Source organism: Sporosarcina sp. P37, assembly GCF_002109365.1.
GTDB lineage: Bacteria > Bacillota > Bacilli > Bacillales_A > Planococcaceae > Sporosarcina.
Genome location: NZ_CP015349.1, coordinates 976589 through 1034259, shown reverse-complemented (window position 1 = coordinate 1034259; position 57671 = coordinate 976589). Strand labels below are relative to the sequence as shown.

57 protein-coding genes, 1 tRNA gene and 1 other RNA gene (1 of these 59 cut by a window edge) are annotated in these 57671 nt (G+C 44.3%); 45 read left to right on the top strand and 14 right to left on the bottom strand.

Features of this window, described 5'->3' with window-relative positions; translation table 11 throughout:
• Positions 1-129 precede the first annotated feature (129 nt).
• Positions 130-486: a YtxH domain-containing protein gene (locus SporoP37_RS05430; RefSeq protein WP_081242712.1), complete on the bottom strand. Its 357-nt coding sequence runs from the start codon at positions 484-486 to the stop codon at positions 130-132.
• 197 nt (positions 487-683) lie between these two features.
• The gene (locus SporoP37_RS05425) at positions 684-1109 is read right to left on the bottom strand and encodes an HIT family protein (protein WP_081242711.1); all 426 of its coding nucleotides are present in this window, start codon (positions 1107-1109) and stop codon (positions 684-686) included.
• A gap of 120 nt (positions 1110-1229) precedes the next feature.
• On the opposite strand from SporoP37_RS05425, the gene SporoP37_RS05420 reads away from it, so the two are divergent.
• From SporoP37_RS05420 to SporoP37_RS05395, 6 genes are all read left to right on the top strand, one after another.
• Positions 1230-1976, top strand: coding sequence for an ABC transporter ATP-binding protein (locus tag SporoP37_RS05420; RefSeq protein WP_081242710.1), 747 nt, complete (start codon positions 1230-1232; stop codon positions 1974-1976).
• The gene (locus SporoP37_RS05415; protein WP_085430463.1) at positions 1960-3171 is read left to right on the top strand and encodes an ABC transporter permease; all 1212 of its coding nucleotides are present in this window, start codon (positions 1960-1962) and stop codon (positions 3169-3171) included. The genes SporoP37_RS05420 and SporoP37_RS05415 overlap by 17 nt, the downstream gene beginning before the upstream one ends.
• A 189-nt stretch (positions 3172-3360) precedes the next feature.
• Entirely contained in the window at positions 3361-3618 is a 258-nt protein-coding gene (locus SporoP37_RS05410; protein WP_081242708.1) for an IDEAL domain-containing protein, read from the top strand.
• A gap of 208 nt (positions 3619-3826) precedes the next feature.
• Complete coding sequence (gene uvrB, locus SporoP37_RS05405; protein ID WP_085430462.1) at positions 3827-5809, top strand: excinuclease ABC subunit UvrB; 1983 nt, start codon at positions 3827-3829, stop codon at positions 5807-5809.
• Between the two features lie 7 nt (positions 5810-5816).
• On the top strand, positions 5817-8690 hold the full coding sequence (gene uvrA, locus SporoP37_RS05400) for an excinuclease ABC subunit UvrA (RefSeq protein WP_081242706.1): 2874 nt from the start codon (positions 5817-5819) through the stop codon (positions 8688-8690).
• Positions 8691-8763: 73 nt separating this feature from the next.
• Positions 8764-9855: a DUF4097 family beta strand repeat-containing protein gene (locus SporoP37_RS05395; protein ID WP_085430461.1), complete on the top strand. Its 1092-nt coding sequence runs from the start codon at positions 8764-8766 to the stop codon at positions 9853-9855.
• Between the two features lie 296 nt (positions 9856-10151).
• On the opposite strand, the gene SporoP37_RS17545 is transcribed toward SporoP37_RS05395, so the two are convergent.
• Both SporoP37_RS17545 and SporoP37_RS05390 read right to left on the bottom strand, forming a co-directional pair.
• Positions 10152-10274: a hypothetical protein gene (locus SporoP37_RS17545; protein ID WP_255414229.1), complete on the bottom strand. Its 123-nt coding sequence runs from the start codon at positions 10272-10274 to the stop codon at positions 10152-10154.
• Positions 10275-10305: 31 nt separating this feature from the next.
• The gene (locus SporoP37_RS05390; RefSeq protein ID WP_099662785.1) at positions 10306-10857 is read right to left on the bottom strand and encodes an N-acetylmuramoyl-L-alanine amidase; all 552 of its coding nucleotides are present in this window, start codon (positions 10855-10857) and stop codon (positions 10306-10308) included.
• A 201-nt stretch (positions 10858-11058) separates the two neighbouring features.
• Between SporoP37_RS05390 and hprK the strand changes: the two genes are divergently transcribed.
• The 12 genes from hprK to SporoP37_RS05330 all read left to right on the top strand — a co-directional run bounded on the left by hprK (position 11059) and on the right by SporoP37_RS05330 (position 21475).
• Positions 11059-12009: an HPr(Ser) kinase/phosphatase gene (gene hprK / locus SporoP37_RS05385; protein WP_081242702.1), complete on the top strand. Its 951-nt coding sequence runs from the start codon at positions 11059-11061 to the stop codon at positions 12007-12009.
• Positions 12010-12831 carry a prolipoprotein diacylglyceryl transferase gene (lgt, locus tag SporoP37_RS05380; RefSeq protein WP_232329813.1) on the top strand — a complete coding sequence of 274 codons (822 nt, stop codon included), beginning with the start codon at positions 12010-12012 and terminating at the stop codon, positions 12829-12831.
• The gene (locus SporoP37_RS05375; protein WP_085430460.1) at positions 12815-13774 is read left to right on the top strand and encodes a nucleoside recognition domain-containing protein; all 960 of its coding nucleotides are present in this window, start codon (positions 12815-12817) and stop codon (positions 13772-13774) included. Before lgt ends, SporoP37_RS05375 begins: the two co-directional genes overlap by 17 nt.
• Entirely contained in the window at positions 13767-14423 is a 657-nt protein-coding gene (gene ppaX / locus SporoP37_RS05370; protein ID WP_081242700.1) for a pyrophosphatase PpaX, read from the top strand. Before SporoP37_RS05375 ends, ppaX begins: the two co-directional genes overlap by 8 nt.
• Complete coding sequence (locus SporoP37_RS05365; RefSeq protein ID WP_085430459.1) at positions 14420-14944, top strand: acyltransferase; 525 nt, start codon at positions 14420-14422, stop codon at positions 14942-14944. The genes ppaX and SporoP37_RS05365 overlap by 4 nt, the downstream gene beginning before the upstream one ends.
• A gap of 86 nt (positions 14945-15030) precedes the next feature.
• Positions 15031-16554, top strand: a complete 1524-nt coding sequence (locus SporoP37_RS05360; protein ID WP_081242698.1) for a tetratricopeptide repeat protein — start codon at positions 15031-15033, stop codon at positions 16552-16554.
• A 146-nt stretch (positions 16555-16700) separates the two neighbouring features.
• The gene (trxB, locus tag SporoP37_RS05355; protein WP_081242697.1) at positions 16701-17654 is read left to right on the top strand and encodes a thioredoxin-disulfide reductase; all 954 of its coding nucleotides are present in this window, start codon (positions 16701-16703) and stop codon (positions 17652-17654) included.
• A 206-nt stretch (positions 17655-17860) separates the two neighbouring features.
• The gene (locus tag SporoP37_RS05350) at positions 17861-18337 is read left to right on the top strand and encodes an 8-oxo-dGTP diphosphatase (RefSeq protein ID WP_081242696.1); all 477 of its coding nucleotides are present in this window, start codon (positions 17861-17863) and stop codon (positions 18335-18337) included.
• A gap of 5 nt (positions 18338-18342) precedes the next feature.
• Positions 18343-19230, top strand: coding sequence for an RNase adapter RapZ (rapZ, locus tag SporoP37_RS05345; RefSeq protein ID WP_085430458.1), 888 nt, complete (start codon positions 18343-18345; stop codon positions 19228-19230).
• Positions 19208-20200, top strand: a complete 993-nt coding sequence (locus SporoP37_RS05340; protein WP_085430457.1) for a gluconeogenesis factor YvcK family protein — start codon at positions 19208-19210, stop codon at positions 20198-20200. The genes rapZ and SporoP37_RS05340 overlap by 23 nt, the downstream gene beginning before the upstream one ends.
• Before the next feature lie 41 nt (positions 20201-20241).
• Positions 20242-21174: a DNA-binding protein WhiA gene (whiA, locus tag SporoP37_RS05335; RefSeq protein WP_085430456.1), complete on the top strand. Its 933-nt coding sequence runs from the start codon at positions 20242-20244 to the stop codon at positions 21172-21174.
• A 43-nt stretch (positions 21175-21217) separates the two neighbouring features.
• The gene (locus SporoP37_RS05330; protein ID WP_081242692.1) at positions 21218-21475 is read left to right on the top strand and encodes an HPr family phosphocarrier protein; all 258 of its coding nucleotides are present in this window, start codon (positions 21218-21220) and stop codon (positions 21473-21475) included.
• A gap of 1059 nt (positions 21476-22534) precedes the next feature.
• On the opposite strand, the gene clpP is transcribed toward SporoP37_RS05330, so the two are convergent.
• Entirely contained in the window at positions 22535-23128 is a 594-nt protein-coding gene (gene clpP, locus SporoP37_RS05325) for an ATP-dependent Clp endopeptidase proteolytic subunit ClpP (RefSeq protein ID WP_081242691.1), read from the bottom strand.
• 232 nt (positions 23129-23360) lie between these two features.
• Between clpP and SporoP37_RS05320 the strand changes: the two genes are divergently transcribed.
• The 3 genes from SporoP37_RS05320 to SporoP37_RS05310 all read left to right on the top strand — a co-directional run bounded on the left by SporoP37_RS05320 (position 23361) and on the right by SporoP37_RS05310 (position 24982).
• Positions 23361-23432 (top strand) — tRNA-Arg (locus tag SporoP37_RS05320).
• Positions 23433-23558: 126 nt separating this feature from the next.
• On the top strand, positions 23559-24515 hold the full coding sequence (locus SporoP37_RS05315; protein WP_158233657.1) for a tyrosine-type recombinase/integrase: 957 nt from the start codon (positions 23559-23561) through the stop codon (positions 24513-24515).
• 77 nt (positions 24516-24592) lie between these two features.
• Positions 24593-24982 (top strand): GIY-YIG nuclease family protein, encoded by a 390-nt coding sequence (locus tag SporoP37_RS05310; RefSeq protein ID WP_085430454.1) that lies wholly within the window; start codon positions 24593-24595, stop codon positions 24980-24982.
• A gap of 244 nt (positions 24983-25226) precedes the next feature.
• On the opposite strand, the gene SporoP37_RS05305 is transcribed toward SporoP37_RS05310, so the two are convergent.
• Entirely contained in the window at positions 25227-25601 is a 375-nt protein-coding gene (locus tag SporoP37_RS05305) for a hypothetical protein (protein WP_085430453.1), read from the bottom strand.
• Positions 25602-25891: 290 nt separating this feature from the next.
• Complete coding sequence (locus SporoP37_RS05300; RefSeq protein WP_085430452.1) at positions 25892-26320, bottom strand: hypothetical protein; 429 nt, start codon at positions 26318-26320, stop codon at positions 25892-25894.
• A 1278-nt stretch (positions 26321-27598) separates the two neighbouring features.
• Between SporoP37_RS05300 and SporoP37_RS05295 the strand changes: the two genes are divergently transcribed.
• From SporoP37_RS05295 to ehuA, 8 genes are all read left to right on the top strand, one after another.
• The gene (locus tag SporoP37_RS05295) at positions 27599-29167 is read left to right on the top strand and encodes a hypothetical protein (RefSeq protein ID WP_085430451.1); all 1569 of its coding nucleotides are present in this window, start codon (positions 27599-27601) and stop codon (positions 29165-29167) included.
• Between the two features lie 401 nt (positions 29168-29568).
• The gene (locus SporoP37_RS05290) at positions 29569-30153 is read left to right on the top strand and encodes a recombinase family protein (protein WP_085430450.1); all 585 of its coding nucleotides are present in this window, start codon (positions 29569-29571) and stop codon (positions 30151-30153) included.
• A gap of 373 nt (positions 30154-30526) precedes the next feature.
• On the top strand, positions 30527-30925 hold the full coding sequence (locus tag SporoP37_RS05285; protein WP_085430449.1) for a hypothetical protein: 399 nt from the start codon (positions 30527-30529) through the stop codon (positions 30923-30925).
• A gap of 1316 nt (positions 30926-32241) precedes the next feature.
• Entirely contained in the window at positions 32242-32493 is a 252-nt protein-coding gene (locus SporoP37_RS05275) for a hypothetical protein (protein ID WP_085430447.1), read from the top strand.
• A gap of 550 nt (positions 32494-33043) precedes the next feature.
• The gene (ehuB, locus tag SporoP37_RS05270; RefSeq protein WP_085430446.1) at positions 33044-33931 is read left to right on the top strand and encodes an ectoine/hydroxyectoine ABC transporter substrate-binding protein EhuB; all 888 of its coding nucleotides are present in this window, start codon (positions 33044-33046) and stop codon (positions 33929-33931) included.
• Positions 33932-34023: 92 nt separating this feature from the next.
• Positions 34024-34683 carry an ectoine/hydroxyectoine ABC transporter permease subunit EhuC gene (gene ehuC / locus SporoP37_RS05265; protein WP_085430445.1) on the top strand — a complete coding sequence of 220 codons (660 nt, stop codon included), beginning with the start codon at positions 34024-34026 and terminating at the stop codon, positions 34681-34683.
• Positions 34683-35366, top strand: coding sequence for an ectoine/hydroxyectoine ABC transporter permease subunit EhuD (gene ehuD / locus SporoP37_RS05260; RefSeq protein ID WP_081242688.1), 684 nt, complete (start codon positions 34683-34685; stop codon positions 35364-35366). Before ehuC ends, ehuD begins: the two co-directional genes overlap by 1 nt.
• Before the next feature lie 26 nt (positions 35367-35392).
• Positions 35393-36169 (top strand): ectoine/hydroxyectoine ABC transporter ATP-binding protein EhuA, encoded by a 777-nt coding sequence (ehuA, locus tag SporoP37_RS05255; protein ID WP_081242687.1) that lies wholly within the window; start codon positions 35393-35395, stop codon positions 36167-36169.
• 211 nt (positions 36170-36380) lie between these two features.
• Here ehuA and SporoP37_RS05250 read toward each other — a convergent pair whose 3' ends face one another.
• On the bottom strand, positions 36381-36602 hold the full coding sequence (locus SporoP37_RS05250) for a hypothetical protein (protein ID WP_231293303.1): 222 nt from the start codon (positions 36600-36602) through the stop codon (positions 36381-36383).
• Positions 36603-36810: 208 nt separating this feature from the next.
• Here SporoP37_RS05250 and arr point away from each other — a divergent pair, with 208 nt between their 5' ends.
• Positions 36811-37227 (top strand): NAD(+)--rifampin ADP-ribosyltransferase, encoded by a 417-nt coding sequence (gene arr / locus SporoP37_RS05245; protein ID WP_081242686.1) that lies wholly within the window; start codon positions 36811-36813, stop codon positions 37225-37227.
• A 696-nt stretch (positions 37228-37923) separates the two neighbouring features.
• Here arr and SporoP37_RS05235 read toward each other — a convergent pair.
• The 5 genes from SporoP37_RS05235 to SporoP37_RS05215 form a co-directional block, all read right to left on the bottom strand.
• A complete protein-coding gene (locus SporoP37_RS05235; protein ID WP_085430444.1) occupies positions 37924-39216 on the bottom strand; it encodes an arsenic transporter in 1293 nt (430 codons plus the stop codon).
• A complete protein-coding gene (locus SporoP37_RS05230) occupies positions 39207-39521 on the bottom strand; it encodes an ArsR/SmtB family transcription factor (RefSeq protein ID WP_081242683.1) in 315 nt (104 codons plus the stop codon). Before SporoP37_RS05230 ends, SporoP37_RS05235 begins: the two co-directional genes overlap by 10 nt.
• A 134-nt stretch (positions 39522-39655) precedes the next feature.
• Positions 39656-40633: a metal ABC transporter solute-binding protein, Zn/Mn family gene (locus SporoP37_RS05225; protein ID WP_196796859.1), complete on the bottom strand. Its 978-nt coding sequence runs from the start codon at positions 40631-40633 to the stop codon at positions 39656-39658.
• 70 nt (positions 40634-40703) lie between these two features.
• Positions 40704-41564 (bottom strand): metal ABC transporter permease, encoded by an 861-nt coding sequence (locus tag SporoP37_RS05220; protein ID WP_085430443.1) that lies wholly within the window; start codon positions 41562-41564, stop codon positions 40704-40706.
• Positions 41564-42304, bottom strand: a complete 741-nt coding sequence (locus tag SporoP37_RS05215; protein ID WP_085430442.1) for a metal ABC transporter ATP-binding protein — start codon at positions 42302-42304, stop codon at positions 41564-41566. Before SporoP37_RS05215 ends, SporoP37_RS05220 begins: the two co-directional genes overlap by 1 nt.
• Before the next feature lie 424 nt (positions 42305-42728).
• On the opposite strand from SporoP37_RS05215, the gene SporoP37_RS05210 reads away from it, so the two are divergent.
• The 15 genes from SporoP37_RS05210 (at position 42729) to SporoP37_RS05140 (ending at position 57037) form a co-directional block, all read left to right on the top strand.
• Positions 42729-43307 (top strand): LemA family protein, encoded by a 579-nt coding sequence (locus SporoP37_RS05210; protein WP_081242680.1) that lies wholly within the window; start codon positions 42729-42731, stop codon positions 43305-43307.
• The gene (locus tag SporoP37_RS05205) at positions 43304-44092 is read left to right on the top strand and encodes a TPM domain-containing protein (protein WP_085430441.1); all 789 of its coding nucleotides are present in this window, start codon (positions 43304-43306) and stop codon (positions 44090-44092) included. Before SporoP37_RS05210 ends, SporoP37_RS05205 begins: the two co-directional genes overlap by 4 nt.
• A gap of 153 nt (positions 44093-44245) precedes the next feature.
• Complete coding sequence (locus SporoP37_RS05200) at positions 44246-44479, top strand: glutaredoxin family protein (RefSeq protein WP_085430440.1); 234 nt, start codon at positions 44246-44248, stop codon at positions 44477-44479.
• A 127-nt stretch (positions 44480-44606) separates the two neighbouring features.
• Positions 44607-45641, top strand: a complete 1035-nt coding sequence (locus tag SporoP37_RS05195; protein WP_085430439.1) for a sugar-binding transcriptional regulator — start codon at positions 44607-44609, stop codon at positions 45639-45641.
• A 48-nt stretch (positions 45642-45689) separates the two neighbouring features.
• Positions 45690-46697 carry a type I glyceraldehyde-3-phosphate dehydrogenase gene (gene gap, locus SporoP37_RS05190; RefSeq protein WP_085430438.1) on the top strand — a complete coding sequence of 336 codons (1008 nt, stop codon included), beginning with the start codon at positions 45690-45692 and terminating at the stop codon, positions 46695-46697.
• Positions 46698-46831: 134 nt separating this feature from the next.
• A complete protein-coding gene (locus SporoP37_RS05185; RefSeq protein WP_081242675.1) occupies positions 46832-48019 on the top strand; it encodes a phosphoglycerate kinase in 1188 nt (395 codons plus the stop codon).
• Between the two features lie 12 nt (positions 48020-48031).
• Positions 48032-48796, top strand: coding sequence for a triose-phosphate isomerase (gene tpiA / locus SporoP37_RS05180; protein ID WP_085430437.1), 765 nt, complete (start codon positions 48032-48034; stop codon positions 48794-48796).
• Positions 48786-50312, top strand: coding sequence for a 2,3-bisphosphoglycerate-independent phosphoglycerate mutase (gpmI, locus tag SporoP37_RS05175; protein ID WP_085430436.1), 1527 nt, complete (start codon positions 48786-48788; stop codon positions 50310-50312). The genes tpiA and gpmI overlap by 11 nt, the downstream gene beginning before the upstream one ends.
• Before the next feature lie 12 nt (positions 50313-50324).
• The gene (eno, locus tag SporoP37_RS05170) at positions 50325-51620 is read left to right on the top strand and encodes a phosphopyruvate hydratase (protein ID WP_081242672.1); all 1296 of its coding nucleotides are present in this window, start codon (positions 50325-50327) and stop codon (positions 51618-51620) included.
• Positions 51621-51729: 109 nt separating this feature from the next.
• A complete protein-coding gene (gene secG / locus SporoP37_RS05165) occupies positions 51730-51957 on the top strand; it encodes a preprotein translocase subunit SecG (RefSeq protein WP_009498255.1) in 228 nt (75 codons plus the stop codon).
• 61 nt (positions 51958-52018) lie between these two features.
• A complete protein-coding gene (locus SporoP37_RS05160) occupies positions 52019-52765 on the top strand; it encodes an alpha/beta hydrolase (RefSeq protein WP_085430435.1) in 747 nt (248 codons plus the stop codon).
• Between the two features lie 48 nt (positions 52766-52813).
• Positions 52814-55171 (top strand): ribonuclease R, encoded by a 2358-nt coding sequence (gene rnr, locus SporoP37_RS05155; protein ID WP_085430434.1) that lies wholly within the window; start codon positions 52814-52816, stop codon positions 55169-55171.
• Positions 55172-55215: 44 nt separating this feature from the next.
• Entirely contained in the window at positions 55216-55683 is a 468-nt protein-coding gene (smpB, locus tag SporoP37_RS05150; protein ID WP_085430433.1) for an SsrA-binding protein SmpB, read from the top strand.
• Positions 55684-55773: 90 nt separating this feature from the next.
• Positions 55774-56133, top strand: a transfer-messenger RNA (tmRNA) gene (gene ssrA / locus SporoP37_RS05145).
• A gap of 331 nt (positions 56134-56464) precedes the next feature.
• On the top strand, positions 56465-57037 hold the full coding sequence (locus SporoP37_RS05140; RefSeq protein ID WP_085430432.1) for a hypothetical protein: 573 nt from the start codon (positions 56465-56467) through the stop codon (positions 57035-57037).
• 227 nt (positions 57038-57264) lie between these two features.
• Here SporoP37_RS05140 and resA read toward each other — a convergent pair whose 3' ends face one another.
• Positions 57265-57671, bottom strand: partial view of a thiol-disulfide oxidoreductase ResA gene (resA, locus tag SporoP37_RS05135; RefSeq protein ID WP_085430431.1) — the 3' portion only. Its footprint extends 130 nt past the window's final position; 407 of the gene's 537 nt are visible here — the last part of the coding sequence; its start codon lies off the right edge, out of view; the stop codon is at positions 57265-57267.

Sequence of the window (57671 nt, the reverse complement as noted above, 5' to 3'; positions counted from 1 at the left end):
GAATAATAAAATAATTAAGATTGGGTGTAAGTACCCGCAGAATAGTAGGCGGAATACCGCTTATATTCTGCAGTTGTTTCTTACATACCGGTAAGCGGGGTGCTGTCCTGATTCACAGAGACAGGGGAATCAGCGGGTGCTGATCGATTTTTCCAAATCATCCAATGCTGTCTGGATCGCAGAGATTTCTTTCTCCAGCCGCTTTTTATTATGTTCCGTCGAACGTTTCCAGTCTGCCACGGAAACTTTCATCTCTTCCACAGTCTCCGGAACAAGTTCCCTTGCATCCTCTGATAAATCTGTCACAGAGTCTTTCAGGTCAGCCACTCGGCCTTTTACATCTTTTAACTTATCCTTTAATTCTAATGACGCGGTTTTCACGCTTGACCGCAATTCACTGCCGGCTTTTGGCGTAGAGTATAGAACGGTGACAGCTGAGGTAACAGCACCTGCGGCCAGACCGATAAAGAATGTAGACGCTTTCATATAGAAAACACTCCTTTTTAGTAGTTATTATTTTATTAAAGCATGTTCTGATATAAATGAGCAAGATAATATATTAATTATTATGCAATCAAAAGTATTTCATCTGGCAGATCAGAAAAAAGGAACGGAAGAGAGAATGTCCGCTGTTGGCAATGCAGAAAGAAATCCCGACCTCTTCCGTTCTTTTCATTCATCTGTTACTGCTGCAGACGTCTGGAGATGCCAGCAGCCAGTTCAGACAGTACGTCCATCGGATATTGCTCTACTTTTGTATTAAATTCTACTTTCAGTCCGTCAGATTTATCATAGCGGGGAATGAAGTGCATATGGAAATGATAGACGGACTGGCCTGCAAAAGATCCGTTGTTTTGCACCAGATTCATTCCGGCCGGCTGAAATTCTTCTTTCAGTGCATGGGCGATTTTCGGTGCCGCTTTAAATAAATTCGCCGCTTCGTCTTCAGTTAACTCATAAAGATTTTCACGGTGAGTTTTTGGAATCAGGAGTACATGCCCCTTTGTGACGGGCATAATGTCCATGAAAGCGATGACGTGCTCATCTTCATACACTTTTTCTCCCGGAATCGTTCCTTCTACAATTTTGCAGAAAATACATGAGGTCATTTCTACACTTCCTTTCATGTTTGGATGTATTGTAGCATATTTTCAGATAGTTAACGAAGGCGAATAAAGCAATTTTACAGTTTCTTTGCTAAAATAAAACAGAAGACAGGAGGAAATAGAATGGCAATCCTAGAACTAGAACATGTAACAGGCGGTTATACGCGCAAACCAGTTTTGCATGACCTTTCATTCCAGATAGAAGAAGGAGAATTGGTCGGCTTGATTGGTCTGAATGGCGCAGGTAAAAGTACGACAATCAAACATATTATCGGCGTGATGAACCCATTGCAGGGAACCATCAAAATCAATGGTGCGACGTTCAGCGACAAAGCACAATATCGCCAATCATTCAGTTATATTCCTGAAACACCGGTATTATACGAAGAACTGACGCTGCAGGAACATTTAGAGCTGACTGCAATGGCATACGGGCTGGACAAGCAGCAATTTGAAATTCGCACAGAACAACTGCTGAAAGAATTCCGCATGGAAAAACGTTTGAAATGGTTTCCTGCCCACTTCTCTAAAGGTATGCGGCAGAAAGTCATGATCATGTGCGCATTTCTTGTGGAACCGAAATTATATATTATTGATGAGCCATTCGTAGGTCTGGATCCGTTGGCTATTCGTGCGCTGCTGGATCAAATCATAGAACGGAAAAATGCGGGAGCTTCTATTTTAATGTCGACACACGTATTGGCGACGGCAGAGAAGTATTGCGACCGCATTATTCTGCTGCATGAAGGCCGTGTGCGTGCGAACGGAACGATGGATGATCTGCGGAGAGCATTCGGACGCCCAGATGCGACACTTGACGACTTATATATCGCGATGACTGAGGAAACTGATCATGAACAACATGCATGATATTTGGGGGCAGCGGTTTTTTCATTACGTCAATGAGCTGCAGAAATATATGCGCTATGTATTCACTGGGCATTTGGCTATCGTCTTCATGTTCGCGATTGGAGCGGGGGGCTATGCGTACAGTGAATGGCTGAAAGAAGTGCCCGCGACGTTCCCTTCCGCACTGATTGTGTCCGTGATTATTGCTTTACTGCTCATGAAAGCTGCACCGACGACGTTGCTTAAACCGGCTGACATCGTTTTCTTTCTGCCGCTGGAGAATCAGCTGCCCAATTATATGAAACGTTCATTGACATGGTCTGCATTCTCACAGCTGCCATTGCCGCTGATTGCCATGGTAGTGGCACTTCCTTTATTGAAAGCTACAGAAGTCGGCACAGGGGTTGATTATCTCCTTGTAGTGCTGCTAATAATTGCTGGCAAAGGTTTATTTGTAGGGACAGAGTATAATGTCCGAATTGCAAATGACAACTTTATCTGGACTGACCGCGTAATTCGTTTTGTTTTGGCATTTCTAACGATTTACTTTGGACTTACCTGGAGTCCGGTTGTCGTGATCATCGGAATAGCGGCAGCGATTCTATATGCGAAGTTTTGGGACAAACAGGCCGAACGCTTTCCGTTTCCATATGAACAGTTTATAGAATTGGAGCAGAACCGTATGATGCGTTTCTATCGGTTTGCTAATTATTTCACTGAAGTTCCGCATCTGGTCGGGTCGGTCAGTAAACGAAGCTGGCTGAAATTCGTGATGAAACGCTCCACTTTCAGGCGCCGCGATGTCCAGAATTATCTGGTTGTCCGGACGTTCATTCGGACGGACGATACGTTTTGGCTGTGGCTCAGGTTAACTGCACTGTCCGCTCTCGGCGCATTTCTGATTCCGCTGCCGATTGTATCTTTCATCTTCGTAGGAGCTCTCGCATTTGCAACCGCAGTGCAGCTCATCCTGGCACTTGAAAGCGGCGTCGAATTTACGATGGATCAACTGTATCCGGAAGAACAGGAAAAGTCTCAAATCAGAGCCGTCCGATCGTTAGTGAGGAAGTTAATCTGGCTGCAGGCGGTTATTCTGCTGGCAGCAGCTCTGCCTCTATATGGACCGGGCATAACGCCGGTACTGATTGCTCTTATCGCGGTCATTATCGGGGAAGCTACGATTCGATTGACGAAAGAGCAAGTAAGAGAAATATAAGAGATTATGAAAGTTTGATCACTTCGTTTACTATTTCATTTCAGTGACGGAATTGTCTGAATATATCTGCCTAGTAAAAAGATTGTTCAGTCAGGGTAAAGTGATTCAAAAGTTAGAATAGTTAAAAAGCTGTTGCATTTGTAGTTCAGTTGCATATATAATTACTAAAAGGTATCAGGGGTGAGAGAGATGAATAATAACAACTCATATGCTGAATTTTTGAAAGCGGTAGGTAATAACAGCACTTCTCTCCAAGCGGAAAAGCTGCTGAATGAAATCTATTGGGATCTGTTTCTGCAACATATTCACTGGGAACAAACGCAAACGAGAATCATGGAATTGATCGACGATGCGTTGGATCGAAACGATGAAGAAGCATTCAACCTGTATACACAGCAACTGATTGAATTTACAAAAGAACAAAGTTATGAACTGAAATCAAAATAATCTATTACTGCACGCTGTCTGAAGAAAATTCAGGCAGTGTTTTTTTATGTGCTGCATACCGCCGCGGGAAGTTTCTTTCAGCCGGTTACGGGTACAATACAATACATAATATGATTCGTTTAAAACGTACGTTCGTTATTTCTTTAGAAATAGCGCCGGATGTGGTAAAATAGAAGGATCAGGTGTTCAAGAATAGGAGTGGAAACATTTGAACGAAACATTTCAATTGCAGGCACCATATACGCCGCAGGGAGATCAGCCGAAAGCGATCGCAAGCCTTGTCAGCGGAATAAAAGAAGGTAAAAAGCATCAAACCTTGCTCGGTGCGACGGGAACTGGAAAGACATTTACCGTTTCCAATGTACTGACGGAAATTAACAAACCAACACTGGTCATCGCTCACAATAAAACGCTGGCCGGTCAATTATATAGTGAATTCAAGGAGTTTTTCCCCGATAATGCGGTGGAATACTTTGTCAGCTTCTACGACTTTTATCAGCCAGAAGCATATGTGCCGCAGACGGATACATTCATTGAAAAGGATTCTTCCATCAATGATGAAATCGATAAACTGCGCCACTCAGCAACCAGTGCGTTATTTGAACGCAATGATGTACTGATAGTCGCATCGGTATCATGTATTTACGGTCTCGGTTCGCCGGAAGAATATAACGAAATGGTTTTTTCGCTGCGCAAAGGCATGGAGATCCCGCGCAATGAACTGCTGCGGACACTGGTAGATATCCAATACGAGCGCAACGACATCAATTTCACACGCGGTACTTTCCGTGTAAGAGGAGATGTAGTCGAAGTATTTCCGGTATCACGGGATGAGCGCTGTATCCGCCTGGAGTTTTTCGGGGATGAAATCGAGCGTATCCGGGAAGTTGACGCCTTAACAGGTGAAGTGATTGGAGACCGTGATCATGTGGCGATTTTCCCGGGATCCCACTTCGTTACGCGTGAAGAGAAATTATTGAAGGCTATTGAAAATATAGAAATTGAATTAGAAGAACAGCTTAAATATTTGCGTGACAACGATAAGCTGCTGGAAGCGCAGCGTCTGGAGCAGCGGACGCGCTATGATCTGGAGATGATGCGGGAGATGGGTTTCTGTTCCGGCATCGAGAACTATTCCAGACATTTAACATTGCGTGAAGCGGGTGCGACGCCATACACACTGCTGGATTATTTTCCGGATGACTTCCTGATCGTAGTCGATGAAAGTCACGTTTCGTTGCCGCAAATCCGCGGTATGTACAACGGCGACCAGGCACGTAAAAAAGTGCTGGTGGAGCACGGTTTCCGTCTGCCATCCGCTCTTGATAACCGGCCGCTGATGTTTGAAGAGTTTGAAGACCATATCAAACAGGCGATGTATATTTCCGCTACGCCGGGCCCTTATGAAATCGAGCATACAGATGAAATGGTCGAGCAGATTATACGTCCGACAGGTTTGCTGGATCCGATTATTGAGGTGCGGCCGATCGAAGGACAAATCGATGATCTGCTGGACGAAATTCAGTTGCGCATCGAGCACAATGAACGGGTGCTGATCACGACGCTGACCAAGAAAATGTCAGAGGATCTGTCGGACTACTTAAAAGACATCGGCATCAAAGTGCAGTATCTCCATTCTGACGTCAAGACGCTTGAGCGGACAGAAATTATCCGGGAACTGCGCATCGGGACGTATGATGTCTTGATTGGAATCAACTTATTGCGTGAAGGAATCGATATACCGGAAGTATCATTGGTGGCAATTTTGGATGCGGACAAAGAAGGGTTCTTGCGTTCAGAGCGCGCTCTGATTCAGACGATTGGCCGGGCAGCGCGGAACTCGGAAGGACGCGTCATTATGTATGCAGATAAAATGACCGATTCCATGCAAAAGGCAATTAGAGAAACAGAACGCCGCCGGGAAATCCAGCTTGCCTATAATGAAGAACATGGCATCACACCAACGACCATTATCAAACCAATCCGCGAAGCGATTCGTGCGACGCAAGTGGCGGAAGAAACGGAATCCTATTTGCAGCGCGTGACAGAAGGCAAGAAGCTGTCAAAAGACGAAAAGGGCTTATTGCTGGTGAAATTAGAAAAAGAAATGAAAGAAGCAGCGAAAGCTTTGGACTTCGAAAGAGCTGCAGAGTTACGCGATACCGTAATAGAACTGAAGGCAGAAAGGTAGAGTCCTTATGAAAAATAAAGAATTGATAATACAAGGAGCGAGAGCGAATAACCTGAGAGACATTACCGTCAAAATACCCCGGGACCAATTAGTTGTACTCACCGGTTTATCGGGGTCAGGGAAGTCTTCATTGGCTTTTGATACGATCTACGCGGAAGGACAGCGCCGCTACGTAGAGTCGTTGTCTGCATATGCCCGCCAGTTCCTTGGACAGATGGATAAGCCGGATGTGGATTCCATTGAAGGACTGTCTCCGGCGATTTCCATCGACCAGAAAACTACCAGTAAAAATCCGCGTTCGACAGTAGGAACGGTGACGGAGATTTATGACTACTTGCGCCTGCTGTATGCAAGAGTGGGGAAACCGCATTGTCCGTATCACGGCATAGAAATCTCCACACAGACAATTCAGCAGATGGTGGACCGTGTGATGGAATTGCCGGAGCGTACGAGAATTCAAATTTTGGCGCCTATCATTTCCGAACGTAAAGGGACGCATGCGAAGCTGTTTGAAGATATTAAAAGACAGGGGTATGTGCGTGTGCGGGTCAATGGTGAAACGATTGACCTTGACGACAATATCGACCTGGATAAAAACAAGAAGCACACAATTGAAATTGTCATTGACCGGATCGTCATGAAAGAAGGCGTTGAGACACGGCTCAGTGACTCGCTTGAATCCGCTTTGCGGCTCGCTGACGGTAATGTTCTGGTGGACGTAATCGGGGAAGAGGAACTGTTTTTCAGTGAGCACCATGCATGTCCGATCTGCGGATTCTCCATCGGGGAACTGGAACCCCGCATGTTTTCATTCAACAGTCCGTTCGGAGCATGTCCAGAGTGTGACGGGCTCGGCATGAAACTTGAAGTCGATCCGGACCTGGTCATTCCGAACAGTGACCTGTCATTAAAGGAGCATGCAGTCGCCCCATGGGAACCGACAAGTTCTCAATATTATCCGGAACTGTTAAAGACCGTTGCGAAGCATTATAAAATTCCGATGGATGTGCCGGTCAGTGAACTGGCTGATTCGGATCTGGAGAAGTTATTAAAAGGTTCAAGCAAAGAGAAAATCCGGTTCCGCTACACCAATGAATTCGGCAATACACGTGACAGTGATATTTATTTTGAAGGAGTTTTACGCAACGTAGAGCGCCGTTATCATGAAACATCGTCTGATTATATCCGTGAGCAGATGAGCAAATATATGACCGAGCGGGCCTGTCCTTCCTGTACAGGATACCGTTTGAAGCCTGAGTCTCTTTCGGTGCTGGTTGACGGACAGCATATCGGTAAAATAACTGAACGCTCAATTGTCGAGACGACGAAGTTCTTTGACCAATTAAAGCTGTCTGAGAAAGACGCGCAAATTGCTGACATGATTCTGAAAGAAATTCAGGAACGGCTGGGCTTCCTGGTGAACGTCGGACTGGACTACTTGAACCTGTCCCGTTCTGCAGGCACATTGTCCGGCGGGGAAGCGCAGCGTATCCGTCTGGCCACACAAATCGGCTCCCGTTTGACAGGTGTTCTTTATATTTTGGATGAACCGTCAATCGGACTGCATCAGCGCGATAATGACCGGCTGATAGGAACCCTGCAAAACATGCGCGATATTGGCAATACACTGATTGTGGTGGAACATGATGAAGATACGATGATGGCGGCTGACTATTTAATTGACGTAGGCCCTGGTGCAGGCGTGGCGGGCGGTGAAATAGTTGCTGCAGGCACACCGGCCAAGGTGATGAAGAATAAGAAATCATTGACTGGACAATATTTAAGCGGCAAGAAATTCATTCCGCTTCCAATTGAACGCAGACCGCGAGATGAGCGCAGCATAGTAGTCAAAGGCGCTTCAGAAAACAACCTGAAACATATTGATGCGGAGTTCCCGCTCGGGCAGTTTATCGCTGTGACAGGTGTTTCGGGTTCGGGTAAAAGTACACTCGTCAATGATATCCTGCATAGAACATTGGCGCAGAAACTGAACCGTTCCAAACAGAAGCCCGGGAAATACGACAGCATCAGCGGGGTTGAGCATCTGGAAAAAGTAATCGATATTGACCAGTCACCGATCGGCCGGACTCCGCGGTCAAATCCCGCCACGTATACAGGCGTCTTTGATGATATCCGCGATGTCTTCGCGATGACCAATGAAGCAAAAGTCCGCGGCTATAAAAAAGGACGTTTCAGCTTTAACGTAAAAGGCGGCCGCTGTGAAGCATGCCGTGGGGATGGAATCATTAAAATCGAAATGCATTTCCTTCCTGACGTCTATGTGCCGTGCGAAGTATGTCACGGCAAACGTTATAACCGCGAAACACTTGAAGTGCAATATAAAGGAAAGAATATTGCGGACGTGCTGGAGATGACAGTTGAAACAGCGGCAGTGTTTTTCGAGAATATCCCGAAAATCAGCCGTAAACTGCAAACGATTGTCGATGTGGGGCTAGGCTATATAAAATTAGGCCAGCCTGCGACTACGCTGTCGGGCGGTGAAGCACAGCGGGTCAAGCTTGCTTCCGAGCTGCATAAACGTTCGACCGGCAAGTCGTTTTATATACTGGATGAGCCGACGACAGGGCTGCATGTTCATGACATCGCCAAGTTACTCGAAGTACTTCAGCGCCTTGTTGATGGAGGAAATACCGTTCTCGTCATCGAACATAATTTGGATGTAATTAAAACGGTTGATCACATTATCGATATTGGACCTGAAGGCGGAGATAAGGGCGGAGAAATCATCGCAGTCGGCACACCGGAAGAAGTGGCAGAAGTACCAGCCTCTTATACAGGAAAGTATTTACGCACGATACTGGAGAGAGACCGGCACCGGATGAAAGAACAAATCGAAAAAGCGGGAAAAAGCAGAAAATGAAACTTTCTTTCTGCTTAACCGTATAAATAGACAGGTACTGAAAAGATTGTTCAAAACGAGGAGGAATCCGGAAATGCAAAATGAACGCACACGAATACTTACGCTGCTCGAAGAAGGAAAAATTACAGCGGATGAAGCATTACGGCTGCTGGAAGCGATGAGCAAACAGCCAGATCAGGAAAAACCTGAAGAAAGTTCTTCAGCTGATGACTTTTTTGAAGATATCCGTAAAGAATTCATGACAGCAGGCGACCGTTTCATGCAATTCATGGATACAGCCGTACACCGTGTGAAAGAGTTCGATTTCGAAGCACCATTCAGCAAATCAGTCTCCTTTACACATACGGAAAAGAAATCTGCGGAAGACGTGGAAGAACTGATCATTCATATCGATCACGGAACTGTTGAACTGCATCCTTCAGAAGATGAGGAAATCATGGCGAAGTTCTCCGTAAAGCATTTCAATAATGATTCCGAAGCAGAGGCACTCAGCCATTTCCTTGATAAGTTATTGTTTGTTAAAGACGGCAATAAACTGCGTATCGGCAGTGACTTGAAAATGCTGCAGGTAAATGTTCAGTTATACGTGCCGGCCGGGAAAATGTACGATAAACTGTCCGTCCGTTTATTGAACGGCGGCTGTTCGGCTGAAGGAGTCGGTTTTAAGGATTTGCGCATTAAAACAGCCAATGGAAAAATTGAATGTGCTGACACAACATTTGAAGAAGCAGAACTCGAAACCGCTAACGGAATGGTCCGTTTATTGAAAGTGACCGGTGACAAACTGGAAGCTGAAACCTTGAACGGGCGCGTGTATGTCGATGGAGAAGTGAATGAAGTAGATGCCAAATCATTAAATGGCAATGTCACTCTTACTACTACCTCACTACACGCAAGAAGCCTGGAAGCCAAGTCTATCAGTGGCGCAGTCGAAATGTATTTCCCTTCTTCATTGAGCGTGAAAGGTGAAATTACATCCAATATGGGGAAGCTCGATCTGCAGCTGAAAGATGTATCCCGCGTAGAGGAACAGGAGCAGTTCCTGCACCGCACCATTCGCTTCAGCAAGAACACGGAAGATGAAACGAAACCGCCGCTGCATATTACAGGCGAGTCGAAAACAGGCTCCGTACTAGTCCGCTATAACTCTGTCGATATGTCATGACATCATAAAAAACACCTGTACCGCCATTTTCGGCGATACAGGTGTTTTTTGGTTTGTTTGGTGGCAGTGAAGGGGGGGCGCTGATCAATGTTAGCGATGGCTGTTATTGGATTGGGAAAATTATGGGAGGGAAACAGGCCAAACCGCTCATACGTCCGTGTTACCCGCTCATAGCTGCTGCGTAACCGCTCTTAACTGTTCGTCAAGCGCTCATACCCTTTCGGCGAGCGCTCTATACTCCAAGGCAACCGCTCATACGTCCGTGTCACCCGCTCATAGCTGCTGTGTAACCGCTCTTACCCATTCGTCAAGCGCTCATACCATTGCATCAAGCGCTCTATATCCCAAGATAACCGCTCATACATCCAACGCAACCGCTCATTACCCGTCTGCAGCAGAAGCTCAATGCACAAATACACCTCCGATCCTCCTTACCAAACTCACTTTATTTCACCTGCCATAATCCCAGCACAAAATTCCGAATGCAATCGCTCTCGCACATTGCAGCTGATAGGTTTTGTTTTGCAGCAGGGCGGCTTCTGTCTGGTGAGACATGAAGCCGCATTCAGCGAGAATAGCGGGCATAGTCGTATCTCGCAGTACAGCAAAGTCGGCTTTCTTTACGCCGCGGTCCGGTCTTCGGCAGGCGGAGATCAGTGCTTTTTGCACAGATGATGCCAGTGCGGCGGAACTTGTGCTTGCCTGCGGATAAATGAATGTCTCAATTCCTTGTGCTGTGCTCCAGCCGCTGCCGAAAGCATTGGCGTGGATCGAGACGAAGGCATCGGCCTGCAGCCGGTTGGCCAGTGCAGTCCGTTCGCTTAGCGGCACATCGCGGGAGGATTCATGTGCAAAACGAACCGTAACACCTTCCTTTGTTAAAAAATCTCCTGTGAGGGCAGCTACTGCTGAATTGAAATGAAATTCCCGCATCTTTCCGTCGGGTGTCCGTTTGCCGGGTGTATCGGGGCCATGGCCTGCATCAAGAATGATTAGTGTCAATTTTGTCCACTCTCCTTTATCCTTTATATAGAGAAGGAATCGAAGAAGGATACAAAAAGGCGGTCAGCCCAAAGAGTAATCCATTTCTTTTCGTTTCCTTCATGGTAAAATAGATGGTGAATGCGGACTGCCAACGCAGGCAGCCTGTTTTAGCATAAAATATAAAAAATATGTACATTGCAGTAGAAAGTGAGGAACTTCATGGGTGAATTAACAGTAGAAGATATTATGAACCGTTTTGGTCTTGAATTGATTGCGGGGCATGAGGGTATTCACAGGCAAGTCCACATGAGCGATATTTCACGGCCGGGTCTTGAAATGGCCGGCTATTTTGATTACTACCCTGCAGAACGTGTGCAGTTGATCGGCCGCAAGGAAATGTCTTTCCTGGAAACATTGCCGGCCATTACGCGGAGAAAACGGCTGGAACGGCTTTGTTCGCATGATACACCTGCCTTCATTATCGCGCATGGTGAGGAAGGACCGAAGGAATTAAGCCAGCTGGCGGAAGAGAAAAACATTCCTGTTTTGCGTACGGATTATAAGACTACACAATTTTCCGGCATGCTGACAAACTATCTGGTCGGTCAGCTCGCACCGATGACGACAGTCCATGGCGTACTGGTGGATGTCTACGGTGTCGGTGTCCTGATTACGGGCGGCAGCGGAGTCGGTAAAAGTGAAACGGCGTTAGAACTTATTAAAAAAGGGCATAGACTGGTAGCGGATGATTCAGTTGAAATACGCCAAGTGTCCGATAATGTGCTGATTGGAACGTCACCGAAGCTGCTGAAACATATGCTGGAAATTCGCGGGGTCGGCATTATTGATTTGATGACGCTGTTCGGAGCGAGTGCGGTGAAAGACGATAAGCGGGTATTGCTGGCGGTCGATTTAGAAATCTGGGACGAGAAAAAACATTATGACCGTCTAGGCATCGATGAAGAAAAGGTAGAAATACTGGATTCGCAAATTACACGTCTGTCAGTGCCGGTCAGACCGGGCCGGAACATTGCGGTCATCATCGAAGTGGCTGCCATGGATTATCGAATGAAACGTCTTGGGTTTAATGCGGCAGAGGAATTTACCAAGCGTTTGGATCAAGCGATCGCAGACAATGCAGAACTATTGATGGAAAAGGGGCGCGACTAAGTGAATGTATCAATGTTAGCAATCAATCCTGTCGCGGTCAGTATCGGCAGCTTAGAAATTCGCTGGTACGGTATTCTGATTGCCCTTGGGATTATATTAGGTTTTATGGTGGTTCAGCGTGAAATGCTGAAGCGCGGGATGCACCCGGACTTTCTGACGGACATGCTCATTTGGGCCATTCCGATTTCCATCATCAGTGCAAGGATTTATTACGTCATTTTCACTTGGGATTTTTATCGGGAACATCCCGGACAGATCATTCAGATTTGGAACGGCGGAATCGCGATACACGGTGCGCTGATTGGGGCCGTAATTACTGCAGCAATATTCTGTAAAAAGCGGGGCGTCTCGTTTTGGAAAGTTGCGGACATTACAGCACCCGGTTTGTTGATTGGTCAAATTATCGGACGCTGGGGCAATTTTATGAATCAGGAAGCACATGGCGGACCGGTTTCGGAAGCATTTAAAGAAAACACCATCATTCCGGATTGGATTATGAATCAAATGACGATTGAAGGCGTAACCTATCATCCTACATTTCTTTATGAGTCACTGTGGAATGTGGTTGGACTCATTCTCATACTGGTAATCCGCAGAGTGCTGAAAATGAAGCGCGGGGAAGTCTTTTTATTTTATGTTATCTGGTATTCCATCGGACGATTCTTCATTGAAGGCATGCGAACAGACAGCCTGTATGTCATCGGCAGTCTGCGTGCGGCGCAAATGGTATCCGTCGCAGGTGTTGTGATAGGGCTTGCGATCTTGCTGTATCGGCGTTATGTAATGAAAGTACAAGAGAATTACGATGACAGACAGAAATAATATTGCACTCTCCAGCACAATGAAAGACGGCCTGCAGGTGGGACTGAAGACAACATGGTCGCTTGGTAAAATTATTTTTCCTATCACCTTACTCGTAACCATATTGCAATTCACACCGGTCCTGCCCTGGCTAGTGCAGCTGATTGAGCCGCTCATGCAAGTTTTTGGTTTGCGCGGCGAAGCGGCAGTGCCGATTGTGCTTGGAAATACGCTGAACTTATACGCCGGAATTGCCGGCATCATTTCATTAGAATTAACAGTTAAAGAAGTATTCATTATTGCGATGATGATCAGCTTTGCGCATAATCTGTTCATCGAAACAGCCGTTGCGATTAAAGTAGGAGTCAAGTTATGGCTGGTGCTTGCCGTACGCCTCGGACTCGCTGCGCTGGCAGGCATCATCATCAATCTGTTTTGGACAGGCGGTTCTGAAATTGCACAATATGGACTGACACCTCAAGCGCAAGCTGTTCCGGAAGGGTTTGTCCAAATATTCCTGCTCGGTTTGGAAAAGGCGGCTTTTGGTGTGTTGCAGCTTGCGATGATTGTGATTCCGCTGATGCTGTTTGTGCAGTTTGTGAAAGACCGCAATTATTTGGATCGTTTATCAAATAGTTTGGCACCGTTTACGAAACTGATCGGTGTGAAGCCAAATGCGTCGATGACTTTGGTGGCGGGCATATTAATTGGGCTTGCATATGGGGCCGGCGTCATGATTCAGGCGGTTCGGGAAGACGGTGTGTCAAAGCGCGATATTACACTGGCTTTCATTTTCCTGATGGCATGCCACGCAGTTATTGAGGATACACTATTATTCCTGCCGCTCGGTATACCGATTTGGCCATTATTGATCATCCGGCTTGTGACTGCAATTGCGCTGACTTTGTCAGTGAGTGTGTTGTGGAAGCGGCCGCACGAGAAGGAGGAAGCTGTTGTTGACTAATCAACCGATTACCACATTATTATTTGATTTCGATGGAACGCTGGCAGATACAAATGAATTAATCCTTTCTTCTTTCCAGCATGTGCTGGATCATCATTTTCCAGGACGTTTTCAGCGGGAAGACATGCTGCCGTTCATCGGACCTACATTGTATGATACCTTTTCATCGATCGCTCCGGACAAAACAGATCAATTAATCGATGAATATCGAAAATGGAATATAGCTAATCACGATGCATATATTACGGAATTTGAAGGTGTTACAGATACGCTTCGCAAATTATACGATCTTGGTCTGAAGATGGCCGTTGTTTCTACTAAAAAGCGCGACATGGTGGAAAGAGGTATCGGTCTGCTTGGAATTGCGCCGTACTTTGAAACGGTGATCGGCCTGGATGATATTACGAATCCGAAGCCGGATCCAGAGCCGATCTTATTGGCACTGGAACGCCTTGGAAGTACGCCGGAGGAATCGCTGATGATCGGGGATAATTTTCATGATATATTGGGCGGGCAAAATGCAGGCGTACGGACTGCGGCGGTCGCATGGGCGTTAAAAGGAGAAAGTTATTTGCAGACATTTAAGCCTGACTATATGCTGCGCTATATGTCTGACTTATTGAAGCTGACTGCAGGAATTAAGCTATGAGACGCACTGAACGGCATCCTTCCAAAGGGGAGGCGAATTCCCTTTGGCATATTTACCGTACTGTCTCGATAGGTAAAGTAGCGAAGAATTTTATCGTAATCCAGATTGCCCGGTATACACCAATCGTTTCATGGAAAAATGTTCTCTACCGGCTGTTTTTGCGCATGAAAGTCGGCAAGCATACAGCATTTGCGCTGATGGTCGTGCCGGATGTCATGTTTCCTGAACGGATTACTGTCGGAGAAAACTCCATTATCGGCTTTAATACGACGATTTTGGCGCATGAATACCTAATTGATGAATACCGGATCGGTGATGTGGAAATTGGCAATAATGTATTGATCGGGGCCAATACGACGATCCTTCCCGGTATCAAAATTGGCGACGGTGCGATTGTCTCTGCGGCTTCACTCGTTAACCGGGATATTCCAGCGGGGGCATTTGCCGGAGGAAATCCTGTGAAAATTATTTATACAGCCGAAGAAATGGCAGAACGTGAATTGCGAAAAGCAAATGAATGACGTGACACACAGTTGTGCTATACTAGAGGATAGATTGCAAAGAGGAACGTCCAGTGCGTTCCTCTTACTTTTTCGGAGGAGTTCGATTGAAAAATAACCAACGATTACCAAAAGATAAAATTATATCATTTCTGCCTGACGGTGATTTTTATCGCAAACGCGCAATGCAAGCGATGCAGCGCGAACAGTTTTCTGACGCGGAAAAATATTATAAGCGTGCGCTGGATCTGAATCCCGACGATGCACTGACTCATATGGAGTATGGCGTGTTCATCATGGAAGTCGGACGATTCGAGGATGCGTATGAGCTGCTGCAGACCGCAGATGATCTGGATCCGGACAATGAAGAAACGACCTTCTATTTAGCGGAAGTTCACGCGCATCTTGGTTTGCTGCGTGAAGCGAAACAATATGCCCTGAAGTATGTGGAAATGGCACCGGACGGCCTGTTCGTGGAAGAAGCACACGAGATCTCAGAATTTGCCGATCAGGAAGAGATGTTCCTTGAAGAAGGGGAACAGCTAGACGGTGAAGTGCTGTTCGTACAAGAGAAAGCACGCCGAATGATGGAGCAGGGAGACTTTAAGGAAGCAATTGCTGTGCTGGAGAAATTATTGCTGGACTATCCAAAAACCTGGGCCGTTCACAACAATCTGGCACTTGCGTATTTCTATATCGGCGAAGAACAGCATGCAGAAGATATTCTGTATGATGTGCTGCGCGAAGAAAAAGGGAATATCCATGCGCTGTGCAATTTGGCGGTATTCTTTTATTACCGTAAAGATCATGAACGCCTGAAGCGTATGATGAATCTTTTATCCAAAATAAAGCCGTATCAATTTGAACAGCGCTATAAACTGGGCGCTACGTTTGCGCTGATCGGCCGTTATGAAGAAGCATATCATTGGCTGCGCAGTCTGCAAAAACGCGGTTTTGAAGGCGATATCGGCTATTATTTTTGGCTGGCGAATGCTGCCTATTTTACAGGAAACCGTAAAATAGCAGAGCAGGCATACGAAAAGCTTCTGGAGATGGATCCCACGAAAGAGGGCTTTGAGCCGTGGAGATCAGCCGATGCTGCACTCGATTCAGATTCCTTTGAAGAGAATGTACCGTTTCTGATTGAAAAGATATCCAATCCATACCGCAGTGAGAGAATGTTCGGTTTATATTTGGTGGGAAAGTCCTCGCATTTGCAGGAGATACTCTCACATCCCGGCTATATTAACGTGGAAGAATTGAGCGCGGCGGAGCAGCTGTTTCTGGCACACAGTCTGGAGTATTCATTCAAAGCGGAAGATGCTTTTGAGAAAGCGCTGCAAAAAGCCCTGGCAATTTGCGATTTGCTTTATGAACAATATAAACCGCTTGATGAGCAAGGAGTGCAGCTGTTTCAGATGTGGTTCACATTATGTGAAAACGCACTGGAAAAGCAATATGCGTTCAGCAACGTTCAGGCGATTGCGGCGGCTGCAGATTATATGTTCCAGGCTTCGCACGATGAAAGTGTGACAAAGAAGTCTCTTGCAGAACAATATCAAGTATCAGTTTCAACGCTTTCTAAGTATGTGAAGGAATTGTTGCAGTTTCTGCCTTATACAGAGGAGTGAATCGGAAACAGATGTTGCATTTAAGTTGAAAATGACCGGGAATTCTCGTACGATTTTAAGTAGTGATATGCTTTGCAGCAAGCGGAACGAAGCCTGTAGTGAAAGAACAAAATACAGGTATATATATTGAAGGAGGAATAACTGCAATGACAACAGAAGATAAAATCTATGACGTAATTATTGTAGGGGCAGGGCCTGCCGGAATGACAGCGGCTGTGTATACAGCACGCGGAAATATGTCTACTTTGATGCTGGAAAGAGGCATGCCGGGCGGTCAAATGGCTAATACCGAAGAAATCGAGAACTATCCGGGATTTGAAAGTATTCTCGGTCCGGATATCTCAACGAAAATGTTTGAACATGCGAAGCGATTCGGGGCAGAATATGCTTACGGTGACGTAACGAAAATTGAAGACGGCCGTGAATTCAAGACCATTTACGTAGGCGAGAAAACTTATAAAGCGCGCGCTATCATTTTATCAACAGGCGCGGACTACCGAAAGATCGGTGTTCCGGGTGAGGAAGAATTGACAGGCCGCGGCGTAAGTTATTGTGCAGTATGTGACGGTGCGTTCTTCCGCAATAAAGATATCGTCGTAATTGGCGGAGGAGACTCTGCAGTTGAAGAAGGTTCATACTTGACGCGGTTTGCCAATAAAGTAACGATCATTCACCGCCGTGATGAATTGCGTGCGCAAAAAATCGTTCAGGAGCGTGCATTCGCGAACGAAAAGATCGACTTTATCTGGAACTCTACAGTAAAGCAAGTGAATGAAAAAGACGGCAAGATCGGTTCCGTCACTCTTGTGTCAACAGAAGATGGTTCAGAGCGTGAGTTCGAGACAGAAGGAATGTTCGTCTATATCGGACTGGATCCATTGACAGAGCCATTTAAAGATCTGGGCATCTTGGATGAGAACGGCTATATCGAGACGAATGAAATCATGGAAACGAAAATCCCGGGCATCTATGCGGCGGGTGACGTTCGTGAAAAATTGCTGCGTCAAGTAGTTACGGCAACCGGAGACGGCAGTATCGCGGCACAGGCAGCTCAGAAGTATATTGAAGAGCTGATGGATGAGGTTGAGGCTAAAGCATAATCAGGTAATGAATTCGTAACCTGTATGTAATATGCTGGAAATATAAAGCGGGGATAATAAGTAGAAGTAACACCCCCCCTTTTCATAATATAGCAACTTTGTGGCTGTTTACGGTATAAACTTCCGTAAACAGCCCCCTTTTTTTGTCGTTTTGGAAGAAACCATTGTATACTATACATACATACTTGAAAAGTGGGGAACTACATATGCAAAAAATTGCTAATTTACTCGTGGTGAAAGATGGTCATGTCCTTTTGCTGAAGAAACCGAGACGTGGCTGGTATGTGGCGCCGGGCGGTAAAATAGACGAAGGTGAATCTGTCTATGAAGCGGCTCAGCGTGAGTTTGCAGAAGAAACAGGTGCACAGGCTGCGGCGCCTCATCTTAAAGGTGTATATACGATGATGATCATGGATGATGAAGGAAAAGAACTGCTTAACGAATGGCTGCTCTTTACGTTTATTGCGCATGATTACTCTGGTGAACTGCTGGAGACAACCGTTGAAGGGGAATTGGAATGGCATCCGTTGGAAAGTTTGCATACATTACCTATGGCGGAAGGAGACCGCATGAATTTGCTCTTTGCGGTCAGTCAGAAAGGTATGCAGTATGGGACGTTCTATTATACAGAGCAATTTCGCTTGTTGCGTGAATCGCTCCAACAATCAATGGAAGGTGAATAAATTTTATGGATCAGCAGCAAAGTGTAAATGAGTATGAAGTCGTAATTATTACAGGTATGTCGGGTGCGGGAAAAACGGTGGCCATGCAGTGCTTTGAAGACATGGGCTTTTATTGCATCGATAATCTGCCGCCTGAACTGTTTGTGACATTCCTGGATTTGATGATGAAATCCGATAACCAAATGAGACGTATTGCCGCTGTAATGGATACACGCGGAGGAAGCTTGTTTGATTCATTGATTACAGCGCTCGAAGGCTTATTTAAGATGGAGGACGTCAAGACAAGTCTGCTGTTCCTGGATTCAAATGATGAAACGCTTGTAAAACGTTATAAAGAAACACGCAGATCACATCCGTTATCTGAAGGCGGTGTGCTGCTCGAAGGAATACGCAAGGAACGCATTTTGCTGACGGAGCTGAAAGGACTTTCCCGGTCGATCATCGACACGTCCCATTTAAAACCGAAGCAGTTGCGCGAAAAGATTATCAGCGAATTCTCTGAAGCCGGTGAACCGAACTTTACATTGAATTTTGTGTCGTTCGGATTTAAGCACGGTATGCCAATTGACGCGGATGTCGTGTTTGATGTGCGATTTTTACCAAACCCGTTTTATTTGGAGGAGCTGCGTCCGTTGACAGGACTGAATTCCGAAGTATCCGACTATGTGCTGAAATGGGCGGATACGAAAGAGCTGATTGAGAAGTTAACGGATTTATTCAAATTTTTGATACCGCAGTATAAGCAGGAAGGAAAGGGCCAGGCAGTAATCGCATTCGGCTGTACAGGCGGCCAGCACCGTTCCGTGACGCTTGCTGAATATTTCACAGGTGTCTTCAAGGATGAGTACCCGACACGTGTCTCGCATCGGGATGTTGAAAAAAGAAAGGGTTGACATTACTATGCAATCCACTACTATGAAAAGAGTCGTCGTATTTGGCGGCGGTACCGGGCTTTCCAATATTGTACGGGGATTAAAACGTCATCCGATTCACGTGACAGCCATTGTCACTGTGGCGGATGACGGAGGAAGTTCAGGCCGTTTATTCGACCAGTACCAAGTCCCGCCGCCTGGAGACGTCCGTCAGGTTATGGCAGCGCTTTCAGATGTAGAGCCGCTGATCGAGAAGATGTTCCAGTACCGCTTTGACGGTTCGGATGGCTTGAAAGGACATTCTCTCGGAAATTTAATGCTGACAGCCCTGACGACTATCACCGGCGATTTTGCCCGTGCGGTAGAGCAGATGGGTCTTGTGCTGAATATTAAAGGAAAAGTATTGCCTGCTGCAAATCAGCGGATAACCTTGCATGCGGAGCTTGAAGATGGTTCAATAATTACAGGAGAATCAAAAATTCCTCTCTACGGAAGGAAAATCCGTAAAGTCTTCATTACACCGCAAGATGTTAAACCATTACCTGAAACAGCAGAAACTATAAAAAATGCAGATTTAATCGTTTTTGGACCGGGAAGCTTGTATACTAGTACTTTGCCCACACTTTTAGTCGAGGACATCCGTAACGCGGTGATGGAAAGTGCAGCGAAAAAGGTCTATGTCGGTAATTTAACTACACAACGTGGAGAAACGTACCGCTATACCGCTTCTGAGCACGTGCAGGCGCTCTATGACCACGCGGGAGAACCGTTTCTTGATGCAGTGCTTGTAAATAACGCAGAGGCGTTCAGACGCACGCATAACCTCAATGAAAAAGATGAGCCATGGCTCGTGGAAAACGATTTGGATAAGCTGCAGGCATTGGTGCCGGAAGTATTTGTGCAGGAGATTGCTACCATCATTGATGGAACGGTCATGCACAAAACAACGGATGTATCGGAAATGCTGATGAGCTATATAGAGAGAACGTAGAAGGCGGATAGATATGAAGATCGCCGAAAAGGGGGAATATCATGTCTTTTGCATCCAAAACGAAGAAAGAGCTGACGCAGATCGAAGCGGATGACTGCTGCACGAAAGCTGAAATCGCTGCATTCATCCGCATGAACGGTGTTATGTCTTTTTCCAATAAACAATTGAGCCTTGACGTTCAGACAGAAAATGCAGCAATTGCGCGCCGGCTGTACTCGAACGTGAAAGCATTATATCCGTATAAAGTGGAATTGCTTGTACGCAAAAAAATGCGTCTGAAAAAGAATAACGTCTATATTTGCCGAATCCGAGAAGGGGCAAAGAATTTATTAGAAGAGTTATCCATCATGACGCATGACTTTCAAATGATCAATAAAATCGATGCACAGCTAATTGAAAAAGATTGCTGTGCACGCGCATACTTACGGGGAGCTTTTCTGGCAGGAGGTTCCGTGAATAATCCGGAGACTTCTTCCTATCACTTGGAAATCTTCTCTAGCTACCAGGAACACAGTCAATCGCTTGTCGAGTTAATGAATCGCTACCACCTGAATGCAAAGTCCATAGAACGAAAAAAAGGATTTATTGCATACTTGAAGGAAGCGGAAAAGATCTCCGATTTTCTTGGCATTATCGGCGCCCATGTATCCCTCATGAAGTTCGAGGACGTACGAATCATGCGCGATATGCGAAACAGTGTAAATCGGCTGGTGAACTGTGAAACCGCCAATCTGAATAAAACAATTGGCGCTGCGCAGAGACAAGTGGAAAATATTAAACTGATTGAGCAGACGATCGGTTTGGATCAACTACCGGAAAGACTGCAGGAAATCGCCCGCTTGCGCGTAGCATATCAAGACGTGACGTTAAAAGAGCTGGGTGAGCTGGTCACCGGCACGCCGGTCAGCAAGTCCGGAGTGAATCATCGTTTGCGCAAGATTGAAGAAATCGCAGAACGGCTGCGTGGAAACTAATAGTAGATCCTTCTATAGAAGAGGAAGAAAAGGAGCACACAATATGGTAGAAAAAACAGTTAAAGTAGGTATTAAACCCGGTTTACAGGCTAGACAGGCAGCATTGTTTGTACAGGAAGCGAATAAGTACACAGCGGATATTTACTTGAAGAAGGATAATCGCCAGGTGAATGCGAAGAGCATCATGGGAATTATGAGTTTAGCGATTGCCAAGGGTACGGAGATTACGTTGAGTACGGATGGTATTGATGAGGATTTGGCGCTTCAGAATTTGGCGGAGTTAGTGGAAAGTGAGCAGTGAGGATAAGTTTGGGTATGGGTGACGATGACCTTGTGAGGTTTCGTCATCTTTTTTTGTGGTTTTCCGTAGCTGGGGGGAACGCGATGAGCGAACCAGGTCGGGCTGATCCTCCCTGAGTCGCCGCCTTCCGCTGCTTTTCACTTGTGCTGGTTATTGGAGTAATGAGTGCTGTACCGTGATTTGTAAAATAGTCAGGCCAGCCGCTCATTAATCTGGATAAGCGATCATAGTAACTTTGCGAGTGCTCTTTGTGTACTGGTAACCGCTCATAACTTCTTGTCCAGCGCTCAATTGGGCTTTGCAAGCGCTCATACTGGTTGGTTATCCGCTCAATCGGCCTTGCGTTCTTTCGTATTCTTACGTTTTCAAGTGAGTTAAAGCGGAAAAGGGGAAGCATCGTTTCACTGCGTTCCAGGCGGACGCGTTCAGGAGGGCCCGCGGTAAGCCACCCAGGTCGCTGACGCTTCCTTTGGTTGTCTTACCTGTCGGGCTGATCCTCCCTGAGTCGCCGCCTTCCACTCCGTTTCACTTGTGCTGGTTATTGGAGTAATGAGTGCTGTACCGTGATTTGTAAAATAGTCAGGCCAGCCGCTCATTAATCTGGATAAGCGATCATAGTAACTTTGCGAGCGCTCTTTGTGTACTGGTAACCGCTCATAACTTCTTGTCCAGCGCTCAATTGGGCTTTGCAAGCGCTCATACTGGTTGGTTATCCGCTCAATCGGCCTTGCGTTCTTTCGTATTCTTGCGTTTACAAGAGAGTTAAAGCGGAAAAGGGGAAGCATCGTTTCACTGCGTTCCAGGCGGACGCGTTCAGGAGGGCCCGCGGTAAGCCACCCAGGTCGCTGACGCTTCCTTTGGTTGTCTTACCTGTCGGGCTGATCCTCCCTGAGTCGCCGCCTTCCACTCCGATCAACTGGTGTCATATTCTAAAGTCAGAATGCAGATGCTTCTGTTAAACCCGAGACTATATTGGTTATGCATTGTTCGTTTAGGAACAACAAAAAAGGCTGCCGCAGCAAGCCGTTTGATGGTTTGCTAGACAACCTTTTGATGGTGTTATTTCTTCAGTTCGTTGCGTTCGAGAACGTGGTCGATTAGTCCGTATTCTTTTGCGCGTTCGGCAGTCATGAAGTTGTCGCGGTCTGTGTCTTTTGCGATAACGTCAATTGGCTGGCCTGTGCGGTCTGCCAAGATTTGGTTTAGTTTTTCACGAAGGTGCAGGATGCGTTTTGCTGCGATTTCGATTTCAGTTGCCTGACCTTGTGCGCCGCCTAATGGCTGGTGAATCATTACTTCGGCGTTTGGCAATGCGTAGCGCTTGCCTTCTGTACCGGCTGTCAGTAAAAATGCACCCATAGATGCTGCCATACCTACACAGATTGTTCGGATGTCAGGTTTAATATACTGCATTGTATCGTAGATAGCCATACCTGCTGTGATGCTTCCGCCCGGGCTGTTGATGTAGATGGAGATGTCTTTCTCCGGATCTTCAGCTTCGAGGAATAGCAGCTGTGCAACGATGGAGTTTGCCACGTTATCGTCAATGCCGCTGCCTAACATGATAATACGGTCTTTCAATAGGCGAGAATAAATGTCATACGCCCGTTCACCGCGGTTTGTTTGTTCAATAACTGTAGGAATTAGATTCAATGAGACTTCCTCCTTTAATGACTTCATAATATTCGTTCGGTTGAAATCCATTTGAATTTCAACTATAATTGTATTTTACCTATTAAGGTCAACAAAGGTCAAATCATTTGCCTTGAAAATACACATTGCATTTGATTATATTCTGCGGTATAATGGAAGATGTCTCTTAGGGAATTAAATAATTTATTCTCTTGCAGAGTCATCATGGCTAAAGTTTTATCATACATGTTTAGTCCTCGTGGTGCAATGGATAGCACGTAAGCCTCCGAAGCTTAAAATGTGGGTTCGACTCCCGCCGAGGGCATACAACGAAATCAATGAGTTCCTATGTTTGTAGAGTTTTTTCTACGAGCATAGGGACTTTTTTGTTTGGGTGCTTTTCATTCGTTAGTACCACGCAACGAATAACACGCAATGGAGGGCATAAATGATGTCGAGAAGAAAATCAGTTAGTGCAAACGTATTGGAAAAACTTGTTCAACGGCAGGAAATAACGTCTCAAGACTTCCAGAAAGCTTCAGAAGAATTTTTTAAGCATTGTAAAATTAAAGGGCTTTCACCAGACACAGTAAAATTTTATACTAAAGAACTTAAAGGACTATCTAGAGCATTTGCTGATATGGAGGTCTTAATGGATGATGTGAGAACTATCAAAGCAAATGATATTGAGAATTGGATCGAATACATGTTGGAACATAAAAGGGCGGTCTCCTCAATCAATGCAAGAATGAGGGCAGGTAGAACCTTTATGAATTTCTGTATGAAGAAAAGTTATATTGATGAAAATCCTTTTGATGGAGTATCACAGCTTAAGGTACGTCACACAGTTGGAGCAACCTTTACAAAGAGACAATTAGAAAGATTGTTAAGTACTCCAGACATAACTCAATTTGTTGGTCTCCGTGATCTTGCAATTATGTTGACCTTTGCACATGTTGGACTACGCCTTAAAGAGCTTTGTTCACTCAATGTTCAAGACATTGCATTTGATGGCAAAGGAGAAGTCATCATTCAACAAGCAAAGAACCGTTATGCAAGACGTGTCCCAATGACTAAGCGCTTAAAGGCAGTTATGAAAGCGTATGTTGAAGAACGTGGTGTGCTAGAGACTGATGCATTGTTTATAAGCGTTGGGAACGCCCCTATAACCCCCCGTACGGTTCAAGAACGGTTGAAACACTGTGGTGTAGTATCAAAGGTTGAGAACGAGGTTACAGTGAGTCCACACGCTTTCAGAAGGACGTTTTGTCGGTTGAAAGTTGAAGCGGGTGTAAACTTGTTTGTATTGCAAAGACTTACAGGGCATAGTGACCTTGAGATGCTACAGCGATATGTTCAAATATACGGAAAAGATCTTGAACAGGCAATTGAAAAGGGATTTGAATAAACCCTTCGTATTAATATGGGTTTTCGGACTGATAAGTAATCACTTTTGGTTGTTAAATAAGAGGGGGATTATCTGAAATGATAAAAATTGATACAGATGGTAAGATTTTTCTGATTGATAGAACAGACATTGAAAAGGGAATTAAAGAAATAAGAAAGCGCAGTGCAATTCCAGTCCAAGCAAACGGTATTTATAGGCTTTATGACAGGAAAGGGAATCTTTTATATATAGGAAGAAGCAGTAAAGTTCTGACTAGGGTTATTGACCATATGGCAGGGAAAAGTGGAAATACAAGGCGTTTTTCCGAAGAAATAGAGCGGGCGGAAATTTACTTATTGCCATTCTATAGCAAATATGAAATAGATAACCTCGAGCAGTATCTTATTGATTTGTTTAATCCAAAATACAACCAACTAAAGTGGACTGAAGGTACTGCTAAATATAGATGTATGGAGTTTGAGATTTAATTAGTAATAAGTGCATCAAACTTTTCGATGGACAGGTGTTGGGGGTAACCCTAAACTGCGTAGGATGCCACGCCGTCCAGAAGCGCCTATAGGAAGGTTTGGAAGTGTGTGTGCTGATTCGATTGTTGACTGTTGCAATTGTAGAATCAATCTTATATGGAAATCTGAAGAGATAGGATGCCTATCTCTTTTGTATTGGAGCTGTCAATTAATCTTGTTGATAAATCATCAGCGACAGCTCTGCCTATTTCTTTAGCGGTAATACTGGTTCATCCTCACTGTATCTGGAGTATGTCCAACCTCCGATTTCCATATCTGAACATGTCTTGTCCATACAGTAGAAGATATATGATTCCTTATCTGTTTTTACCATTACATCATAATGAAACGGATACCCACCACCCTTATTACGATCTACACCCGTTGTGATGGCATAAATTTTCTCAGTTTCAGCGATTTTTCGATATTCTTCGCTTTCCACCACGAACTGCGTCATCTCACCTAAAATTACCCTATCCTCTTCGGTAGGCGTATACAGTCCCACCCAAAAATCCTTACCAAACTGGTACAAGTTTAAGCAGACACTTATTACTAGAATCCATACAAGCCACTTTTTCATTCCAAAAACACTCTCCTTTCATATTCTTCTCTGTCTCGTTTCCATACAATGGAAGTCCTGATATTGAAACGTTCTCAATGATGAATAAGTTTCATTTATTGGTAGTAAACAACTCATTCCTATCAATTTACTTATAGACTCACCATGCCTATCTCTTTTAATCTTTGGCTCTATTAGACGATCTTGTGATGTTTCGTTAAGAAAAGGACCATTTACGGTCCTTTTTGTGGTATTCTTCTTGAACTAACACACCCATCAGTTGAAGTACAACCATTCACATATTCTTATCATTACTCTGCATGTTGTGGTTCAATTCCACTTTCTTCAACCGATGTGCCTGATACAGTCCACATACTTACTTGCCTTACCACTGTATCTTCAACTGTATATTCATAAACTACTTTTGGCTCACTATCGAAAATCACATGAAGATTTATAACAGGTTCTATTTTAAAATCGTCTGTATCTGTAATTGCCCATGAATCCATTGAATATTTTTCTTCTAAATGACCTTCTAATACTTCTATGGCTTTTCCAGTTTGTTGCCCTATAATCAAAGGTCTAATTGCCCCTTGATAGATATAACTACAAATTAAAATGATGCCCAATATAACCCAAACAAACTTCCTAACTTTCTTAGGTAATAGAAAAGTTAACAGACCCACTGCAAAAATACATATTGTAATAAAAAATAACCCAATTAAGATTGTTGGTTCCATGTACTACCACACCCTTTACATTTTATTCGTGTTAACTATTATCTCATAAGGAATTAAATCTTGTTACGCTTAATAAGCTGAGCTTATCATAAGTGTCATTTTTTGAGAACAGGTAGTAATCTTTTTACTTACAGTAGAACATCATCACTTCTATGTTTGATAAAATCAATGAGTTGAAACAACCCGAATAATGATAGAAGTATATTACCGCCGCTCCATTGAATCCTTGTATCCAGACTTTCAAACGGCGGAGATGGTTATTTTCTTCTCGTATGTTGTAACCCCCTTACAAGCTCAATTCCATCCGATTTGAAGCGTGAAGCTTCCATGCCCTTTGGTATTGGTATGGGTTGAGAAAGCCCATTGAGCATTGCTACTGAGCGTACTATCCGCTGAGAAACTAAGAATCCTATAGCTTTTGTCTACTATAGCATTAACAATTCTTCTTAGCCCTAGGACAACTGTATAAGCGTTTTTTACTGTGTTACTGTATCAGTAATACATATTATGGGTTTCGTGTAATGTAATGGATAAAAGGGTGGAGATATGCTAAGATACATAGGCGGCATCGTGTTACGTGGTCAAATTGTAATCAAGAAGACAGTTGATATTATTGGAAACATAATCGGCTTCTAGTCAATATGTACCTTATAACATTAGAGTGCGGCGGAGAGTACCTTACTTCACACCGACACTTTGTCAGAATTTCCGATACGAGACGGATTTATTGTACCTTTCAACTAATAAAAACACCTAAATAATGAGTATTTCTATAGTAAATCTCGAAACGTGTATACAATAGTTCATGTCTTTGGAACACTAAATATTTCCAAGGGGAACAATAGATGAATCTATTGCATTACAATATTGTAAGTATTATTATGTTAGTCGTTACTAGAAGCTATGACAATTACTTACAGTGAAACGATAATGAAAGATTACCCCTCTATGAGAGCGGAATTACGCAGAAGGCATCTCGGAAACGACCGTATATAAGCGGCAACTGTCATTGGATCGAATACCCTTATCATAAGAAATATGTATTGGACTTCGAAGTTCATTTTTGAAAACTCTAAGACCCTGCATCATTAGATAATATCTAACTAATCTAAGGTTTAGATAGTATACAGAATCGGGGTATTAATAATAAATATATTTATAAGGTCGATTTTGTATACTTTCCTATGACCTTAAACACTAATTAAAATCAAATAAAAGTGAGCGTTCAGATATATGATTTGAATACAGAAAATAAAACATAAGAAGGGGAGGTTAAGGGTGGATCAGATTTTTAGCACAGCAGAATTTGTCAAGAAATACGGAACAAAGTCTCAAAAGGCAAGTTATAAACGGTATGGAAAACTTATGCCGAATACTAGGGATGCTGTTATTAGAACAGCAGAACAGAATTTTGAATTGGTCAAACGCTTCAAAGAAGGAAGAGAAACATTCTATCGATGTAGCGGAAAGCTTACCGAGAAAGCTCCGAGAAAGGATAATAGATCTAAAAATGGTCAAGGACAATTAGTAGGTGAATTCGAACTGAATTCGCTCGTTATAAACTATCTGATTCAGAATGATAATAAAGTTAGACCAATGAGTGCTACTAAGTGGCTCACAGAATTAGGTATTGTCGATGAAAAGCTTTTTCGTGCATTATATGTTGCAAAAGGTGAACGTCTAGAGAAACTTCAAAAGCAATTCAGTAAAATGATTAAGGATTATAACAGGGCTGATACTGACATTGAGATGCTGGATGACTTTCTCCAGGTATCAATGAAAAGCTTGAAAGCAGGTCTTATATCGGTCTTCAGTAAGTTGGTTAAGGCAGAAGTAATTATTCATCAGAAGGAATTATGGGGATGTACTACCCAAAATAGTCATAGAAAGCTTAAGCAAAAAGAGATTAATGAGATATCTAGTATTAGAAGCATTCTTCTTGCTAAACATGGGATTAAAAGCAATGAGTTGTTCAAAACCAAGAAGAAAGAGGTAAAGGCTTTTAAGCGTGAATTTGATCAGGAATTACAGAAGCAGTTAGGACTTAAATTCTCCTATGATGCCCACCTCTGTGTGATTCAAGAAAGTGATCTAGGGATGCATGATTACCTTCAAAGTATACGAGACAAGGAAATCTCAGAGTTTGCAATAGACTTGACGGACATGTTTGTTTCTTCTATGACTCAGGTTTATAAGGACGAGTATGGAGAACGTTCATTGGAACTTGCAAGGGAAAGAGAAAAGAATATTACTAATGTATCTGATACTGACAGAGTAAAAAACTTGAAAATTATGAAGCAATATGCACCGATGTGGGAGTTGCTCTTGGGGTACTTTGGATTTAAAGGCTCTATTAAATCAAACCCATCTGCAGTTGGACCTGAGCCTAAACCTGAACCTGAACCTAAAGCATGTGAAACAACAGGGAAAATCGGGGATGTGCAACAACCGAATCAAGCCGCCAAGAAGATTATGCTAGTACATCGAGAACAGCAAGGTATTGCCTTTGCAGACAAACCAAATGTTGAGCCGTCCGAGTATTGCAATGCTGAAGGGTATTATGAATATCTAGCGACGATGGAAGATATTAGCGACGAGATTAGGGAGTATGAAGATAAGTATGGCGATGAGGCTATGCAACGCCTAAAAGTTAATGGTCTTATTATGGAAATGACAAAGGAAGTTACAGTTGAAGAATTGATGGCTGGGTTGACGCATGAACACCGTTGTATTAAGGAACAAGAACGCAAGGAATGGGATGAACTGTTTGAGGGAGGACAGCCTGTTAAATGGAAGCTAACCACAAACAATCCGCTTGAAGTGTTTAAAAGGATTAGAAAACAGTAGTATTTCCTAGGGAGTCACTTAATTGAGGCTCTTCTTTTCTGTTTGTTGAAGTGGTTGATTAAACATGTGGTGCGTAATTCATGAAATAGTTACATATGTTATTAAAACTCTGATTTTATTAGCTTAAAATGAATAAGCTGCCTCCCCAAAAACTGCCTACTCCTCAACTTTGTCTAGTAAGGAAACCGAGCTGAAAAGATGCTCGGCTTTTTTGCGTCTCCGATGTTACTAGTCATACCGAGATTACTCAAATCATGATATTGATAGTACTCCATCGTTTTCATTCAGGCGTTACACTGACGTGATCATAACTTAACAGTATTGACCATAGAGTGCGAATGTGATAGATTCAGCTTATTATCATAGTCATAACTAATGACCATAAGTGAAGGGGAAATATCATGACAATTTACGGATATGCAAGGGTATCGGGTACATCGCAAGACTTAGAAGGACAGATTGCAGAACTAAAAGAAAAGGGTCACTGCACTACCATCTATTCTGAAAAGTTTACAGGAACATCGAAAGATAGAAAAGAGTTCCAAAGGCTAATTGGAAAACTAGAAGCAGGCGATACCTTGACGGTAACTAAGCTAGACCGATTTGCTCGAACAGCGGAAGATGGTATTTCCCTTATTAAAGAATTAATGCGAAAAGGCGTTAGGGTACACATTATTAACATGGGTATTGTAGAAGATACTAAGTACGGAAGGCTAATGCTAACAATCTTATCTGGATTTGCGGAGTTTGAACGTGATATGATCGTTGAACGTTTAGCCGAAGGGAAAGCTGTTGCGAAGTTGAATCCAAACTTCAAAGAAGGACGTCCGAAGAAGTTCACTAAAAAGCAAATAGACCACGCCATGAAGTTACTGGAAACAGAATCATTCACTGAAGTGGAAAATATTACGGGGATAAGCCGAAGCACGTTAACAAGAGCGAAGAGGAGTCTCAAACGGACAGAAATCATTTATGATCGAAGGTAAGGATTAAGATATGTTTTGTTGATGTAGAGCCATTCTTTGAGATTTCACCATTAAGTATCCCAACAGTTCTAGCACGGATTTTCTTTGTACAATTATCAGTCTGCAAAAGGTTAATACTGCAGCTGTAAGGGATGATATGTATACTGAGTAGTAAGATATCGGTGCATGGAATGAGGCGGCAACTTCTGTTTGCGTTGAAATAATAGGCTGTATCGAAGGTTAGTGTTAATTTCCTTGTTCAACTAACGGAGCAGGTTAGTTTAAGAGCGTTGTTTAACTTATTCTAAAATGCGGACCAGTTGACAATAGAGCAGACTAAGCATTGAAACGAATAAGGGAGATTGTCGTCTAATCGAATAAGGAGGTGTTGATTTTGAAGAAAACCATTCTATTTATTCTTTCTTCGTGTCTCTTATTAGGTTTATTCGCTTGTTCTAACCAGAATAAGCAAGTAAAGAATAGCGATGACCAAAACATTGTTAATAATGAGCAATTCAATGAGGAAAATAACGAAAAAGATGTTAGAAAAGTTGTTTGGGAACAACTTACGGTAAAACAAAAAGAATGGATTGATGGTACTTGGAAGGATGGGAAAGTCTCCAAAGTTATTATGGATGAATATACGATAATTGACATTGATGATAAGTCATATGAAGGGAAAGAAGTCTATTTAATCGATTTCCCTACTAAAAATTTAGGCAGTCCAAACAATGTGATTATCTATGCTGATGTGAATACTTTTGAGTACATTGGTAATGGTCTTCTTGATTAAAATACTTTACGAAAATAGCCTAAAATTATGAAATCCTTCTTCAACTAACGGGTGCTTTAGTTCAATAAGAATTGAATACTGGTTTTAGGATATGCGAAGCGGAAGTCATTATTTCTCATGATGAAACGTACTCGGAAATAGAGCATCGGTGCTATATACCGATGCTTTTTGGGGTGTATTTTAGTGGCATTATTGGAATAACATTAAGCAACAGACAAGAGATGTCCAACCCGATAAACGGCAGACATGACGAATCCAAACTAGATGCAATCATGATATACAAAATCGGAAGTTTTGGCTTTCAAAAAGTCATTATCGAATATTTAAATGTATCAGAAGGCAATGTTAATCTATTCAAACGCTACAGGAAATGAATGGCTTACCATATAGCGTTTATAAAGCGTGACGAGAATAACTGCAAAAGGTGCTATCGTAGCTACAAGAAGGCGATGTGTCGCTTGTACATGAGATATCTAGTTGTGTCCCTTCTAATGAAGAGTTGCTGAATATCTTTGCCAACTTGGCACAGTTAAAAAGAGGGTTAGCCTTACAATGCCAGAGAGAGAAACGGGATTGCTAAGAAGAGAAGAGAAATTTAATAACCGAAAATTGGTGATCACTTGACATGGTAATAAGTGAGAGAGAGCTATCTAAGCTATTGAGTGGTATCAGCAAGGCAAGTCTGTAAGCGTATAAGTTAGACGTTATCAATTGGCACTGGAACGTTGTGTAGGCTGTTGGAGTGAAAGGGATTAGGTTAGAGGTCACATGTTAATCGAAGGTTGTTTTCATTTGTAATAAGGTATAGCGATTATTGGTGATTGGACTAATAAGCTTTGATGAAGAATTTGCATGACTAATTCAAAGCAACGTAGAAGTCAATATCATATTTTGTTCGATCATAACCTTATGTAAAATAGTTTTCTCAAAAGTATTCCTGCGTTTTGAGTTTACCGCATGTTTTCCCATGAAAGATTATTCAGCTCGTAGAATTGCATTAAAAGCTTCGTGTAACCCATGAGCATAGATATTGGTAAGTGATATTCAAGTATTGTAATGCCATTGATCCGTTCCTTGTTGATGCAATTAATTAGAGTTGCTTCTAAAAGTACGGAATACAAAATGTGTAGGGGAATTACTAAACCTCCATAATCGTATTGTTTGGCACTAGTGAATAGGAGAGGTTTAGCAGGTGATGTTATTGAGAGTGAATTAATAACGACTCCAACTGGGTCGGGGCGGCATGTTTATATATAGGGTGTGTAGGCGGGGTTAATTTCCACATTTATATACTCCCTTTCCTAGCTAAAGGAGGGATGTTAGGTCATCCACACGTCACTGGAGGAGAATGGAGTGTTGAAAATGGGAAATCTAAGAAGTATACAGAGAAACACAATAGTGCAATGGCAGCTACTTCATACTACTTGAATATATCTAGCTATATGAAAATGAAGAACTTTGATGAAGAAAATATATTAGTGGTGTTTATTTGTTTGCAATTCCCTGCTTATATCAGTATCATCATATATAGGTATAACACGCATAGAAAAGTACTCAAACAAGCTTAAACCATTGATATAATAACGTTTATAGACCCTTGGAGCGGATAGTGGTGCAATGGATAGCACGTAAGCCTCCGAAGCTTAAAATGTGGGTTCGACTCCCGCCGAGGGCATCAAGGTTTAATCTAATCAGCGGCTGTCTGCAGTGATCTTTACAGATTCTGCGGGCAGCCGCTGATTTTTTATTTAATGAAGCATAGGGAGAACGCAACTCTTGGGAGCTTACCCATGAGTTGTGTTCTTTTATTTTTCTTCATTTTCATTATAAATTCACTACTGCGGAAAAAAGGACGGTTATTGATACATTGGGGGATTAATCTAAGTGGAATGGTAAAAAGGAAAAAACTCTGTCTTTTCACCTATATAAAAATAAATTTTAGACGAATTACTGTCGAAAAAAGAATGGTGTAAACGCTGTCACGAAAGCGTTTGTTGTTATTATCCATAGTTTTACAAATAAAGAAATCGCCGAAAACAGTTTGAACTCAAATTTTAACTATGGTAGTCTATCAACTAAGTAAAAAAGAATTTGATGAAAAAATCAAGGAGGAGAATTATGAAGAAATCGGCGATCGGTGTTTTGGCGGTGATGATGCTTTTATTACTGGCAGCTTGCGGTAATGGGGATTCAGATTCTGCAAGTGATAAAAGTGGAAGTAAGTTGGATAATTTGAAGGAGAAGGGCGTTGTCAAAGTCGGCTTTGCCAATGAGAAACCGTATGCGTATGAAGAGGATGGCGAATTGCAGGGGGCAGCGGTAGCTATTGCCAAAGCGGTCTTTGAAAACTTGGGAGTGGACGAAGTAGACGGTCAGCTGTCTGATTTCGGCCAATTGATCCCGGGCTTGGGAGCAGGGAAATTCGATGTCATTACAGCGGGTATGGCGATTACGCCGGATCGTTGTTCAAGTGTGTCATTTGGTGAACCGGAAATTACGTATGGTGAAGGCCTGATTGTAGAAAAAGGCAATCCGATGAATTTGAAGAGTTATAAAGATATTGCTGCGAACCCGGATATCAAAGTAGCAGTCATGAGCGGCGCAACAGAAAAAGATTTCATGATTCGTGAAGGGGTAGCAGAAGACCAGATTATGATGGTTCCGGATATTCCCGCGTCATTCTCCGCAGTCGAATCAGGGCGTGCAGCGGTGACAACCGGTACAGAAATGACGATTAAGATGGCTTTAGAATCAGCCGATAATGAAAAACTTGAATTTGTTACGGATTTTGAACAACCAGATATTGAAGGGGTACCAAGTTATGGTGCAGCTGCATTCTTGAACGATGATGATGAATTACGCGAAGCATATAACGAAGAACTGCAAAAATTGAAAGACAGTGGTGAAATTGCGGCACTGATCGAGCCTTTCGGTTTTACTGAGGAAATGAATATTGTAGAGAGCGATATTACGACAGAAAGTGTATGTAACGGCGATAATTACTAAGAGTATAACCGGGTCATGCCCAACAGCGGCATGACTTTTTTCTCGCAAAATGATGTAAATACAATTAAAACAACTATAATGGAGTGGTTTTTGTGAGTTCCTTACCCGATATTTTTTCCGCTGTCGTACAAGGGTTAGGCATTACGCTGCAAGTACTGATACTGTCGATTATTTGTGCAAGTATTATCGCATTCGTCGCAGGTCTGTCGCGTGTCAATACGAATCCTCTCGTGAGAGGATTCACAGGTTTTTATGTAGAAATTTTTCGGGGAACTTCACTGATTGTACAGCTGTTTTGGTTCTCCTACGCGCTGCCGGGATTATTTAATATCCACCTGGGAAGCGATGTATGGGTAGCAGTGCTGGCGATCTCTCTGAACTACGGAGCATACATGTCTGAAATTGTGCGCGGATCGATACAGGCAGTGGCGGCAGGACAGACGGAAGCATCTATTGCTTTGAATCTGTCAAAATTTCAGCGTATGCGCCATATTATCCTTCCTCAAGCACTGCGCATGATGCTTCCTGAATACGGCAATTACTTAATTCAAATATTAAAAGCAACATCATTGGTATCGTTAATCGGACTGACCGATTTACTGTACTACGGGAATATTTACAGAAGTACGCATTTGTCGGAATCTCCGCTTGTGTACGTCCTTCTTCTCGTGATGTACTTTATTATTGCGTTGCCATTGATTTTCTTCACGAGAAAAATGGAAATCGTATCGAAGAAAGGAGTGGCTAGCTGATGACTTGGAGTTGGGACGTATTTTTTTCCGTTATTCCACTGATTTTTAAAGGGCTATGGATTACACTCGGTTTGACGCTGGCTTGCTATTTATTCGCTGCGGTCTTTGGCTTTGTCTGGGTATTTTTGAACCGCCTGCCTTGGCGTCCGGTGCGCTGGCTGTTTGGCTGGATAGCGGAATTTATCCGGTCGACACCGCCGCTTGTACAGTTATTTTTCATTTACTATGCATGGCCGATGATGCCTGTCGTGGGGGTATCCCTTAATCCATTCGTGGCTGCTATTTTAGGGCTTGGCATTCATTTCAGCACGTATATGTCTGAAGTGTATCGTTCAGGAATTGAGTCTGTTGATAAAGGCCAGTGGGAAGCATCGACTGCACTGAACCTGTCGACACGCCAGAAATGGACGAAGATTATTCTGCCGCAGGCGATTCCTCCGACCATCCCGATGCTCGGAAATTACTTGATCATCATGTTCAAAGAAGTGCCGTTAGCTTCGACAATCGGTGTGGTAGCTATGCTTCACATCGCCAATGACTACGGTGCACAATATTACAAATACGTAGAGCCGTTAACGGTAGTGGCATTGTTCTTCCTATTGCTGAGCTACCCGTCTGCGTTATTAATCAATAAATTAGAGAAGAAATATAATCGTCGGTTCGACAAAAAAACGTTAGCGTAAGCAATTGAGAAGAAGGAGAGGATCAGATCGTGGAACCGATTGTACAATATAAAGACGTACACAAATCATTCGGAAAAACGGAAGTCTTGAAAGGGATTGACCTGGATATCAGGCCGTCTGAAAAAGTGGCGCTGATCGGGCCGAGTGGTTCCGGAAAGACGACGATCATCCGGATGCTGATGACACTCGAAGAGCCTACATCAGGTGCCATCGAAGTGAATGGAAAAAATTTGTGGATGATGCAGAAGAAAGGCGAATGGGTGACGGCAGATGAAAAGCATTTGCGTTCTATCCGCGGCGATATCGGAATGGTATTCCAGCATTTCAATCTGTTCCCGCATATGACGATTCTTGAAAACTGTATGCTGGCTCCTGTCATCGTCAAGAATGAAAGTAAAGCAAAAGTGAAGGAGACCGCAGTCGAAATGCTGGAGAAAGTCGGTCTCGGGGATAAAATCGGGCTGTTCCCTGCACAGCTGTCAGGCGGTCAGAAGCAGCGTGTCGCAATGGCGCGTGCATTGATGATGAGGCCGCAAGTCATGCTGTTTGACGAGGTTACATCCGCACTGGATCCCGAACTTGTCGGGGAAGTGCTAGAAGTGATTCGTGATCTAGCAAAAGAAGGCGAGATGGCGATGATTCTTGTGACACATGAGATGGACTTCGCGCTCGATATTGCGGATCGTGTTGTGTTCTTGAATGAAGGCGTGATTGAGGAAGAGGGGCCGCCGTCTGAAATTTTGCTGAATCCCCATAGCGAACGCTTGCAGGACTTTTTGGGACGCTTTACGAATAATCGATGAGAGAATAACAAGAGGATGTCCTTTGTAATACTGACGGGTTTGACAGAGGGGGTGGAAAGCGGCAATACCTGCGAATAAGTATATGTACTATATATGAATTAATAATGAAAATAGCAAAAAACGCGCAGACTTGTTATGTCTGTGCGTTTTATATTGACCGTAAGCAGTAATATATATCTACTGTAAATCGCACCCGTTTATAGGACAAACGTTATTGATAGGTACCAGGTTCGTCTATAACGATACTCCCCGATACATTAAGCTTATCCCAGATCCATGCTTTATAAATTCGATTTATTTCAATTTCTAATTCTTTTTCATCCAAGCTTTCATCAATCTCTAATTCGTCAAACGTAAATGTCTCCTTGGCCTCAGTACCTGCAAATGCACTGCTGGTAAATGAAAAGGTTATTGTTTTGACCAGATCGCTCAACTCCCACTAATCATTTCTTTATCTGAATTTGCCCTCTAGCGGCCTAACCCTTATTTTAGGATCGCGCCCGATTGATTACTAGTTCTTTTTTAACACAAAACCTCTCTCCTAAAATTATATCGTTATTTTCAACTTATTTATAGACTGTTTTTTTATTTTTTGGGCATTATACTTATATATCAATCTCAAAAATATAGGGGGTATAAGAATGGAAGACAAAAAAGATGTATTAGATAAAGGTCCTTTTTTTCACGGTACTAAAGCGGAACTAAACATTGGTGATTTATTAGAACCGCAGCACTTATCAAATTACCAAGATAAAAAAGCTAACTATATATACTTTACCGCAACACTAGAAGCTGCCAAATGGGGGGCTGAATTAGCAAGAGGTAAGGCAAATGAAAAAATTTATATTGTAGAACCACTAGGTGAATTTGAAAATGACCCGAATGTAACTGACAAAAGATTTCCGGGAAATCCGACACGCTCGTATAGGTCAAAGTCTCCTTTGAAAATAGTAGCTGAATTAGGTTTATGGGAAAGACATTCCAACGAGGAAATAAATAATATGCTGGAGTCTTTGAAGAAGTTAACTGAAGAAGGTAAAAATGTGATTTACGATTAATCCTTAAAAGACTCCCATATAAGTGGGAGTCCGCAATTTTTCGATCAAGTTATTTTGAATCCGGCTCTTTAATAGCGTAATCGTTATTCAATAATTGCGCCCAGTTAGTCAGGTAGTAGTTTGGAACCGTTGATCTGCGCTGCAGCCGGACTTAGTGTACATAAGACAGTTTGATAGCCCTCTGCAAGTAGTGAAAGCCGAGTAGACTTGTCTGATACAATGCGTCCGTTTTTGAAGTTAGAAAGCGGTAATTTTTTAGCTACTATAACTATTTCGATGAACTGAATGGAGAAAAAAATCGCTTTGTTGTCCATTCAGTCAGGCAATTCATAGCTCCACCCACACCGCGCAGATAGAGTCACTTACCATACTCCAATTTCTGGACGAACACTGACTGACCTGCGGACACAAACTCAAGGATTCTCCCGGAAGAACCGGCGACTCCTGGAGGATCAGGGTGACAGGCGTAATCGCCAACGCAATTCTGGCGAGTCCGCCGCGCCCCCTCAGGAAAGCGTCCGGTTCTGCAGGGAGAATCCTAAACCATACACTATCTTTACAACGACTTGTCAAGAGCATCTCATTTCCAATAACCAATTTCTTTGGATAGTCTACAAGCTTGTTATTTTCTGTATGTTTGACCATCTGGCCCAATTATTTAATAAGCCGTCCTCACGTCAATACCAGCCTGCCATATTACAGTACTGTCAGCCACCACCATAACCCGGTCAGTGTAATTAATAACGTCGGCACGGTGAGGATGACTCCTACTTTGAAATAATAGCCCCAAGAAATCCTCACACCTTTTAATGACAGCACGTGGAGCCACAGCAGTGTGGCGAGTGAGCCGATCGGTGTCATCTTTGGACCGAGGTCTGAGCCGATGATGTTGGCGTAAATTAAAGCTTCTCGTACATCAGGCGGAACCACCGCATCCTGTATCGCCAGCGCGTCAATCATGACGGTCGGCATATTATTCATAATGGAAGATAAAACAGCCGCGATGAAGCCCATGCCGATCGTAGCTGCATACAGTCCGTGACTCGATGTCCACTCGATTAATCCGGCCAGAGCGGATGTCAGCCCAGCGTTGCGCAGCCCATACACCACTACATACATTCCAATAGAGAAAAACACGACAGCCCACGGTGCGCCTTTGATTACTGTTTTGGTTTGCACTGCATCGCTTGTCCGCGCAATCAGCAAAAACACAATCGCAACGGATCCCGCGATGAATGAAACGGGCAGAGCAAGCGATTCACTGATGAAATAGCCGGTCAGCAGGACACCGAGCACAACCCAGGAAATCCGGAACATGCGATGATCGCGAATGGCGCTGGCAGGCTTCTGCAATAATTTTTCATCAAATCGTTTTGGGATGGACTTGCGGAAATAAATATACAGCACAAGAATACTTGCGCCAAGACTGAAGAAGTTCGGTATGATCATCCGGCTCGCGTATTCTGCGAAACCAATGCCGAAAAAGTCTGCAGATACGATGTTCACCAGATTACTGACGACGAGCGGAAGGGAGGTCGTATCCGCAATAAAGCCTGATGCCATAACGAAAGGCAGAATCATCTTTTCTTTAAAATCGAGCGCACGCACCATGGCGAGCACGATCGGCGTCAGAATCAGAGCTGCACCGTCGTTCGCAAATAAAGCCGATACACTTGCGCCGAGCAAGATGACAAGCAGAAACATCCGCACGCCGCTCCCTTTGGCAAAACGCGCCATATGTAAGGCAGACCATTCGAAAAATCCGATCTCATCCAAAATTAAAGAAATGATAATGAGGGCAACAAATGTCAATGTGGCATTCCATACAATCGATGTCACATCGATTACATCCGTGAAGCTGACGACGCCTGCGAGCAACGCAAGAATCGCCCCGGCAATTGCGGACCAGCCGATTGATAATCCGCGCGGCTGCCAAATAACGAACACCAGAGTCAGGAGGAAGATGATGAAAGCGAGTATTATTTGCATGCGTTTTCCTCCCGGCTCTCTTCAGCTGCAGGCACCGGCAGCAGCTTCAGTAATTCCAGCAGCAGACCATGGTGGGCGTGGTGCGTATTCAGCGACCAGTATACCCAGCGTCCGCGCCGTTCATCGTGCACAACACCGTCTTTCTTCAGTCTGTGCATATGCTGACTGACTGCCGGCTGCGAGACATCAAGTAATAAGTTCAAGTCGCAAATGCATAACGGCCCCCGTTCAAGAGCCTTCAGCAGCTGCAATCTGGATTTGTCGCCAATAGTTTTTAAATAGCGTTCCATCTGTTCAGAATTCATAGAACTCTCCTTTATTAAGTAATATAATTATTATATAAGTGAAGACTTATATACACAATGGCTTTTTCAAATAAAAAAGGAAAGCCGCAGGGGAGTGCGGCTTTCCTTTTTGTTCAGCTGGTTGACTGAAGTGTTTATCGTTCTTTACTTAATTCGTCATGGATTAGGTTCATGTTGTAGGTCAAATACTTCACATACGTATCGACCTCGTCACCGGGATTACCGATTTCATCAGAGTAGATCGGCTTTTCCGCAATCGGAACACCAGTCTCTGCAGAAACAGTTTCCATTGGACGGGTGTCCACGTTGGATTCTACGAACAAGACAGGAACTTTATGTTCTTTAATGTAATGAATGAGTTCTTTAATCTGCTTAGGTGAACCGTTCTCTTCTGTGTCAATTTCCCAGATGAATGCTTCTTTTAGGCCGTAATGGTCATTCAAGTATTGGAAAGCACGTTCACTGGTAACGAGCACACGGTTTTCTTCTGGTACAGTTGCGATACGTTCGGCGAATTCATCGTCAAGTTCCTGCAGACGCTGAACATAGGTATCGCCTTGCTCTCGGATTTTGTCGGCGTTCGCCGGGTGTTTTTCAATCAAAGCGTCGCGCATAGCTTCGGCCATTTTCACACCGACAGCCGGATCGATAAATGCGTGCGGATTGATTTCTTCCTCTCGGCCGTCTTCACTGCCGAGATACATCGGTTCAACTTCTTCTGTCAAACTGTAGATGTTTTCATCTTTCTGGCCGACGGAGTCCATCATTTTGAAGAACCATCCTTTTTCTCCGCCTTCCAAGTTCAGTCCGTTATAGAATAATACGTCAGCGTCAGTCGCTGCTTTGATATCATTCGGCAATGGCTCATATTCGTGAGGGTCTGTTCCAGTCGGCACCAAATTGTAGACCTCTACATAGTCTCCGCCGATTTCACGTGCCATGTCCGCAATGATAGTAAACGATGTAACGACCTTCAGTTTGTCGCCAGCCTCTGCTGCCTTGTCTCCGTCATCCGCACCTTCTGTCTTTTTGCCTTCATCATCATTGCCGCACGCTGCCAGCATAAAGACAGCGAGCAAAGACAATGTCAGCCATTTTGCTAAATTTTTCATGTTATGAATACTACTCCTTTGTGGATAATGAATGTATATTTCCGCCGTGGCGGTTAATTCTGTAGGTAACTTATCTGGCAATTGCCTTGCGTTTAGATTTTGAACGAAACTTGCTGACAATGACCCCTTGCTTAGGGGAGAACAGAAATGCCAGAATGAAAATCGCTGTCGTTGCCAATGCAATAACAGGCCCTGATGGCATATTGTACAAGAAACTGAAATACAGTCCGATGACAGAAGATACCGCACCGAAACATGCGGCGAGCACCACCATGACCGATAAGCGGTTCGTTAACAGGTAGGCGGTGGAAGCTGGTGTAATCAATAAAGAGACAACCAAAATAACACCGACCGTCTGTAATGAAGCGACTGTAACTAAAGTCAGTAAAAACATAATGGCATAGTGAATCAAACGCGTCTTCAAGCCGTAAGCTGCCGCCATCGTTTCATCAAAACTGGAAACGAGAAGCTCTTTAAAGAATAGAACGACAACCAAGATGACGATGGCTCCTATAATTAATGTCACCCACATATCGGAACTGCGGACAGACAATACGTTACCGAATAAAATTTGCGTTAAGTCCGTGGCACTTTTTGCCCGTGTAATTAAAATAATTCCAAGTGCGAATGCTGCGGAAAAGACGATTCCGATAGAGGAGTCATTTTTGATGCGGCTGTTTTGAGAAATCGCGCCAATACCGAATGCTGTCAGCACACCTGTCAGTACCGCACCATAGAAATAGTTAATGCCGAGCATATAGGAAATAGCCACACCCGGAAGCACCGCATGGGAAATTGCGTCTCCCATTAAAGCCATGCCGCGAAGTACGATGAAACTGCCGATGACTCCGCAAATGATACCGACCATAACCGACGTAATCAGAGCTTTCTGCAGAAAACCGTACGTCATGATGTCTTGAATAAATTCCATTACGGTGTGACCCCCAAACCATCAAGCATAAATTCCCGGTTGTATGCTTTCGTCATATTATCTGACTGGAATACTTCGTTGACAGGGCCGGCGTCGATCAGCTCTTTGTTGATAAGAATCAGTCCATCAAAGTAACTTTTCACTTTGGATAAGTCATGGTGAACGACGAAAATAATTTTGCCGGCAGCCTGCAGTTCGCGCAGAATCCCGATGATAATTTCTTCACTGGAAACGTCGATCCCTACAAATGGTTCATCCAGGAAAAAGTAATCGGCATTTTGAGCCAGTGCGCGCGCAAGGAATACACGCTGCTGCTGCCCGCCGGATAATTCACCGATTTGGCGGTTCGCGAAACTTTCCATGCCTACCTGTTTCAGACATTCCATTGCCCATTCCTTATCCGCTTTGCGCGGACGTCTGAATAAACCTGTCTTCGGATACGTCCCAAGCAACACCGTGTCTTTTACGATGATAGGGAAGTTCCAGTCGATATTGGAACGCTGCGGAACGTATGCGATCTGTTTACGCATAGAATCGACCGGCTTACTGCCGATTTTCACATCTCCGTGATCTTTATGGATTAAGCCGAGCATCGCCTTCATTAAAGTCGATTTGCCGGCGCCGTTTGGACCGAGCACTCCGATCAGGCTGCCGGGACCGAATGAAAACGATACGTCTTTTACTACTTCATCGCCGTCATATGAAACGGAAATATTGTTAACCGTTATCGGTGAAATCATCAGGTTTCCTCCTTTTTTCTTTCCCTCGTGCAACTTTATGGTAAAAGGAAAATAGTATTTATCTTACATATTAATCAGTATAGTTTTTTAATGTTAGTGTAAATATAAAACATTAGTTTCCCTCACGCAACTCTAACGCATGATTCGCAGTAAAATTGTTTCCTTCACGCAACTTTATTAGTATAGCTCACTCAAAATAATCTGTAAAGCATGGAATGAAAAATATTCTTAAAGACGGATTGGCTGGGTTTTTTCGGTTGAGGAATCATATTATTCGTATAGTATGCTTATATATAGGAAGTGAACTGGTTGATCACCCACCTGTTTCCAAAAACTCTGTATGGAATATATCCTTGCCGGAAGTTTGGCGAGTGAAAGAAGAAGGGTAAGTACATACTAATGAGAGAGAAAGGAGCAGTGGTCCATGAAGAGAATAGCAGGCCCGCTTATAGGAGTTATCGTGTTAGTGGTCATTGCGGCGATAATGATCGTTCCTTCGTACAATAAGTTAGTCAATTTGGAAGAGGACGTCGATCAGTCGTATGCGCAGATCGAAACGCAATTACAGCGAAGAGTGGACTTAATTCCAAACTTAGTAAATACAGTGAAAGGGTACGCCTCACATGAGAAAGAAGTGCTGGAGAACATTGCAGAAGCCCGCAGCAAGATGGCAGGTGCGAAAGGCCCTGAAGAACAGGCAGCCGCAGACTCCGAGCTTTCAGGCGCATTGAGCAGGCTGCTCGTCGTTGTCGAGAACTATCCGGATTTAAAAGCCAATCAGAACTTCCAGCAGTTAATGGATGAACTCGCGGGAACGGAAAACCGCATCGCAGTTGCGCGAAAAGATTATAATGACGTAGTTTCCGTTTTCAATCGGAAAGTCAAACGATTCCCGGGAAAAATTATCGCTTCTATCTTTGGATTTGACGAAAAAGAATACTTCAAAGCGGTCGAAGGGGCGCAACAACCGCCATCAGTCGATTTCGGGGATGACGTGAAGTGATTAACCGCTTCTGCATGTTCATTATCGCAGCGCTGGTTGCCCTTACCGGTACTGCGACAGTTCATGCGATTACAGAAGTAGTAGTAGATGACGCGGAAATTTTATCACCCGCACAGGAAGCAGAAATACGCGAGTACGGTATCCGTCTGCAGGCAGCAACCAAGGCAGAACTCGCTGTCCGTACAGTATATTCATTGGAAGGCGAGCCTGTTGAAGAGTACGCACTTCGCACGCTGCGTGAATTGCAGTTAGGCGATAAAGACATGGATAATGGCGCGCTGCTGGTCGTCTCGACTGAAAAAGACGAGGCAGCCGGCATCAAGCGCGAATTCTATCTCGCTACCGGCTACGGACTCGAAGGCGCGCTTCCCGACGGCAAGGTGGGACGATTCATAGACGAACTGGCCATGCCTTATCTTCGCGATGAGCAGCCGGATCTCGCGATTATGGAAGTCTATAAAGCCTTCTATAATGAAATCGCAGCAGAGTACGGGCTTGAAGGCGATGAATTGCCGGTCACGTACCCTGAGCAAGGCGGCGAAGACATAGGCACTCCATCATTCTTCGTCATTATCGTTATTCTCTACATTCTCTTCCGCATCTTTTTCGGCGGGGGAGGAAGAGGCGGCCGCGGCGGTCCGGGCGGCCGGTCAGGCGGCGGACCTATATTCTTCCCAGGCCCCGGCGGCGGTGGTTTTGGCGGCGGAAACAGAGGTGGAGGAGGTTTTGGCGGCTTCGGCGGCGGCGGATCCGGCGGTGGCGGCGGCGCAGGCAGAAGCTGGTAATAGTTTGATGTGCGTGAAGCGGCGATGACTCGAGTTGGTGAGTTGTCGCCGCTTTTTTTGGTTGGGTTGGCGCGGCCTCAACAACCGATTGAGCGCTTCTCTAGAAATTAGCCCAATTCCGTGTAATGATAATAAAAATGAGGTGAATGACTTATGCAAATTCAGTTTTATACACGGCGGGGCTGTGAGCTGTGTGACGAAGCGGAACGGATGCTGCGGCTGGTCGCGGAGGATTATCCGCTTGAGTGGCAAACTATCAATATAGAAGAAGATGACGAAATCCATGAAAAATACATGTTGATGATCCCAGTCATTGAACAGGATGGGCAGGTATTGGCATATGGAAATATTGGCTATATAGATATTTTGGAATTAATTGAGAATTGAAAGCGCTTTCTTTATTGCGTTTTAATCTTGTGCATGCTATACTTCGTGTATAGTATTTTTTTACCCTAGGTGGGACAATAATATACAACAGGGATCAAAAACAACCCACTTGAAAAGAGTGATGTAATTGAACGTATCATTTACCGAAGCACAACTTGCACTTGTACCGGAACTTCCGCTGCTGATTGAGCAACGGTACCATATGTTGAAACTGATCAAAGCGTCCGGGCCTGTCGGCAGAAGAACATTGAGTTCCATGTCAGGGTATTCTGAGCGGGAAACACGGACAATGCTTGAACTGCTGAAAGATCAGGAATTGGTGCACATCGCAAAAGAAGGCGTGTCCGCTACAGAAAAAGGTATAGAAGTGCTCTTTGTTTTACATGATACGATGGAGGAAAAGTCGGGCAGACGGCAGCTTGCCAATAAGCTGTCAGAGCAGCTGGCGATCCGAAACGTATTTGTAGTCGAAGGTGATGCAGATCATTCCGCTTTAACAAAGAAATTACTTGGCATGCAAACCGCCAAGCAGTTTAGTACCCATGTAAAAGACGTTAAGATTGTCGCAGTAACCGGCGGCAGTTCGGTGGCTGCAGTTCCTCCATTCATGCCGACAGAAGAGCTGAAAGATGTGCTGTTCATCGCGGCAAGAGGCGGCGTAGGAGAGGAACTGGGCTTGCAGGCAAATGTAATTGCGGCTTCATTCGCAGAAACTTGCGATGCATCATATAAAGCGTTTTATTATCCTGATACACTCAGCGAAGAAGCGCATGCGGTATTCCAGCATGAGCCGGCCGCAAAAGAGATGCTGGATTTGTACAGCCAAACGGATTGCGTCATTCACGGAGTTGGAGATGCAGCGAAAATGGCCTTATTGCGAAACTCTCCTGAAGATGAACAGCAGATTCTTGCGGATCAGCAGGCAAAAGGAGAAGCATTCGGATTTTATTTCAATCAGCAAGGCGAAATTGTTCACAGAATCCGCACAGTCGGCATTCAGATGGAACAATTGCAGAATGTACCGTTAGTGTTTGCGGTAGCTGGCGGAGCGAGCAAAGCGGAAGCACTGCTGTCGTATTTGGCAAGTGCACCGTCTCAGACAATTTTAGTAACTGATGAAGGGGCAGCAGAAAAAATGCTGTCATTGATCAAGAGGATGTAATGCCCGAAAGGCAAAAAGATAATAACCACTTTAATGGAGGCGATTCAGATGACAGTAAAACTGGCGATTAATGGATTTGGACGAATTGGACGATTGGTGCTGCGTGAAGCATTTGCAAGTGAGGATATGGAAGTAGTGGCAATCAATGATTTGACGGACGCAGCGATGCTTGCTCATTTATTGAAATATGATTCCGTGCATGGTGTGTTTGACGCGGAGGTTCAATCAGATGAATCTTCCCTCATTGTTAATGGGAAAAAGATCAGCGTATTCGCGGAAAAAGATCCTGCTGATTTACCATGGAAAGACCTCGGTGTAGATATCGCAGTCGATTGTACAGGTGTCTTCCGTTCGACAGATGCATTGCAGAAGCACATCGATGCGGGCGCGAAAAAAGTGATTCTGTCTGCTCCGGCGAAAGGTGAAATGACGACGCTTGTGATGGGAGTAAATGAAGGAACGTACGATGCAGCGACTGATCACATCGTATCGAATGCTTCATGTACGACAAACTGTCTGGCGCCAGTCGTGAAAGTACTGAATGATACATTCGGCGTGAAGCGCGGTATGATGACGACGATTCACTCGTATACAAATGACCAGCGCATTTTGGATCTTCCGCACTCCGACTACAGACGTGCGCGTGCTGCAGGCGTGTCGATGATTCCGACATCCACAGGCGCGGCATCAGCGGTAACAAAAGTTATACCTGAACTAAAAGGCAAATTGGACGGAATGGCTGTGCGTGTACCGACACCAAACGTTTCACTTGTTGATTTCGTAGCGGAATTGGATAAAGAAGTAACAGTGGAAGATGTGAACGGCGCGCTGAAGAATGCGGCGGAAGGCGAATTGAAGGATCTTCTGTTCTTCAGTGAATTGCCGTTAGTATCTATTGACTACAATGGCAACACAGCCTCTTCCACAGTGGACGGTTTGTCAACAATGGTTATGGAAGGCAATATGGTGAAAGTGATTTCCTGGTACGACAATGAATCAGGATACTCCGCCCGCTGTATCGATTTAGCGCGTTATATGAGCGAACAAGGCCTATAATACGAGAATTCCATGGAAAGTGTTATAAATCGTAGCCATTCCCATGCGAACCGATTATAATGAAATAATGTGGGTGAGAGGAACGGAGAAACCCGTTCCTCTTTTTGTATTTAACTGGAGGAGGACGTAATTCAATGGGTATGAAAAAGACAATCAGAGATATTCAATTAAGCGGCCAGCGCGTATTTTGCCGTGTGGATTTCAACGTGCCGATGGAAGATGGACAGGTAACGGACGACACACGGATCAGAGCGGCTTTGCCGACAATTGAACATATGACGAAAGAAGGGGCAAAAGTCATTTTGGCCAGCCATTTGGGTCGTCCTAAAGGTGAAGTGAAAGAAGATATGCGCTTGACAAACGCGGGCGAAAAATTGTCCGAATTGCTTGGCAAGCCGGTTAAAAAACTGGATTCATCTATTGGTGAAGAAGTGGAGCAGGCAATTGCCGCAATGAAAGACGGCGACGTAATTTTGCTTGAAAACGTCCGCTTCAATCCGGGCGAAGAGACAAATGATGCAGAACTGTCCAAGCAATATGCTTCATTCGCAGATGTTTTCGTCAATGATGCATTTGGAACGGCGCACCGTGCACACGCTTCCACTGCAGGAATTGCTGAGTACATACCGGGCGTTCTCGGCTTCTTATTAGAAAAAGAACTGGATGTCCTCGGGAAAGCATTATCTCATCCTGAACGTCCTTTCACGGCAATTATCGGCGGTGCGAAAGTGAAAGACAAAATTGGCGTCATCGATAATTTATTGGACAAAGTCGACAATTTGCTGATCGGCGGCGGACTTTCGTACACATTTACGCGCGCGCAAGGATACCAAACCGGCGATTCACTAGTGGAAGAAGATAAAGTGGAACTTGCAAAGTCTTTCATCGAAAAGGCTGAGAAAAAATCAGTCAATCTGTACTTGCCTACTGATGCAGTCGTTGCAAATAAGTTTGCGGCTGATGCGGAAACGAAAACCGTTTCAGTAGAAGGCATTACAGAAGGCTGGATGGGTCTGGATATCGGGCCTGAAACAGCAGCGCGTTATAAGGAAGTCATTAAGGATTCCAAGTTTGTTATTTGGAACGGACCGATGGGTGTGTTCGAGATGGCACCTTTCGCGAACGGTACGAAGACAGTGGCAGACGCAATGGCAGAAACAGCTGCCTATACCGTCATCGGCGGGGGAGACTCTGCAGCGGCTGTCGAAAAGTTTGAAGTAGGAGACCAGATGGATCACGTATCCACTGGCGGCGGCGCTTCACTGGAATTCATGGAAGGTAAAGAATTGCCGGGAGTGGCCGTATTACAAGATAGAGAATGAGGAGGAATTCTTTTGCGTAAACGAATAATTGCAGGCAACTGGAAAATGTTCAAACTGTCCGGTGAAGCTGCGGATTTTGCAGAACACATAAAAGAAAAGCTCACAGCGTCAGATCAAGTGGAGGCAGTCATCTGCCCGCCTGCGCTGTACATTAATGACTTGCTGCAGCGCTTTGAAACGACGGGGATCAAAGTAGGCGCTCAAACAATGCATGACACAGATGAAGGCGCGTTTACGGGTGAAATCAGCCCGGCAATGCTGGAAAACCTGGGTGTAGACTACGTCATTCTCGGGCATTCTGAACGCCGTCAGTATTTCAATGAAACAGACGATACTGTAAATAAGAAAGTACTGGCCGCATTTAATCACAACCTGGTGCCGATTGTTTGTGTCGGTGAAACATTAGAACAGCGTGAAGCACACGAGACGGTTTCTATCGTGTCCGCACAAGTGAAAAAAGCATTTTCGGGTGTCACTGCTGAGCAGGCGAAGCAGGCAGTCATCGCGTACGAGCCTATCTGGGCAATCGGGACAGGCAAGACAGCAACTGCCGATGATGCCAATGAAGTATGTTCGGCGATCCGCCATAAAATCGAAACACTGTATTCGGCAGAAGCGGCAGATGCCATCCGTATTCAGTACGGCGGCAGCGTAAAGCCAGAAAACATCGCAGAATTACTTGCCAAAGATAATATCGACGGCGCATTAGTCGGCGGAGCGAGCCTGGATCCGGACGCATTTGTTCAATTAGTGGAGGCTGGAACTCATGTCGAATAAACCAGTTGCGCTCATTATTCTCGACGGCTTCGGCCTGCGGGATGAAACGTATGGCAACGCGGTGGCGCATGCTAAGATTCCGAACTTCGATTTGCTGTGGGAAAACTATCCTCATGCAACATTAACAGCTTGCGGGGAAGCGGTAGGGTTGCCTGAAGGACAAATGGGGAACTCTGAAGTTGGCCACTTGAATATAGGGGCAGGCCGCATCGTCTATCAAAGCCTGACACGAATTGATAAATCGATTCGTGACGGCGAGTTTTTTGAAAACGCTGCGCTGCTTGAGACGATGGAACATGTCAAGACAAAAAAATCTGCCCTTCACGTGATGGGACTGCTGTCTGACGGCGGCGTACACAGCCACTATGAACATTTATTCGCTTTATTGAAAATGGCGAAGGAACATGGTGTGGAACGTGTCTATTTGCATGCCTTCCTCGACGGCCGCGACGTCGGCCCGACAACTGCTATTCCGTATATTAAACGTACGGAAGATGTAATGAAGGAAATTGGCGTCGGCCAAATCGCCACGGTTTCCGGAAGATACTTTGCGATGGACCGCGATAAGCGCTGGGAACGTGTGCAAAAGACGTATGACGCCATGGTGTACGGAATCGGCCCGCATTGTGCATCAGCAGAAGAAGGAGTCAGAGCTTCTTATGCCGAAGAAATACATGATGAGTTTGTCGAGCCCTTTGTCATACAGCAGGACGGCAAGCCGGTCGCTGCGATTGAAAACGGAGATGCAGTAATCTTCTTCAATTTCCGTCCGGACCGTGCGATTCAATTGTCACGCGCTTTGACACAACCAAGCTTCGACGGCTTTGATACAGGCGTGAAAAAATTTACGGACTTACATTTTGCAGGCTTTACGCATTATAATGATGAAGTAGTTGGTGACATTGTATTCCATAATGTCAATTTGACAAAGACTATCGGCGAAGTGCTCGAAGACCACGGCAAACGCCAGCTGCGAATTGCGGAGACAGAAAAGTATCCGCACGTGACATTCTTCATGAGCGGCGGGCGCGAAGAGAAGTTCGAAGGGGAGACCCGGATTCTCATCAACTCGCCAAAAGTTGCGACGTATGATCTGCAGCCTGAAATGAGTGCCTATGAAGTGACGGACGCACTCGTTGCGGAAATCGAAGCTGAACGGCAGGATGCGATTATTCTGAACTTCGCGAACCCGGACATGGTCGGTCACAGCGGAATGCTCGAACCGACAGTCAAAGCGATAGAAACGGTCGATGAGTGTCTCGGCCGAATCATCGATGCACTATCTGCGAAAGGCGGATCAGCTATTATTACGGCGGATCACGGCAACGCGGACGAAGTCGTCACCATCGGCGGACAGCCAATGACAGCCCACACGACAAATCCTGTGCCTGTCATCGTTACGGTTCCTGACGCAGTAATGCGCACAGACGGCATACTCGCGGACCTTGCACCTACGATGTTGAAAATGTTAGGAATACCACAACCGGTTGAAATGACCGGCAAACCATTATTCTAAGGAGAGATCTTCATGCCAATCATTACCCACATTCAAGCTAGAGAAGTACTCGATTCACGAGGCAATCCAACTGTAGAGGTAGAAGTATTCACAGAAAGCGGCGCATTTGGACGTGCCATCGTACCATCCGGTGCATCTACTGGTGAGTATGAAGCGGTAGAACTTCGTGACGGTGATCAAAATCGTTACAATGGTAAAGGTGTCTTGAAAGCAGTAGATCACGTCAATGAAGTGATTGCTGACGAACTGGAAGAAAATTATTCAGTGTTAGATCAAGTCGTTATCGACAGAGCATTGATCGAACTGGACGGTACGGATAATAAAGGAAAGCTCGGAGCGAACGCGATTCTTGGTGTATCCATGGCAGTCGCACACGCAGCAGCAGATTATCTTGATGTGCCGCTTTATCAGTACTTGGGCGGATTCAACGCAAAGCAGCTGCCTGTACCGATGATGAACATCCTAAACGGCGGAGAGCACGCGGATAATAACGTCGACATTCAAGAATTCATGATTATGCCGGTAGGTGCAGAATCTTTCCGTCACGCACTTCGCATGGGAACGGAAATTTTCCACAGCCTGAAATCTGTCCTTCATGACAAAGGTTTGAACACAGCAGTCGGAGACGAAGGCGGATTTGCTCCAAACCTTGGCTCGAATGAAGAAGCATTGACAACGATCATTGAAGCGATCGAAAAAGCAGGCTATAAAGCGGGCGAGGATATCTTGCTGGCAATGGACGTTGCTTCTTCCGAGTTTTATGATAAAGACCAAAACAGTTACTACCTTGCAGGCGAAGATGTGCGCAAAACATCTGAAGAAATGGTCGCTTGGTATGAAGAGCTTTGCGAAAAATATCCAATCGTCTCCATTGAAGACGGTCTGGACGAGAACGACTGGGCTGGACATAAGCTGCTGACTGAGCGCATCGGCGACAAAGTTCAATTAGTTGGTGACGATCTGTTCGTAACGAACACAGAGAAATTATCACGCGGAATTGAAGAAGGAATCGGCAACTCCATCCTGATCAAAGTGAACCAAATCGGTACATTAACGGAAACGTTCGATGCGATTGAAATGGCGAAACGCGCTGGCTATACTGCTGTCATCTCACACCGTTCCGGTGAATCAGAAGACGTAACGATTGCAGATATCGCCGTAGCGACGAATGCCGGTCAAATCAAAACAGGCGCACCTTCACGCACAGACCGCGTGGCGAAGTACAATCAATTGCTTCGTATCGAAGATCAGTTATTTGAAACGGCACAGTACCTCGGCAAAGACACATTCTATAATTTGAATAAATAATCGTACAATAGCTGGTGAATCGGCATAATTTGTAACAAAAGGTTGTGCCGGGGCATCAGCTTTGTTAGAATAGAAATGTTGTAACTTGCTATTTTGGAGGTGGAAAAACATGCATGCCGTTTTAACAGCATCGCTTGTAGTCGTAGCTATAGCATTAATTGTAGTTGTATTATTGCAATCCGGTAAGAGTGCGGGACTGTCAGGAGCCATCTCCGGAGGGGCAGAACAACTTTTCGGAAAACAAAAAGCACGCGGATTAGACCTCGTTCTTCAGCGAACGACAATCGTCTTATCTGTTTTATTCTTTGTCTTAACCATTGCGATTATGAAAATATAAAATGCAAGCGCCTGACCAAGTTTGAACGGTCAGGCGCTTTTCGTAGAAGGGAACGAAAAACATGCGAATTGCCCAGCCGAAGCCATTTTTCTTTGAACATGGAAAACGTGCGGTATTATTATTGCATGGCTTCACAGGAACATCTGCGGACGTGCGGATGCTTGGCCGCTTCCTTGAAAAACATAATTACACGTCACTCGCACCGCATTACCGTGGCCACGGTGTGCCGCCGGAAGAGCTGATCAAAACGAACCCGGAGCAGTGGTGGGAAGATGTTTTGAGTGCATATAATAAGTTAAAAGAGGCAGGATATGAAGAGATCGCAGTTGCCGGACTGTCGCTCGGCGGGGTATTTTCATTGAAGCTGGCATCGGAATTTCCGCTTACAGGCATCGTAACGATGTGTGCACCGATGACGATGAAAACGACGGACCTTATGTGGCAAGGCGTGCTGAAATATGCGCGCGACTACAAAAAGTTCGCCGGCATGCCAAAAGAACAAATTACCGAAGAAATGAACGAGTTGAAAACGAAATCCATGCCAGGGCTCGACGGACTGCAGTCGATGGTCCAGGGCGTGCGGAAAGAAGTCAGCCATATTTATACACCGCTGCTGGTCGTTCAATCACGGCATGATGAAGTAATCGATCCGCAGTCTGCCCAAATCATTTATGATGAAGCGGAATCAACGTACAAAGAACTGCAGTGGTATGAAGAATCCGGACATGTGATTACACTCGGCCCGGAAAAAGCACAGCTTCACGAAAATGTGCTGAAATTCTTAGAATCCCTTGATTGGCAGGAGTGAAAACAGGGGAAGATATAACTGACAGGAAGAATAGGAGGAGATGATTGTTTGGATTCAAAAGAAAATGAATTACAAGAACGGATTTTTTCTTTACTAAAAGAAGAATCCTATAAGCCGTCCACTGTCCATGAGATTCAAGAAGAACTCGGTCTGGAACAGGCGGCAGAATTTAAAGAATTGGTAAAAACGCTCGTACAGCTTGAACAGAACGGAAAAGTCGTTCGCTCACGCAATAATCGCTACGGCAGCCCTGAACAAATGAATTTGCTTCGCGGTAAATTCATCGGGCACGCAAAAGGTTTCGGCTTTGTCGTACCGGAAGACGTGGAAGGTGACGATGTATTTATCCCGCCGCACGATATTAATGGTGCCATGAACGGTGATATTGTATTTGTCCGTGTATCGGGCAGTTCATTCGGTGACCGCCGCGAAGGTGCTATCACAAAAATTGTCGAACGCAAAACATCGAAAGTCGTCGGAACCTACCAGGCACATGACGGTTTTGGATTTGTTTTGCCGGATGATAAAAAACTGCCGATGGATATTTATATCGAAAAAGGTCATTCACTGGAAGCCGTAGACGGTCAAAAAGTGATCGTTGAAATTACCAACTGGCCAAACGACGAAAAGTCCGCAACAGGCATCGTGACACAAATACTCGGCCACAAAAATGATCCGGGCGTGGACATCTTGTCAATTATTCATAAGCATGGCATTGAAGTTGAATTCCCTGCAGAAGTGATGGAACACGCAAAAAGTGTGCCGACAACAGTCCAGGAAGACGATTTCGCAGGCCGCAGAGATTTGCGCAATGACTTGACGATGACGATTGACGGAGCCGACGCGAAAGACTTGGATGATGCGATTTCAGTATTCACAGAAGAAAACGGATCGTATCGCCTGTTTGTTCATATTTCAGACGTCAGCTACTATGTGACGGAGAACTCTCCGATGGACGCAGAAGCAGCAGACCGCGGCACAAGCGTTTACTTAACGGACCGCGTGATACCTATGCTGCCGCACCGTCTCTCTAACGGAATCTGTTCATTGAATCCGGGAGAAGACCGTTTAACACTGACATGTGAGATGAAAGTTGACCATAACGGAAAAGTGGTCGAACATGAAATTTATCCGAGTGTCATCAACTCGAATTATCGGATGACATACACAGACGTATATGAAATCATCGACAATAAAGATGAAGAGTTATCCGAGAAGTATAAAGAAATCGTTCCAATGCTGAACGATATGGCGAAACTGGCAGCTATACTCCGTCAGAAGCGTCAAGATCGCGGCGCAATCGATTTCGATTTCAAAGAATCGAAAATTTTGGTGGATGAAAAAGGATGGCCGACAGATGTGGTCATTGTGGAACGCACCGTGTCAGAACGCCTAATCGAGGAGTTCATGCTGATTGCCAATGAAACTGTGGCAGAGCACTTCCACTGGCTGCAAGTTCCGTTCCTGTACCGAATTCACGAAGATCCAAAAGAAGAGAAACTGCAGCGCTTCTTTGAGTTCCTGACGAATTTCGGGATCGTTGTCAAAGGTTCAGGCAACCAAGTACATCCGCGCGCATTGCAGGAAATCGTAGAATCGATTGAAGGGCTGCCGGAAGAATCTGTCATCTCCACGATGTTATTGCGTTCTATGCAGCAGGCGAAATATTATCAGGAAAGTCTCGGACACTTCGGTTTGTCGACGGAATTCTATACACATTTCACGGCACCGATCAGAAGATATCCGGACTTGATCGTGCATCGTTTAATCCGCACGTATTTATTTGAAAAAGACTTGTCCTCATCTACAATTGGACACTGGACAGCACGCCTTCCTGAAATTGCGCAGCACACGTCTGACCGCGAACGCCGTGCAGTCGATGCAGAACGTGATACGAATGCATTGAAGAAAGCACAGTTTATGGTGGATAAAGTGGGGGAAGAGTTTGAAGGTGTCGTTTCATCGGTCACGAACTTTGGTATGTTTGTAGAGCTGGAGAATACGATAGAAGGACTTGTGCATGTCCAGAACATGAACGACGACTATTATCGTTTCGACGATCGCCAAATGATGATGATCGGAGAACGCACAGCGAAACAATTCCGTATTGGAGACGAAGTGAAAGTGCGTGTTATTTCGGTGAAGCCGGAAGAGCAGGCAGTAGACTTTGAAATCGTCGGCATGAAAGAGAACTTCAGAGGCTCCCGCAAAGCATCGCCAAAAGTCATTCAGTCCGGTGCATCAGGCAAAGGAAGAAGCCAGGGAAGAGGCCAAGGCGGAAAACCGAGTGCTGGCGGCGGAGCGAAGGGTTCCAGTGACAAGCGCAATAAAAAGTACGAAAAACCAAAGAAAAAGTTTTACGAAGGTATGCCGAAGAAATCGAAAAAGCGGCCTAAGAAAAAATAAGACTGGAGCGTGTCTCCGGTCTTCTGTCAGGGGGAGGAAGTTGCATGGCCAAAGGAACCGGTAAAGTGCTCGCCGTGAATAAGAAGGCGAACCATGATTACGCAATTGAAGAAACGATTGAAGCAGGAATCGTGCTCAAAGGCACAGAAATCAAATCCATCCGCAAAGGCAAAGTCCAGCTGCGTGATGCGTTTGTTTTAATCCGTAATAACGAAGCATGGATTTCCAATATGCACATCAGTCCGTATGAGCAGGGAAACATCCACAACCATGATCCCGTCCGCGTGCGGAAACTGCTGCTGCACAAAAAGCAGATCAAGTCACTCGTTGGGACGATGAAAGAACAAGGGTATTCGATCGTACCGCTGAAGATGTATATAAAGAACGGCTTCGCCAAAGTATTGATTGGTGTAGGTAAAGGGAAGAAGCTCTATGATAAGCGCCAGGACCTGAAAGAAAAAGAGCACAAGCGCGATATGCAGCGGGCATTCAAAGCCAGACAGCAAGATTGATATTTGCACCGATTTATTATATACTATAGTTAGTTTCAAGTACGACCCGCCGTTCTAAGTGAAACGGGCCCGGGTTCCGAACTTTCCTTCGGGGACGTTACGGATTCGACAGGGGTGGTCTGGGCTTGAGCTGCGCGTCGGAGGGATCGTCTCCGTCAGAAACGACAGTTAATAATAACTGGCAAAACAAACAACAACCTAGCATTCGCAGCGTAAGCTGTTGAATCTACCTTCCGTTTCCATCGCTCATGTGGAGGCGTAAGGTTCACTTATAGTGAGCTACGATGACATCTGCATTCTGAGGATGTCATAAGAGATTCCCGGAATAGCGCACAGGACGCCCTGATTGATGGCAGAATGCTTGCGCGAAACCAAGTAGTCAATCTACACGCGTAGACGCTGAAGTAGCAGAGCCTTTGGACGTGGGTTCGACTCCCACCGTCTCCATATTGATGTATATGGGTAACCCACCAGCATTTATGTGACTTTAAGTATATCTTTGCCGCATTGGCAAGGATATACTTAATTTTATTTTTGGCAGGAATATACTTAAAAATATAATTGAACTGAGTTGGTTATGGTTAGATGTAATCTGATAAATCAATTCAGTAAAATGAGTTTGGTACAGAACATAATACATATGAGTAATGTTTGTAAAGAGAAAAATGATGATGATAAATAGTGAACCATCAACGGGTATCGCTTTTTTATGGTATAATCTGTTAATATTAAAGGGGAGATAGTGTTTATAGACAAATACCTTATACGAGGGGGTGAAAAGATGAATAATAACAGAAAGAATGCAATTATACAAACTACAGAATTTATTCAGTCAAAAGATGAGAAGGTTATACTTTTGAAAGGAACACATCAATACGAAAAACATTCATTGGTCCTAAAACTGCTTTCTGAATCTAAAGAGTTTATCACGGGCTTATATCGATCAAATTCCATGCAAAACATTGCTATGCAACTTGATCATGCAGGTTACAAAGTTAAATTAAATCAGAAATTCACATCTGGAAGATTGTATAATTTAAATGGACTGAGGATTTATTTCGATTCGTTATTTACAAGATCTACATGGAGTAATACTGCCCAGCAGTTAGACTTTGCAATAATTTATCCAATGGATTCATTCTGTAGTAGTAAAAACGATTTGAAAGAGGATTTCTTGAATGATATTTTGGTCATGAAAAAAGTAAAGAAAATATTTATCGTGACATGGACAGATATGAGGCATGATTATACCTGGTTGGCCCCGTATGTAGATAGGACTGTCGTCTTTGATGCTGACGAGGAAGATCCGGAATATCACAATCGAGTTATTAGAAGCAGCCAAAGGAATTATTGAGTTTTAAATGCGCCTGCGAAGGTGTTTTTTTATACCTAAAAATTCAGGAAAGCTCTTATGGGCGCTATGTGAAATGAGTAAGAAAAAAGGAGGACACTTAGAAATATTGATAATGTGTCCCTAAAACTAAATTGGTTAGTGTGAAGAAAGAATTCATCTGGTTTGGTGCCAGCGGACTTCTATTTAAAACGTTTGACGTCTTTGCTTTTTATATTTTCAAGTGTTTCTCAACCCGGCTTGATCTCTTCCATATATCCCTTAATATCATCTTCCGACATTTCCCCTGTAATAATTCTTACAATCTTACCTTCCGGATTTATGAGAATAGTTGTAGGAAGCGGTTTAACATTATAAGTTTGCATCACGCTTTTTGTCTTATCGATTAAAGTAGGGAAAGTCATCCCATATTGTCCAGCGAATGTACGAACTTTAAAATCAGATTCAGCGATATTGACAGCTAAAATTTGGACTCCTTGATCTTTATACACCTCGTATTGTCGCCCCATGGCAGGCATTTCCTTTTTACATGGAGCACACCAAGTCCCCCAAAAGTTAAGAAAGACTCCTTGTCCTTTATACTCTGATAGCTGATGTTCATTTCCGTCCAAATCAACAAGTGCAAAATCCAGGGCAT

What these genes read in the sequence shown, in the direction of transcription:
- SporoP37_RS05430 (WP_081242712.1), bottom strand. Translation starts at nt 486, where the DNA reads ATGAAAGCGTCTACATTCTTTATCGGTCTGGCCGCAGGTGCTGTTACC.
- SporoP37_RS05425 (WP_081242711.1), bottom strand. Translation starts at nt 1,109, where the DNA reads ATGACCTCATGTATTTTCTGCAAAATTGTAGAAGGAACGATTCCGGGA.
- SporoP37_RS05420 (WP_081242710.1), top strand. Translation starts at nt 1,230, where the DNA reads ATGGCAATCCTAGAACTAGAACATGTAACAGGCGGTTATACGCGCAAA.
- SporoP37_RS05415 (WP_085430463.1), top strand. Translation starts at nt 1,960, where the DNA reads ATGAACAACATGCATGATATTTGGGGGCAGCGGTTTTTTCATTACGTC.
- SporoP37_RS05410 (WP_081242708.1), top strand. Translation starts at nt 3,361, where the DNA reads ATGAATAATAACAACTCATATGCTGAATTTTTGAAAGCGGTAGGTAAT.
- uvrA (WP_081242706.1), top strand. Translation starts at nt 5,817, where the DNA reads ATGAAAAATAAAGAATTGATAATACAAGGAGCGAGAGCGAATAACCTG.
- SporoP37_RS05395 (WP_085430461.1), top strand. Translation starts at nt 8,764, where the DNA reads ATGCAAAATGAACGCACACGAATACTTACGCTGCTCGAAGAAGGAAAA.
- hprK (WP_081242702.1), top strand. Translation starts at nt 11,059, where the DNA reads ATGGGTGAATTAACAGTAGAAGATATTATGAACCGTTTTGGTCTTGAA.
- SporoP37_RS05375 (WP_085430460.1), top strand. Translation starts at nt 12,815, where the DNA reads ATGACAGACAGAAATAATATTGCACTCTCCAGCACAATGAAAGACGGC.
- SporoP37_RS05365 (WP_085430459.1), top strand. Translation starts at nt 14,420, where the DNA reads ATGAGACGCACTGAACGGCATCCTTCCAAAGGGGAGGCGAATTCCCTT.
- trxB (WP_081242697.1), top strand. Translation starts at nt 16,701, where the DNA reads ATGACAACAGAAGATAAAATCTATGACGTAATTATTGTAGGGGCAGGG.
- SporoP37_RS05350 (WP_081242696.1), top strand. Translation starts at nt 17,861, where the DNA reads ATGCAAAAAATTGCTAATTTACTCGTGGTGAAAGATGGTCATGTCCTT.
- rapZ (WP_085430458.1), top strand. Translation starts at nt 18,343, where the DNA reads ATGGATCAGCAGCAAAGTGTAAATGAGTATGAAGTCGTAATTATTACA.
- SporoP37_RS05340 (WP_085430457.1), top strand. Translation starts at nt 19,208, where the DNA reads ATGTTGAAAAAAGAAAGGGTTGACATTACTATGCAATCCACTACTATG.
- whiA (WP_085430456.1), top strand. Translation starts at nt 20,242, where the DNA reads ATGTCTTTTGCATCCAAAACGAAGAAAGAGCTGACGCAGATCGAAGCG.
- SporoP37_RS05330 (WP_081242692.1), top strand. Translation starts at nt 21,218, where the DNA reads ATGGTAGAAAAAACAGTTAAAGTAGGTATTAAACCCGGTTTACAGGCT.
- SporoP37_RS05315 (WP_158233657.1), top strand. Translation starts at nt 23,559, where the DNA reads ATGTCGAGAAGAAAATCAGTTAGTGCAAACGTATTGGAAAAACTTGTT.
- SporoP37_RS05310 (WP_085430454.1), top strand. Translation starts at nt 24,593, where the DNA reads ATGATAAAAATTGATACAGATGGTAAGATTTTTCTGATTGATAGAACA.
- SporoP37_RS05305 (WP_085430453.1), bottom strand. Translation starts at nt 25,601, where the DNA reads ATGAAAAAGTGGCTTGTATGGATTCTAGTAATAAGTGTCTGCTTAAAC.
- SporoP37_RS05300 (WP_085430452.1), bottom strand. Translation starts at nt 26,320, where the DNA reads ATGGAACCAACAATCTTAATTGGGTTATTTTTTATTACAATATGTATT.
- SporoP37_RS05290 (WP_085430450.1), top strand. Translation starts at nt 29,569, where the DNA reads ATGACAATTTACGGATATGCAAGGGTATCGGGTACATCGCAAGACTTA.
- SporoP37_RS05275 (WP_085430447.1), top strand. Translation starts at nt 32,242, where the DNA reads ATGTTAGGTCATCCACACGTCACTGGAGGAGAATGGAGTGTTGAAAAT.
- ehuB (WP_085430446.1), top strand. Translation starts at nt 33,044, where the DNA reads ATGAAGAAATCGGCGATCGGTGTTTTGGCGGTGATGATGCTTTTATTA.
- ehuD (WP_081242688.1), top strand. Translation starts at nt 34,683, where the DNA reads ATGACTTGGAGTTGGGACGTATTTTTTTCCGTTATTCCACTGATTTTT.
- arr (WP_081242686.1), top strand. Translation starts at nt 36,811, where the DNA reads ATGGAAGACAAAAAAGATGTATTAGATAAAGGTCCTTTTTTTCACGGT.
- SporoP37_RS05235 (WP_085430444.1), bottom strand. Translation starts at nt 39,216, where the DNA reads ATGCAAATAATACTCGCTTTCATCATCTTCCTCCTGACTCTGGTGTTC.
- SporoP37_RS05230 (WP_081242683.1), bottom strand. Translation starts at nt 39,521, where the DNA reads ATGAATTCTGAACAGATGGAACGCTATTTAAAAACTATTGGCGACAAA.
- SporoP37_RS05225 (WP_196796859.1), bottom strand. Translation starts at nt 40,633, where the DNA reads ATGAAAAATTTAGCAAAATGGCTGACATTGTCTTTGCTCGCTGTCTTT.
- SporoP37_RS05220 (WP_085430443.1), bottom strand. Translation starts at nt 41,564, where the DNA reads ATGGAATTTATTCAAGACATCATGACGTACGGTTTTCTGCAGAAAGCT.
- SporoP37_RS05215 (WP_085430442.1), bottom strand. Translation starts at nt 42,304, where the DNA reads ATGATTTCACCGATAACGGTTAACAATATTTCCGTTTCATATGACGGC.
- SporoP37_RS05210 (WP_081242680.1), top strand. Translation starts at nt 42,729, where the DNA reads ATGAAGAGAATAGCAGGCCCGCTTATAGGAGTTATCGTGTTAGTGGTC.
- SporoP37_RS05200 (WP_085430440.1), top strand. Translation starts at nt 44,246, where the DNA reads ATGCAAATTCAGTTTTATACACGGCGGGGCTGTGAGCTGTGTGACGAA.
- gap (WP_085430438.1), top strand. Translation starts at nt 45,690, where the DNA reads ATGACAGTAAAACTGGCGATTAATGGATTTGGACGAATTGGACGATTG.
- SporoP37_RS05185 (WP_081242675.1), top strand. Translation starts at nt 46,832, where the DNA reads ATGGGTATGAAAAAGACAATCAGAGATATTCAATTAAGCGGCCAGCGC.
- gpmI (WP_085430436.1), top strand. Translation starts at nt 48,786, where the DNA reads ATGTCGAATAAACCAGTTGCGCTCATTATTCTCGACGGCTTCGGCCTG.
- eno (WP_081242672.1), top strand. Translation starts at nt 50,325, where the DNA reads ATGCCAATCATTACCCACATTCAAGCTAGAGAAGTACTCGATTCACGA.
- secG (WP_009498255.1), top strand. Translation starts at nt 51,730, where the DNA reads ATGCATGCCGTTTTAACAGCATCGCTTGTAGTCGTAGCTATAGCATTA.
- SporoP37_RS05160 (WP_085430435.1), top strand. Translation starts at nt 52,019, where the DNA reads ATGCGAATTGCCCAGCCGAAGCCATTTTTCTTTGAACATGGAAAACGT.
- smpB (WP_085430433.1), top strand. Translation starts at nt 55,216, where the DNA reads ATGGCCAAAGGAACCGGTAAAGTGCTCGCCGTGAATAAGAAGGCGAAC.
- SporoP37_RS05140 (WP_085430432.1), top strand. Translation starts at nt 56,465, where the DNA reads ATGAATAATAACAGAAAGAATGCAATTATACAAACTACAGAATTTATT.